This is a genomic window from Mycolicibacterium wolinskyi, assembly GCF_002101965.1.
Classification (GTDB): Bacteria; Actinomycetota; Actinomycetes; order Mycobacteriales; family Mycobacteriaceae; genus Mycobacterium; species Mycobacterium wolinskyi.
Genome location: NZ_LQQA01000007.1, coordinates 57,061 through 107,393, shown reverse-complemented (window position 1 = coordinate 107,393; position 50,333 = coordinate 57,061). Strand labels below are relative to the sequence as shown.

The 50,333-nt window shown below is 66.8% G+C and carries 52 protein-coding genes and 1 tRNA gene (1 of these 53 running past the window's edge); 32 read left to right on the top strand and 21 right to left on the bottom strand.

Annotation, left to right across the window (positions count from 1 at the left end; genetic code table 11):
• Positions 1-89: 89 nt before the first annotated feature.
• The 5 genes from AWC31_RS06605 to AWC31_RS06585 form a co-directional block, all read right to left on the bottom strand.
• Positions 90-1,622, bottom strand: coding sequence for an ATP-binding cassette domain-containing protein (locus AWC31_RS06605; protein WP_085143534.1), 1,533 nt, complete (start codon positions 1,620-1,622; stop codon positions 90-92).
• Positions 1,609-3,165, bottom strand: a complete 1,557-nt coding sequence (cydD, locus tag AWC31_RS06600; protein WP_207626312.1) for a thiol reductant ABC exporter subunit CydD — start codon at positions 3,163-3,165, stop codon at positions 1,609-1,611. Before cydD ends, AWC31_RS06605 begins: the two co-directional genes overlap by 14 nt.
• 50 nt (positions 3,166-3,215) lie before the next feature.
• The gene (gene cydB, locus AWC31_RS06595) at positions 3,216-4,265 is read right to left on the bottom strand and encodes a cytochrome d ubiquinol oxidase subunit II (protein ID WP_067845530.1); all 1,050 of its coding nucleotides are present in this window, start codon (positions 4,263-4,265) and stop codon (positions 3,216-3,218) included.
• Between the two features lie 11 nt (positions 4,266-4,276).
• Positions 4,277-5,740, bottom strand: coding sequence for a cytochrome ubiquinol oxidase subunit I (locus AWC31_RS06590; RefSeq protein WP_085143518.1), 1,464 nt, complete (start codon positions 5,738-5,740; stop codon positions 4,277-4,279).
• Positions 5,741-5,836: 96 nt separating this feature from the next.
• On the bottom strand, positions 5,837-6,439 hold the full coding sequence (locus AWC31_RS06585) for an HdeD family acid-resistance protein (RefSeq protein ID WP_067845539.1): 603 nt from the start codon (positions 6,437-6,439) through the stop codon (positions 5,837-5,839).
• A 218-nt stretch (positions 6,440-6,657) separates the two neighbouring features.
• On the opposite strand from AWC31_RS06585, the gene AWC31_RS06580 reads away from it, so the two are divergent.
• The 8 genes from AWC31_RS06580 to AWC31_RS06545 are packed head-to-tail and all read left to right on the top strand — an operon-like array spanning position 6,658 to position 14,313.
• The gene (locus AWC31_RS06580; RefSeq protein ID WP_067845542.1) at positions 6,658-7,542 is read left to right on the top strand and encodes an ABC transporter substrate-binding protein; all 885 of its coding nucleotides are present in this window, start codon (positions 6,658-6,660) and stop codon (positions 7,540-7,542) included.
• Between the two features lie 7 nt (positions 7,543-7,549).
• On the top strand, positions 7,550-8,455 hold the full coding sequence (locus AWC31_RS06575) for an amino acid ABC transporter permease (RefSeq protein ID WP_067845547.1): 906 nt from the start codon (positions 7,550-7,552) through the stop codon (positions 8,453-8,455).
• A gap of 5 nt (positions 8,456-8,460) precedes the next feature.
• On the top strand, positions 8,461-9,213 hold the full coding sequence (locus AWC31_RS06570; protein WP_165765924.1) for an amino acid ABC transporter ATP-binding protein: 753 nt from the start codon (positions 8,461-8,463) through the stop codon (positions 9,211-9,213).
• A gap of 10 nt (positions 9,214-9,223) precedes the next feature.
• On the top strand, positions 9,224-10,081 hold the full coding sequence (locus AWC31_RS06565; RefSeq protein WP_067845562.1) for a sulfurtransferase: 858 nt from the start codon (positions 9,224-9,226) through the stop codon (positions 10,079-10,081).
• Positions 10,082-10,138: 57 nt separating this feature from the next.
• Complete coding sequence (macS, locus tag AWC31_RS06560) at positions 10,139-11,281, top strand: MacS family sensor histidine kinase (RefSeq protein ID WP_085143517.1); 1,143 nt, start codon at positions 10,139-10,141, stop codon at positions 11,279-11,281.
• Positions 11,281-11,934 (top strand): response regulator, encoded by a 654-nt coding sequence (locus AWC31_RS06555; RefSeq protein ID WP_067845576.1) that lies wholly within the window; start codon positions 11,281-11,283, stop codon positions 11,932-11,934. Before macS ends, AWC31_RS06555 begins: the two co-directional genes overlap by 1 nt.
• Positions 11,935-11,977: 43 nt before the next feature.
• Positions 11,978-13,768: a DUF2339 domain-containing protein gene (locus AWC31_RS06550; RefSeq protein ID WP_085143516.1), complete on the top strand. Its 1,791-nt coding sequence runs from the start codon at positions 11,978-11,980 to the stop codon at positions 13,766-13,768.
• 59 nt (positions 13,769-13,827) lie between these two features.
• Positions 13,828-14,313, top strand: coding sequence for a Dps family protein (locus AWC31_RS06545; protein ID WP_085143515.1), 486 nt, complete (start codon positions 13,828-13,830; stop codon positions 14,311-14,313).
• Here AWC31_RS06545 and AWC31_RS06540 read toward each other — a convergent pair.
• Positions 14,310-15,605 (bottom strand): adenylate/guanylate cyclase domain-containing protein, encoded by a 1,296-nt coding sequence (locus tag AWC31_RS06540; protein ID WP_067845901.1) that lies wholly within the window; start codon positions 15,603-15,605, stop codon positions 14,310-14,312. The two genes, AWC31_RS06545 and AWC31_RS06540, sit on opposite strands and share 4 nt — an antisense overlap.
• A 215-nt stretch (positions 15,606-15,820) precedes the next feature.
• On the opposite strand from AWC31_RS06540, the gene AWC31_RS06535 reads away from it, so the two are divergent.
• Entirely contained in the window at positions 15,821-16,693 is an 873-nt protein-coding gene (locus tag AWC31_RS06535) for a hypothetical protein (protein ID WP_234816748.1), read from the top strand.
• 8 nt (positions 16,694-16,701) lie between these two features.
• Here the strand turns inward: AWC31_RS06535 and AWC31_RS06530 are convergent, their stop codons facing one another.
• Positions 16,702-17,265: a TetR/AcrR family transcriptional regulator gene (locus AWC31_RS06530; protein WP_085143514.1), complete on the bottom strand. Its 564-nt coding sequence runs from the start codon at positions 17,263-17,265 to the stop codon at positions 16,702-16,704.
• Positions 17,266-17,362: 97 nt separating this feature from the next.
• On the opposite strand from AWC31_RS06530, the gene AWC31_RS06525 reads away from it, so the two are divergent.
• Positions 17,363-18,232 carry an SDR family NAD(P)-dependent oxidoreductase gene (locus AWC31_RS06525; protein WP_085143513.1) on the top strand — a complete coding sequence of 290 codons (870 nt, stop codon included), beginning with the start codon at positions 17,363-17,365 and terminating at the stop codon, positions 18,230-18,232.
• Between the two features lie 4 nt (positions 18,233-18,236).
• Here the strand turns inward: AWC31_RS06525 and AWC31_RS06520 are convergent.
• Positions 18,237-18,310 (bottom strand) — tRNA-Leu (locus AWC31_RS06520).
• Positions 18,311-18,397: 87 nt separating this feature from the next.
• Here AWC31_RS06520 and AWC31_RS06515 point away from each other — a divergent pair.
• The 7 genes from AWC31_RS06515 to AWC31_RS06485 all read left to right on the top strand — a co-directional run bounded on the left by AWC31_RS06515 (position 18,398) and on the right by AWC31_RS06485 (position 24,692).
• Complete coding sequence (locus tag AWC31_RS06515) at positions 18,398-19,021, top strand: two-component system response regulator PdtaR (protein ID WP_067845624.1); 624 nt, start codon at positions 18,398-18,400, stop codon at positions 19,019-19,021.
• Positions 19,022-19,220: 199 nt separating this feature from the next.
• On the top strand, positions 19,221-20,432 hold the full coding sequence (locus AWC31_RS06510) for a branched-chain amino acid ABC transporter substrate-binding protein (RefSeq protein ID WP_067845625.1): 1,212 nt from the start codon (positions 19,221-19,223) through the stop codon (positions 20,430-20,432).
• An 84-nt stretch (positions 20,433-20,516) separates the two neighbouring features.
• Entirely contained in the window at positions 20,517-21,554 is a 1,038-nt protein-coding gene (locus AWC31_RS06505; protein WP_085143512.1) for a branched-chain amino acid ABC transporter permease, read from the top strand.
• The gene (locus tag AWC31_RS06500) at positions 21,551-22,753 is read left to right on the top strand and encodes a branched-chain amino acid ABC transporter permease (RefSeq protein WP_067845627.1); all 1,203 of its coding nucleotides are present in this window, start codon (positions 21,551-21,553) and stop codon (positions 22,751-22,753) included. The genes AWC31_RS06505 and AWC31_RS06500 overlap by 4 nt, the downstream gene beginning before the upstream one ends.
• Positions 22,750-23,601 (top strand): ABC transporter ATP-binding protein, encoded by an 852-nt coding sequence (locus AWC31_RS06495; RefSeq protein ID WP_085143511.1) that lies wholly within the window; start codon positions 22,750-22,752, stop codon positions 23,599-23,601. The genes AWC31_RS06500 and AWC31_RS06495 overlap by 4 nt, the downstream gene beginning before the upstream one ends.
• Positions 23,602-23,605: 4 nt before the next feature.
• Entirely contained in the window at positions 23,606-24,355 is a 750-nt protein-coding gene (locus AWC31_RS06490) for an ABC transporter ATP-binding protein (RefSeq protein ID WP_085143510.1), read from the top strand.
• A 10-nt stretch (positions 24,356-24,365) separates the two neighbouring features.
• Positions 24,366-24,692, top strand: a complete 327-nt coding sequence (locus tag AWC31_RS06485; protein WP_067845904.1) for a YnfA family protein — start codon at positions 24,366-24,368, stop codon at positions 24,690-24,692.
• A 6-nt stretch (positions 24,693-24,698) separates the two neighbouring features.
• On the opposite strand, the gene AWC31_RS06480 is transcribed toward AWC31_RS06485, so the two are convergent.
• Both AWC31_RS06480 and AWC31_RS06475 read right to left on the bottom strand, forming a co-directional pair.
• On the bottom strand, positions 24,699-25,586 hold the full coding sequence (locus tag AWC31_RS06480; RefSeq protein ID WP_085143509.1) for an SCO6745 family protein: 888 nt from the start codon (positions 25,584-25,586) through the stop codon (positions 24,699-24,701).
• A gap of 8 nt (positions 25,587-25,594) precedes the next feature.
• Complete coding sequence (locus AWC31_RS06475) at positions 25,595-26,311, bottom strand: FadR/GntR family transcriptional regulator (protein ID WP_085143508.1); 717 nt, start codon at positions 26,309-26,311, stop codon at positions 25,595-25,597.
• A 122-nt stretch (positions 26,312-26,433) separates the two neighbouring features.
• On the opposite strand from AWC31_RS06475, the gene AWC31_RS06470 reads away from it, so the two are divergent.
• Both AWC31_RS06470 and AWC31_RS06465 read left to right on the top strand, forming a co-directional pair.
• Positions 26,434-26,949: a gluconokinase gene (locus AWC31_RS06470; RefSeq protein ID WP_067845907.1), complete on the top strand. Its 516-nt coding sequence runs from the start codon at positions 26,434-26,436 to the stop codon at positions 26,947-26,949.
• Complete coding sequence (locus tag AWC31_RS06465; protein ID WP_067845634.1) at positions 26,946-28,400, top strand: GntP family permease; 1,455 nt, start codon at positions 26,946-26,948, stop codon at positions 28,398-28,400. The genes AWC31_RS06470 and AWC31_RS06465 overlap by 4 nt, the downstream gene beginning before the upstream one ends.
• 60 nt (positions 28,401-28,460) lie before the next feature.
• Here the strand turns inward: AWC31_RS06465 and AWC31_RS06460 are convergent, their stop codons facing one another.
• Together AWC31_RS06460 and AWC31_RS06455 are read right to left on the bottom strand one after the other, a co-directional pair.
• Positions 28,461-28,973, bottom strand: a complete 513-nt coding sequence (locus AWC31_RS06460) for an RDD family protein (RefSeq protein ID WP_085143507.1) — start codon at positions 28,971-28,973, stop codon at positions 28,461-28,463.
• A 16-nt stretch (positions 28,974-28,989) separates the two neighbouring features.
• Positions 28,990-29,832, bottom strand: a complete 843-nt coding sequence (locus AWC31_RS06455) for a DoxX family protein (RefSeq protein WP_085143506.1) — start codon at positions 29,830-29,832, stop codon at positions 28,990-28,992.
• 152 nt (positions 29,833-29,984) lie between these two features.
• On the opposite strand from AWC31_RS06455, the gene xylB reads away from it, so the two are divergent.
• Positions 29,985-31,382: a xylulokinase gene (xylB, locus tag AWC31_RS06450; RefSeq protein WP_085143505.1), complete on the top strand. Its 1,398-nt coding sequence runs from the start codon at positions 29,985-29,987 to the stop codon at positions 31,380-31,382.
• Positions 31,383-31,513: 131 nt separating this feature from the next.
• Here the strand turns inward: xylB and AWC31_RS37340 are convergent, their stop codons facing one another.
• Complete coding sequence (locus tag AWC31_RS37340; protein WP_165765923.1) at positions 31,514-31,678, bottom strand: hypothetical protein; 165 nt, start codon at positions 31,676-31,678, stop codon at positions 31,514-31,516.
• Between AWC31_RS37340 and AWC31_RS06445 the strand changes: the two genes are divergently transcribed.
• From AWC31_RS06445 to AWC31_RS06435, 3 genes are read left to right on the top strand one after another with little or no spacing between them, the layout of a single operon-like run.
• Positions 31,671-32,594, top strand: coding sequence for a LysR family transcriptional regulator (locus AWC31_RS06445; RefSeq protein WP_085143531.1), 924 nt, complete (start codon positions 31,671-31,673; stop codon positions 32,592-32,594). The two genes, AWC31_RS37340 and AWC31_RS06445, sit on opposite strands and share 8 nt — an antisense overlap.
• 16 nt (positions 32,595-32,610) lie before the next feature.
• Positions 32,611-33,429 (top strand): acyl-CoA thioesterase domain-containing protein, encoded by an 819-nt coding sequence (locus AWC31_RS06440; RefSeq protein WP_085143504.1) that lies wholly within the window; start codon positions 32,611-32,613, stop codon positions 33,427-33,429.
• A 36-nt stretch (positions 33,430-33,465) separates the two neighbouring features.
• Entirely contained in the window at positions 33,466-34,947 is a 1,482-nt protein-coding gene (locus tag AWC31_RS06435; protein ID WP_085143503.1) for an FGGY-family carbohydrate kinase, read from the top strand.
• Here the strand turns inward: AWC31_RS06435 and AWC31_RS06430 are convergent.
• Entirely contained in the window at positions 34,932-35,723 is a 792-nt protein-coding gene (locus AWC31_RS06430) for an SDR family NAD(P)-dependent oxidoreductase (RefSeq protein WP_085143502.1), read from the bottom strand. The two genes, AWC31_RS06435 and AWC31_RS06430, sit on opposite strands and share 16 nt — an antisense overlap.
• A complete protein-coding gene (locus AWC31_RS06425; RefSeq protein ID WP_085143530.1) occupies positions 35,720-36,742 on the bottom strand; it encodes a sugar-binding transcriptional regulator in 1,023 nt (340 codons plus the stop codon). The genes AWC31_RS06430 and AWC31_RS06425 overlap by 4 nt, the downstream gene beginning before the upstream one ends.
• A 119-nt stretch (positions 36,743-36,861) precedes the next feature.
• On the opposite strand from AWC31_RS06425, the gene eltD reads away from it, so the two are divergent.
• Genes eltD through AWC31_RS06380 form a run of 9 tightly spaced genes read left to right on the top strand, consistent with a single transcriptional unit; the run spans position 36,862 to position 46,808 of the window.
• Positions 36,862-37,950 (top strand): erythritol/L-threitol dehyrogenase, encoded by a 1,089-nt coding sequence (eltD, locus tag AWC31_RS06420; protein WP_067845656.1) that lies wholly within the window; start codon positions 36,862-36,864, stop codon positions 37,948-37,950.
• A 17-nt stretch (positions 37,951-37,967) separates the two neighbouring features.
• Positions 37,968-39,392, top strand: coding sequence for an ABC transporter substrate-binding protein (locus tag AWC31_RS06415; protein WP_067845659.1), 1,425 nt, complete (start codon positions 37,968-37,970; stop codon positions 39,390-39,392).
• An 11-nt stretch (positions 39,393-39,403) separates the two neighbouring features.
• Positions 39,404-40,360: a carbohydrate ABC transporter permease gene (locus tag AWC31_RS06410; protein WP_067845661.1), complete on the top strand. Its 957-nt coding sequence runs from the start codon at positions 39,404-39,406 to the stop codon at positions 40,358-40,360.
• Between the two features lie 2 nt (positions 40,361-40,362).
• Entirely contained in the window at positions 40,363-41,250 is an 888-nt protein-coding gene (locus tag AWC31_RS06405) for a carbohydrate ABC transporter permease (protein ID WP_067845664.1), read from the top strand.
• Positions 41,250-42,365 carry an ABC transporter ATP-binding protein gene (locus tag AWC31_RS06400; protein ID WP_067845667.1) on the top strand — a complete coding sequence of 372 codons (1,116 nt, stop codon included), beginning with the start codon at positions 41,250-41,252 and terminating at the stop codon, positions 42,363-42,365. The genes AWC31_RS06405 and AWC31_RS06400 overlap by 1 nt, the downstream gene beginning before the upstream one ends.
• Positions 42,362-43,495, top strand: a complete 1,134-nt coding sequence (locus AWC31_RS06395) for an ABC transporter ATP-binding protein (RefSeq protein ID WP_085143501.1) — start codon at positions 42,362-42,364, stop codon at positions 43,493-43,495. Before AWC31_RS06400 ends, AWC31_RS06395 begins: the two co-directional genes overlap by 4 nt.
• Positions 43,492-45,234: a D-erythrulose 4-kinase gene (gene derK, locus AWC31_RS06390; RefSeq protein ID WP_085143500.1), complete on the top strand. Its 1,743-nt coding sequence runs from the start codon at positions 43,492-43,494 to the stop codon at positions 45,232-45,234. Before AWC31_RS06395 ends, derK begins: the two co-directional genes overlap by 4 nt.
• On the top strand, positions 45,234-45,695 hold the full coding sequence (derI1, locus tag AWC31_RS06385; RefSeq protein WP_067845676.1) for a D-erythrulose 4-phosphate isomerase DerI1: 462 nt from the start codon (positions 45,234-45,236) through the stop codon (positions 45,693-45,695). The genes derK and derI1 overlap by 1 nt, the downstream gene beginning before the upstream one ends.
• 51 nt (positions 45,696-45,746) lie before the next feature.
• A complete protein-coding gene (locus AWC31_RS06380; protein WP_085143499.1) occupies positions 45,747-46,808 on the top strand; it encodes a M42 family metallopeptidase in 1,062 nt (353 codons plus the stop codon).
• A 4-nt stretch (positions 46,809-46,812) separates the two neighbouring features.
• Here AWC31_RS06380 and AWC31_RS06375 read toward each other — a convergent pair whose 3' ends face one another.
• The 6 genes from AWC31_RS06375 to AWC31_RS06350 form a co-directional block, all read right to left on the bottom strand.
• Entirely contained in the window at positions 46,813-47,280 is a 468-nt protein-coding gene (locus AWC31_RS06375) for a GtrA family protein (protein WP_085143498.1), read from the bottom strand.
• A gap of 68 nt (positions 47,281-47,348) precedes the next feature.
• Complete coding sequence (locus tag AWC31_RS06370; RefSeq protein ID WP_234816747.1) at positions 47,349-48,200, bottom strand: MBL fold metallo-hydrolase; 852 nt, start codon at positions 48,198-48,200, stop codon at positions 47,349-47,351.
• On the bottom strand, positions 48,197-49,126 hold the full coding sequence (locus tag AWC31_RS06365) for a LysR substrate-binding domain-containing protein (protein ID WP_085143497.1): 930 nt from the start codon (positions 49,124-49,126) through the stop codon (positions 48,197-48,199). Before AWC31_RS06365 ends, AWC31_RS06370 begins: the two co-directional genes overlap by 4 nt.
• Positions 49,127-49,128: 2 nt before the next feature.
• The gene (locus AWC31_RS06360; protein ID WP_085143496.1) at positions 49,129-49,860 is read right to left on the bottom strand and encodes a pyridoxamine 5'-phosphate oxidase family protein; all 732 of its coding nucleotides are present in this window, start codon (positions 49,858-49,860) and stop codon (positions 49,129-49,131) included.
• On the bottom strand, positions 49,860-50,267 hold the full coding sequence (locus AWC31_RS06355) for a tautomerase family protein (protein WP_085143495.1): 408 nt from the start codon (positions 50,265-50,267) through the stop codon (positions 49,860-49,862). Before AWC31_RS06355 ends, AWC31_RS06360 begins: the two co-directional genes overlap by 1 nt.
• A 29-nt stretch (positions 50,268-50,296) precedes the next feature.
• Positions 50,297-50,333 carry the end of an MFS transporter gene (locus AWC31_RS06350; RefSeq protein WP_085143528.1) on the bottom strand. It continues 1,349 nt past the right edge of the window, so only the last 37 of its 1,386 coding nucleotides appear in the window; its start codon lies off the right edge, out of view — the gene reads right to left on this strand; the stop codon is at positions 50,297-50,299.

Sequence of the window (50,333 nt, the reverse complement as noted above, 5' to 3'; positions counted from 1 at the left end):
TTCCTCGACGGGGCCCAGCAACGGGTTGGGCCGGTGGAGGTGCGTCCGACCCGGGCACGTCGGCTCGCTCGTCGCTCATGTGTTTGAGGCTACTCGCCGACGGCGGCGCCGAGTTGTGGACAGCGAATCACCGGGCAGTCGGTGTCGGCCGCGAGATGATGGGTGGCCACGACGACCGTGCGGTCGGCCGGCACCAACGCACCCGGCGTGAGCAGGTCGGTCAGGAACTGTTGGCCGTCAGCGGCATCCAGGTTCTCGGTGGGCTCGTCGAGCAGGACGATCGGGAAATCGGAGACCAGCACCCTGGCCAGCAGCAGACGGCGACGCTGACCCGCGGACACCGCCGCCGCGCCGCCGACCAGAACGGTGGACAACCCGTCGGGCAATCCGCTGAGCCAGTCCGTCAGGCCGACGCGGTGCAGCGCCTCGAGTAACTCGGCGTCGGTGGCGTCACCGCGGACCACCAACAGGTTGTCTCGCACCGTCGTCTCGAACAGGTGCGCGTCCTCGGCGAAAAAGGCTGCCCGGCGCGACTTTTGGTCGAACTTCTCCGCCATCGCCATCAACATCGTCGTCTTGCCGGAGCCACTCGGTCCGACGACGGCGAGCCGGCCGCCCGGGGGCAGATCGACAGCGGGCACATGCGGCCGTCGTCGACCGTGACTGTCCGGTGCGATCAGATCGTGCAGGCGGCGTGCCGCGATCCGTGACCGGGTGAGCTGCACCGCGGCTTCGGGCAGCGCCGTGGTCGCCTCGAAGGCCGAGAGCGGCAACAACATCAGGATCGCCACGGTCGTCGGTGCGACGGCAGGCGCCAGCGCGATTCCCGCGATCGCCGCCCCGAGCACGCTGACGCCGATCGCCGCACTCGGCATCGCCCCCGCGACAGCGGCCGGGGCAGCGGCGCGGTCGGCGGCATCGCCCCAGTTGCGGTGGTGGCGTTCGGCGGTCGTGATGATCTCATCCAGGCGACCGCTCACGCGCAACTCCGGCGCGTATTCCAGGGCCAGCATCGTCGCGGTGTCGCGACTGGCCCGATGTTGTGCCGCAACACTTTCCGCAGCGGCCACCGCGCGGGCAGCGACCGCGGGTGCCAGCACCCCGGCGACCAGCAGGCACAGCGCGAGAACCGCTGCGGCGACGGGGGAGATGATGGCGATGACGCCGACGGCGGCACAGCTGAGGACGGCCGCCACCACAATCGGTAGCAACGCGCGCACGAGGACGTCGGACAGCTCGTCGACGGACGCGCCGACGCGGGCCACCAGTTCGCCGCTCGGCAGCCGCATGGCGTCGTCGGCCGGCACGTCGGCGAGCTTGCGGTACAAGCCGGTACGGGCGTTGGCCGCGGCCCGCAGCGCGGTGTCGTGCGACGCGAGCCGCTGGCAGTACCCGAACACGCCGCGCGAGATGCCGAGCGCACGCACCGCGACCACGGCCACCGTCAGGTCCAGGATCGGCGGCATCTGCCAGGCGCGTGTGATCAACCACGCGGAGATACCGGCCAACGCCAGCGCGCTGCCCAGTGACAACACCCCGAACAGGCTCGCGAGCAGGAACCGGCCGAGCCGCGGCCGCAGCAGGTCGACGGTGAGCCGAAACAGCGGATCAGCGCGGTACAAGCAGATCACCTACCGCCAATTGCCGGTCGCCGATCGCCAATACCGGATCACGGTGCCCGACCACCAATACGGTCGCGCCCGCGCGGGCCCTGGCCACGATCGCGGCGAGCACGCGTGCCTCCAGATCGGCATCGAGGTGCGCGGTGGGCTCGTCGAGCAAGAGCACCTGCGCCGACGAGCCGAGCACCCGGGCCAGGCCGAGTCGCTGCCGTTGTCCCAGCGACAACCCGACACCCTCCCGGCCGAGCCGCGTCTGCAAACCTTCGGGCAGGTCGTCGAGCACATCATCGAAACCGGCGTCGCGGCAGGCGTTGTCGAGATCGTGGATGGGGCCGAGCAACTCGAGGTTGTCGCGCACCGTGCCGGGTATCAACACGGGACGGTGCGGCAGCCAGGCAACCTGACGCCACCACGACGGCAGATCGAGCTCTCCGACCTCGATGTCGTCGACATACACCTTGCCCCAAGGCAATTCGGCCAACCCGAGGATGGCTTGCAGCGCCGTGGACTTACCGGCGCCATTCGGTCCGGTCAGCACGGTGACCTGACCTGGTCGGATCGCACCGTCGAGACGGTCGACGGTGATCGTCGGTGCGGACGACGCGGGCCTGCGGGTCTCACCGGCGGGCGATTCCTGCGGCGTGCACAATCCGAACGCCTGCTCGGCTGCTGTCTTTCCGTCCTGGGCGGCATGGAACGCGGCGCCGACGCGCCGCAGCGGCCAGAACACTTCGGGCGCCAGCAGCAGTGCGGTCAGACCCGCGGCGAGCGTCATGTCGCCGTACACCAGCCGCAGGCCGACACTGACCGCCACCAGGGCCACACCGAGCGTGGCGAGTAATTCGAGGACGAACGACGACAGGAACGCGATCCGCAGAGTCGCCATGGCCGAACGCCGGTGCGCAGCCGAGAGTTCGGCGATGCGCTGGGCGGATCCCGCTGCCCGACCGACTGCGCGCAGCGTCGGGATGCCCGCGACGAGATCGAGCAGCCGGCCCTGCAGCGTCGTCATCGCCGCGAGCGAAGCCGCCGAGCGTTCGGCGGTGAGCAGCCCGATCAGCACCATGAAGATCGGAATGAGCGGCAACGCGATCAGCACGATGGCCGCGGCCTGCAAGTCGTAGCAGGCCATCACGACGAGCGCCGCGGGCGTGAGGATCGCGGCCAGCACGACGGCGGGTAGGTAGCCGGTGAAGTACGGGCGCAGGCCGTCCAAGCCACGAGTCACCACAACGGCGGCTGCATCGCGCTCGGCAGCCAGATCCCGCGGCGGCCGTGCGGTCACCGAACGCAGCACCTGGCTGGACAATTCACCGATGACGGCTGTGGCGCCACGCTGCGACAGACGTCCCTGCAGCCACTGCGCGAGCGTCCGCAACAGCCACAGCGCCGCGAGTGTCACGAGTTCGCCGGCCCAGTCGGCCGGCCCGTTCGGGTTGGTGACGACACCGGAAACGATGTGCGCCAACACCACAGCGGACGCGATCGTGGTGCCCGCGATCGCCACACCACATGCCACGGCGGCCACGAGGTATCGCCGCAGCGCCGTCGTGGATGCCGTGCCGCCGCGAATGCCGAGCGCGCGCCAGAGGTTCAGACCGACCGCCGGGTGAGTCCGATCGGGTCCGGAATCCGCTCGGCGGAAATCCGCTTGCTGAACACCCAATACGTCCAGCCCTGGTACACGACGACCAGCGGAGCGAAGATCAACGCGGCCCACGTCATGATCTTCAGTGTGTAGGGGGACGACGATCCGTTGTAGATCGTCAGGCTCCAGTCCGGATTGAGCGATGACGGAACAAGGTTCGGGAACAGCGAGCCGAACAACAGGATCACGGCGGCCGCGACGACGATCGTGGTGTAGGCGAACGCCCAGCCCTCGCCTCTGCGGCTGTAGACCCGGGTGACTGCGGCGATCTGCGCGATCACCGCCACGGCAAGCACATACCAGGTCCAGCTCTTGCCGTACGCCAGCTGTGTCCACAACCCGAACCCGGCAACCAGGACAGTGGCCGGGATGGCCAGCAGCCCGGCGAACCGGAACGCGTCGCTGCGGATGGCGCCCGAGGTCTTGAGTGCGACGAACACCGCGCCGTGCAGAGCGAACAGGGCACCCGTGGCAAGGCCGCCGAGCAAGGTGTAGGCGTTGAGCACGTCACCGATCGACAGGTGCATCTGCTTGTCGGCGTCGACCGGCATGCCGCGCACCAATCCGGCGAACGCCACACCCCACAAAATCGCGGGCACGAACGAGCCGATGGCGATACCGGAGTCGGCCCATCGCCGCCAGCCTGGATCGTCGATCTTGCCGCGCCATTCGATGGCGACGATGCGCACGATCATCGCGCACAGGATCGCCAGAAGCGGCAGGTAGAGCCCGGAGAACACGGTCGCATACATCTCGGGGAACGCCGCGAACATGGCGCCGCCGGCGGTGATCAGCCAGACTTCGTTGCCATCCCACACCGGGCCGATGGTGTTGAGCGCGGCGCGTCGATAGGGCTCGGAGTCCTCGCCGCGCTGTTGGGCGGCGCGGCCGAAAAACGACATGAGCATGCCGACACCGAAGTCGAACCCCTCGAGGATGAAGAATCCGAGAAACAGAACGGCCAGAAGGATGAACCAGAGTTCTTGCAATCCCATCGATTCGCTCCTCAGTACGCGAACGACAACGGCGCGACTTCGTCGGCGTCCGGTGGGGTCGGCGGCGCGGGTTCCGAGTCGTGTTCGAGCGGGCCTTCCACGACGTAACGCCGGAGCAGGAAGAACCAGATGACCGCCAGCACGGCGTACAGCAGCGTGAAGGCCACCAGTGACAGCAGCACCATGCCGGCCGAATGACCGGATACCCCCTGCGCGACGGTGAGCCGGATGTCTTGATCGCCCGTCGGATTCGGCACGACGACCCAGGGCTGTCGGCCCATCTCGGTGAACACCCAGCCCGCGCTGTTGGCGAGGAACGGGGTGGGGATGGTCAGCAGCGCGAACCAGCCGAACCAGCGCTGATTCGGGATCCGGCCGCCACGGGTGAGCCACAACGCGGCGAGCGCGAACAGACCTGGGACAGCGAGGAATCCGATCATCGCCCGGAACGACCAGTATGTGACGAACAGGTTGGGGCGGTAATCGCCTGGGCCGAACTTCTGCTCATACTGTTCCTGGAGGTCCTTGACGCCCTCCAGATGGACGTCGCTGAACTTGCCCTCGGCGAGGAACGGCAGCACGTACGGCACTTCGATCAAATGCGTGACGCTGTCGCAGTTGTTGTGCGTGCCGACGGTGAGAATCGAGAAGTCCGGGTCGGTTTCGCTGTGGCACAGCGATTCCGCCGAAGCCATCTTCATCGGCTGCTGTTCGAACATGAGCTTGCCCTGCGCGTCGCCGGTGAAGAACAGCGCGACCGCGGCCACCAGCGTCACCCAGCAGCCCAGTATCGTGGCCGGCCGGTACATGGTGACGGCGTCGTGTGGCGCGTCACCGCCGACACGATGGGACCGCACCATCCACCACGCGCACACGCACGCGACGAAAACCCCTGCGGTCAAGAACGATCCGGCCACGGCGTGGCTGAACGCCGCGATGGCCGTGTTGTTGGTGAACAACGCGACGATGCTCGTGAGCTCGGCGCGGCCCGTTTCAGGGTTGAACCGGGCACCCACCGGATGCTGCATGAACGAGTTCGCCGCGATGATGAAGAAGGCCGACATGTTCACGGCCATCGCGACGATCCAGATGCAGGCCAGGTGCACCAGGCGGGGCAGACGCGTCCAGCCGAAGATCCACAGTCCGATGAAAGTGGATTCGAAGAAGAACGCGGCCAGGCCCTCCATCGCGAGCGGGGCACCGAAGATGTCGCCGACGAATCGCGAGTATTCGCTCCAGTTCATGCCGAACTGGAACTCCTGCACGATTCCGGTTGCCACGCCGATCGCGAAGTTGATCAGGAACAGCTTCCCGAAGAACCGGGTCAGGCGGTACCAGCTGTCGTTGCCCGTCACGACCCAGATCGTCTGCATGACGGCGATGAGCGGCGCCAAGCCGATGGTCAGCGGGACGAATATGAAGTGGTAGACGGTGGTGATTCCGAACTGCCACCGTGATACGTCCAACGCGTCCATCTGACCCCACTTCCAAGGTCGCTAGGTCAACCTACGACAAAGTGTAGTAGACATCCGGGGTGCCAACCAGGTTCGGTTCATGACGGGCAGCGTGTGTTAGCTCACCGCAGGCGCGGAAGGAGACGACGGCGACTGCAGGGCCGAACCCAACTTCTTCGCACCGCTGCGGATACCGAACGCCGAGATGACCTCGAAGACACCCAGCACGATCAGCCAGGCACCCACGACGATTGCCAGCGTGGCGAGCGATTCGAACGGTGCCGCGAGCATGACCACGCCGGCCAGCAGGCTGATCACACCGAAGAAGATCTCCCAGCCGCGGCCGGGCAGCGTCGGATCACTGATCGCCGACACCGCGGTGGCCACGCCACGGAACACGAATCCGACGCCGACCCAAATTGCCAGCAGCAGAATCGAATCCTGCAGGCTGCGGAAACACAGCACGGCCAGAATCAGCGCGGCCGCGCCGCTGATGAACAGCAAAACGCGTCCGCCGGCCGTCACGTGCAGGCTGAACGCGAAGACCACCTGGGCGATGCCGGTGATCAACAGGTAGGCGCCGAAGAATATGGCCGCCACCAGAATGGTGATGCCCGGCCACACCAAGACGAGAATTCCGAGGATGATCGCGAGAACCCCCGAAACCAGCGTGGCCTTCCACAGGTGAGGCAACAGGCTTGGGGGAGCGGTGGTTTCCATGCAGGCAGTTTGGCACAAACCACATGGGCGAACGCGTATTTTACGGTACGGCTGTGGCATCGTACTGCGGTCGTTAATGTCTCGTTACCGGCACTGCGCGCCGGCGCTATGGCCGTTATCGTCTCCGGTTTGGAACAGACGGATGACGGTCCAACGCGAATAGATGTAGAGAGAAGAGGCAACCTGTGAGAGCTGGATGTCAGAACCGTCGGGGCAAGATGTGGCGCATTGCGGTCGCGATGGCTGCGAGCGGCGCGCTGGCGATGTCGGGTTGCGCGAGCAACACCGATAGCAGCGGACCGGCTACCGAGACGACCGCGGCGACGGCTGAGAAGGTCGACGCGATCGCCAACACGTTGCCGGAGCCGATCAAGTCGAGCGGCAAGCTTGTGATCGGCACAGACCCGACGTACCCGCCGAACGAGTTCAAGGATCCGAGCGGCAAGATCATCGGATTCGACGTCGACCTGATGAACGCGATCGCGGCCACACTGGGACTCACCACGGAGTACCGGCCGTCGGCGTTCGACAAGATCATCCCGTCGGTCCAGGGCGGCACCTACAACGTCGGGATGTCGTCGTTCACCGACTCGAAAGAACGTGAGGAGCAGGTCGACTTCGTCACGTATTTCGAGGCCGGATCGGCGTGGGCCCAGAAGGCCGGCGCGGGCATCAACCCCGATGACGCGTGCGGCAAGAAGGTCGCGGTGCAGACGGCGACCGTGCAGGACACCGATGAGATGCCGGCCCGTATCGACAAGTGCGTGAAGGACGGCAAGCCCGCAATCGAGGTCATCAAGTTCGACGATCAGACCGCTGCAACCAATGCCGTCATGCTCGGCCAGGCCGATGCCATGTCGGCTGATTCACCGGTGACGGCCTACGCCATCAAGCAGAGCGACGGCAAGCTTGAGGCCGCCGGCGACATCTTCGACTCGGCACCCTACGGCTGGGCGGTCCAGAAGGGCTCGCCATTGGCCGAGACGCTGAGGCAGGCTCTCGAACACCTCATCGAAACCGGCGCATACGAACAGGTGGCCAAGAACTGGGGCGCTGAGAACGGGATGATCGACAAGCCCGTCATCAACGGCGCCGTCAGCTGAGCCGCCGATGACTGATGCATCGCCGCCACCCGCCATCGACGCAGTCCCACTGAGGCATCCGTGGCGGTGGGTGGCGGCGGTTGCTCTTCTCGTCCTGCTCGGGCTCTTCGTCTACGGCGCCGCCACCAACGAGGCGTACGGGTGGGATACATACTGGAAATACCTGTTCGACCAACGTCTATCAGAAGCTGCGTGGAACACCCTGCAGCTCACCATCTTCTCGATGGTGCTTGCCGTGGTGCTCGGCGTGATCCTGGCGGTGATGCGACTGTCGCCGAACCCGGTGCTCAAAGCGGTTTCGTGGACCTATCTGTGGATTTTCCGCGGAACGCCGGTCTATGTGCAGTTGGTGCTCTGGGGTCTGGTTCCGGTGCTCTACCAGAACATCAAGCTCGGGGTGCCCTTCGGGCCGACGTTCTTCGAGTTCAGCCTCTCCGACCCGAACTTCTTCATGCTGGCGATTCTGGGGCTCGGCCTCAACGAGGCGGCTTACATGGCCGAGATCATCAGGGCCGGCATCAACTCCGTGCCCGAGGGCCAGTCGGAGGCCTCGACCGCACTCGGCATGTCATGGCCGATGACGATGCGTCGCACGGTGTTGCCCCAGGCGATGCGGGTCATCATCCCGCCGACGGGCAACGAGTTCATCAGCATGTTGAAGACCACGTCGCTCGTGACGGCCGTGCCGTACAGCTTCGAGCTGTACGGGCGGGCGCGCGACATCGGCGTTGCGCTGTTCCAGCCGATACCGCTGCTGCTCGCCGCGTCCACCTGGTATCTGGCGATCACCAGCATCCTCATGGTGGGGCAGTACTACCTTGAGCGGTATTACGCGCGTGGTGCGTCACGGAAGCTGACGTCCAAGCAGCTCGAAGCGTTGGCCAAGGCGCAGATGGGAGAGCCGCATCCATGACCGCGATGGTCCGCGCCGAGAACGTGTGCAAGAACTTCGGCGCGCTGCAGGTGCTCAAGGGCGTGACGCTTGAGGTCGGTAAAGGCGAGGTGTTGTGCCTCGTGGGCCCGTCCGGCTCGGGTAAGTCGACATTCCTCCGCTGTATCAACCACCTCGAGCAGGTCAACGCCGGTCGCCTCTATGTCGACGGTGAACTCGTCGGCTACCGGGAACGCGGCGGCAAACTCCATGAGATGCGTCCGAAGGACGCCGCGAAGCAGCGCCGTGACGTCGGCATGGTGTTCCAGCACTTCAACCTGTTCCCGCATCGCACGGCGCTGGAGAACATCATCGAGGCGCCCATCCAGGTCAAGAAGGTGAAGAAAGCCGCTGCGGTGGCACGGGCCAAGGATCTGCTCGATCAGGTCGGCCTGTCGGCCAAGGCCGATGCCTACCCGGCCCAGCTTTCGGGCGGCCAGCAGCAGCGGGTGGCGATCGCGCGTGCGTTGGCGATGAGTCCGAAGCTGATGCTGTTCGATGAGCCGACCTCGGCGCTGGACCCCGAACTCGTCGGTGAGGTGCTCGGAGTGATGAAAAAGCTCGCCTCAGAAGGCATGACGATGGTCGTGGTCACGCATGAGATGGGTTTCGCCCGTGAGGTCGCCGACAAGCTGGTGTTCATGGACGGCGGTGTGATCGTGGAGAGCGGTGAGCCCCGCGAGGTCATGAGCAATCCGAAACACGAACGCACGAAAGCCTTCCTGTCGAAGGTGATGTAGCTTCGATTGGGTGGCTTCGACGCGCTCAGCGGTATTCGTCTCCGCCCCCGAACTCCGTGAGCTCATCGCTGCGGGCGATCCGGTCACGGTGCTCGATGTGCGCTGGACTCTCGCCGAACCCGACGGCGAGCAGGCGTATTTGGCCGGCCACCTCCCCGGCGCCGTGTACGTCTCGCTCGAGTCCGAGCTGGCCGACCATCAGGTACCGGGCCGCGGCCGCCATCCATTGCCGTCGGGTCGCGACCTCGAGGCGGCGGCCCGGCGCTGGGGTGTGCGGACCGGCGTGCCGGTGATCGTCTACGACGACTGGAACCGGGCGGGGTCGGCTCGCGCGTGGTGGGTGCTCACCGCAGCGGGGATCGCCGACGTACGCATACTCGACGGCGGCTTGGCGGCCTGGATCGCTGCGGGCGGCCCGCTGGAGACCGGCCCGGTCACCCCCGAACCCGGAGACGTCGACGTGGTGCACACCGACCTGTATGCCGGGGCACGCCGCACGTTGACTGCCGAACAGGCAACGTCCGGCGTAGACGTCCTGCTCGACGCGCGGGCACCCGAACGGTTCCGCGGCGACGTCGAGCCCGTGGACGCGGTCGCCGGTCATATCCCCGGCGCGACCAATCTTCCGAGTACGGGGCTGCTCACCGAGGATGGCGCGCTGCTTCCCGACGCCGAACTCCGGACGTTGTTGGCCGATAAAGGTGTGACCGGTCGTGGCGCCGTGGGTGCGTACTGCGGCTCGGGTGTCACGGCGGCCCTCACCGTGGCGGGGCTCGCGGCGGCCGGGGTGGACGCCGCGTTGTACCCGGGTTCCTGGTCGGAGTGGAGCTCTGATCCGGATCGGCCCGTCGCACGCGGAGCGCAGTAGTTCTTCGGCTCTCGATCGGTGCGGGTTGGGTGCACTCGGCGACTTTATGCTGAGCAAATGCAGCCGCGACCCGACCCGGTTACGCCGCTGTGGCGCGCTGCGCAGGTGTTTCGCCTGCTGAGCTGTATCTACGCGCTCGGCTTTCAGATCGCGGTCAACGGGGATCTGGAGCGGCCCGCGCTCGGGTGGGTGCTGTGCGCGGTTCTCATCGCCTGGAGCATCGCGTGCGCGGTCGCCTATCTGAAGGGTTTCGGGCGGCGCACCGCGTGGGTGATCGCCGAGATCGCGGTCGTCGTGGTGTTGATGTTGTCGACGGAGATCGTCGCGACCGATCAGTGGGTGGCCGACAATCAGTCGTGGCCGACCACGCTGTGGGCCACCAACGCGACCATCTCGGCCGCCCTGCAGTTCGGCCCGGTGGGCGGCATGGCCACCGGGCTTGCCGTGATGGCCACTGCCGCCGCACTGAAGGGCTACGTCAGCGTCAACCTCGGCCGCAACGCCACGATCGTCATCGAGTTGGCCGTGGGCCTCGCGGTCGGAATGGCCGCACAGACCGCGCGGCGGGCGCACGCCGAGCTGGAACGGGTCGCCCGGCTGTCGGCAGCACTGGAGGAACGGGAACGACTGTCCCGGCGGGTGCATGACGGGGCGATCCAGGTACTGGCCCTGGTCTCCCGGAAGGGTCGCGAAATAGGTGGCGAGACAGCGCAACTGGCCGAACTCGCCGGGGAGCAGGAACGTGCGCTACGCCGCTTGGTGAGTGCGACCGATGCCGGGGCGGGTTCCGACTCCGGTCCGCTGACCGACATCGGCGCCATGCTGCGCACCAGGGCGTCCGACCGGGTCTCGCTCAGCCTGCCCGCCGAACCGGTCCTGCTCGAACATGCCACGGCCACCGAACTGTTCGCGGCCGCCGAGAACGCGCTCGACAATGTGGCTGCCCACGCCGGTGCCGACGCCTGCGCCTTCGTGTTGCTCGAGGATCTCGGGGATTCGGTGACGCTGAGTATCCGTGACGACGGGGCAGGCATTCCGGACGGCCGGCTGGCCGAAGCAGAACGACAGGGCCGGCTCGGGATCTCGAAATCCATTGTCGGCCGGATGGATTGGCTGGGCGGCAGCGCGCAGCTGACGACGGGACCGGATTGCGGCACCGAATGGGAGCTGACTGTGCCACGTCCGCGGAAGGGGGAGTGATGTCTGACGGCGGACTGAGAGTGATGGTCGTCGACGACCATCCGATCTGGCGTGACGCGGTGGCGCGCGATCTTGCCGACGACGGGTTCGACATCGTGGCAACGGCAGACGGGGTGGCGTCGGCAGGTCGGCGCGCCGGCGTGGTGAAGCCCGATGTCGTGGTGATGGACATGCGGCTGGCCGACGGCAGCGGTGTACAGGCCACCACAGAAGTGCTTGCGGTGTCGCCGTCGTCGCGCGTACTGGTGCTGTCGGCGTCCGACGAGCGCGACGACGTGCTGGAGGCGGTCAAGGCCGGAGCCACCGGGTACCTCGTGAAAAGCGCGTCCAAGGCGGAGCTGGCCGCAGCGGTGCGGGCCACCGCGGAAGGCCGCGCGGTGTTCACCCCCGGCCTGGCCGGACTGGTCCTGGGTGAGTACCGGCGCATCGCGCAACGGCCCGATGACGGGCCCGCGACACCGACGCTCACCGAACGCGAGACCGAGGTGTTGCGTTACGTGGCAAAAGGCTTGACGGCCAAGCAGATCGCCACCAGGCTGTCGCTGAGTCACCGCACCGTGGAAAACCACGTGCAGGCGACGTTCCGCAAGCTGCAGGTGGCCAACCGGGTCGAGTTGGCCCGTTACGCGATCGAGCACGGCCTGGACGAGTAGTCCTACTCATCTCAACGGGTCGATCTGCTGCCACGCTGACACCATGACCGAACCGCAGCGCGCAGTCATCGCCCGGCTGTCGGCGGATTTCGCCGCCATCTCCGCGTATATGGCCAGGGCATCAGCAGACCTGACCGAGCTCGATCGGTTACTCGCTTCGCGGCCCGCACCTACTGCGCCGCACTGGGTTCCGGCGCAGTACCCGGTGTTTGCGCAGCCGCAGCCACCCGCGTATCCACCGGTGGCACCCCCACCGCAGCCGCGACCGCAACCGCGGCCCGAGCGTTCGGAAGGCTGGATCGGTAAGGCGCTCGCCGTCGCGGGTGTCGCGGTCACGCTCATCGGCGTGGTGCTGTTGCTGGTCCTTGCCGCACAGGCAGGCATCCTGCGCCCGGAGTTCCGGGTGGCCGCAGGCGCGGCCCTGGCAGTCGCGTTGATCGCCGCCGCGCATTGGCTCTACCGCAGGCCGGGTGGTCGCGTCGGCGCCATCGCGTTGGCGGCGACCGGTATCGCGGCCGCGTATATGGATGTGATCGCCGCGACGACGATCTACGACTGGTTGCCGGCCGGGGCCGGACTTGCCTTGGCGGCCGGCATCGGCGGCGGCGGTCTCATGCTGGCCAGGCGCTGGAACTCCGAGCACCTCGGCCTGCTCGTACTGGTGCCGTTGATCGGGCTGGCCCCGGTGATCACCGACGGCATCACGCTGCTGCTGATCGGGTTCATGCTCGCGCTCACCGCGGCGTCGCTGCCGGTGCAGTACGGCCGGGACTGGATTTGGATGTACGCGGCGCGTACTGCCGCGAGCACGGTCCCGCTGATGCTCGCGCTGGCGTCGGCCGCGTTCGGCAATCGCGATGATCTACCACTGGCATTCGCGTGCGCGCTGGCCGCCGTGCTGGCGATCGCCGGTGGTCTCGTGCTGTTGCGAGCCACGGCCAAACCTGCCGCGATGGCCGTGCTCGCAGCCCTGGGAGTGGTTCCGCTGCTGTGCGTTTCGGCCTGTGTCGATCGAGTGCTCGCGGCCTTGATGATCGCTGCGCTGGCCGCCGGCCTGCTGGCGGTCGTGGCGCTCGGTGATCGATTGCCCGGAGTGGTGCCTGCCGTGCGTCGCGCGTGGGGCGCACTGTCGGCGGTCGCGGCACTGATCGCGGTGATCGTCGCGTTCGACGGCGTGGTGGCCGGGCCGGTGCTGTTGGCGATGGCGATCGTGGTCGCGGTCATCGGCAGGCGCGATGTGCTCGCCCGATGCCCGGCCATCGGGTTCGGGCTGTGCGGCGGTGCGTTCTACCTGGGCTACGCACCGCCACACATGTTGGCCCATGCAACGGAAACGACTGGCGGGGTGGCCGTTTCGGTGCTGATCGCGAGCATTCTCGTCATCGGTGCGACGCTGGCGATCGGGTGGCCGTTGGCGCAGGCGTCGGATGACGACACGGTTCGCGTGTTGTGGATCGCGGCGGGCGCGGCGATCGGATATGCGGTCACGACGTTCACCGTCACTGCCGGTGTGCTCATCGGCGGTACCGGCGGTGGGTTCTTCGGTGGTCACATGGCGGCGACCATCTGCTGGATCGCGGCGGCGGCGGGCCTGTTCACGTACGCCGCCCGGCGGCCGAAGAATCGGCGTTCATCGGCGATCGGTGCGGGCCTGGTGCTCGTGGCGGCGGCGATGGCCAAGTTGTTCCTGTTCGACTTGGGCACGTTGGCGGGCATCTTCCGAGTGGCGGTGTTCATCGTCGTCGGTCTGGTGCTGCTGGGCATGGGGGCCGGGTACGCGCGTCTGCTCAGCCAGCACAACGAGCCCGGGCCGGGCCAGGCGCCCTCGGCGTGATGCCTGCCACATCGAACTTAATCTGGATTGATTCCAGATTAAGCGTTGTTGGAAGTGGCATGAGTACACGTCGAACCGAATCGGAAATTCAGGGCTACCAGGCCTCTCCTGAGCTCAGCAACAACCTGCAGCAGGTTCTCCTCGACCTGATCGAACTGGGGCTCCAAGGCAAACAGGCACATTGGAATGTCGTCGGCACCAACTTCAGGGACCTGCATCTGCAACTCGACGAACTGGTCGACTTCGCTCGCGAAGGCGCCGACACCGTCGCCGAGCGGATGCGCGCGCTGGACGCCGTGCCGGACGGCCGTTCCGACACCGTTGCGGGCGGTACGAGCCTGCCGGAATTCCCGGCCTACGAGCGCAGCACCGATGAGGTCGTCGATCTCATCGCAACCCGGGTCTACGCGGCGGTCGACACCATGCGCAGGGTTCACGACGACGTCGACGCCGAGGACCCGACCACGCCCGACATCTTGCATCAACTGATCGACGGGCTGGAGAAGCTCGCCTGGCTGATCAAGTCGGAGAACCGCAAGATCTAGTTGAGGGTCGGGCGGACTGCCGAGGCGGTGTCCGCTTCGCCGGTGATCTCCAGCGAAGCGCGCACCGCCTCGTCGTCTCGCCGGCCGACGAGATACCAGGTGCGCATGACGCCCTTGCCCTTGACTTCGACTTCGCCGCGTTCCTCGAGGAGGAATGTGGGAAGCAGGCGGTCATACACGTCCTGCGGCACCTGGATTCGGCCTTCGACGTCGGTCGTCTCCATGCGCGATGCGACGTTGACGGCGTCGCCCCAGACGTCGTAGAAGAACTTTCGGGCTCCGACCACCCCGGCGACGACGGGGCCTGCGGCCAGGCCGATCCGGAGGGGGACCTCGCGGCCGTGCGGATCTTTCAGATCGGCGACGGCCTCGGCCATGTCGAGTGCCAGGCAGGCCAGCGCTTCGACGTGATCGTGCCGGGGCTGCGGAACCCCGGCGACGACCATGTACGAATCACCGCTGGTTTTCACCTTTTCCAGGCCGTGGCGATCGACCAGGGCATCGAGGTCGGTGTAGAGGCGGTCGAGAAACCGCACGAGATCGGTCGGCGTGGTGTCACTGGCTCGCTTGGTGTAGCCGGCGATGTCGGCGAACAGTATCGAAGCGTCGTCGTACTTGTCGGCGATGATGGTGCGCGACGGATCCTTGAGACGGTCCGCGATCGTCGCGGGAAGTATGTTGGCCAACAGCTTTTCGGAGCGCTGGTACTCGGCCTCCATCGCCTCTTCGGCGCGACCGATCTCGCGAAGCGAATACCAGACCGTCGCGACCACCATGACCGCCGCCGAAACCGTCGACATGATGAACCCGACCGTCAGCGTCCATGGCGGGCCGAGTCCGCGATCATCGGGCACGAGCAGCTCGAGCGCGATGGTCGCCGCGACGCCGAACGCCACCAGGAATGCGGCCAGCACGATGCGTTCGATGCCCAGCACGAGGACGACAAGCGACGCCGCCACCAGGAAGTAGAACTGCAGCCCCGATCCCGTGCCGATCTCGTAACACAGCAGGGTCACCGAAACGTAGGCGATCGCGAAGAAGGTCAGCGGCGCAATGAGTTCGCCGAACCGGTAGAGCAGCGGCACCAACACGAACAGCGTCGCGAAGGCCAGATTGAGCAAGCCGAACTGCCAGATCTGCCCACCGATCGCGAGTTGGAAGACGCCGAACGCGGCCGAGACCGCTGCGGCGATCCACGTGGCGATGGTCAGTACGCGCAGTCGGCTGGCGACGCTCTCGGCGTAGTGCCGAGTGCGGGCGGGCACGCGGTTGTCCAGCGCCAGCTCGGGCATGCACACCGAGCGCCGAAACTCGCTGACCACCACAGACGCAAGCGTATCGCCGCGAAGACGCGCGTCGGCCGACATTCGTGAAGACGGTCACACCGCCTCTACCACGGTCCAGCAAACTCTTACGGCCCAGGATGTGTCAGAATGGGTTCTTCCAGTGAGTGCGGCGTGGGGCGTCGCTGATCTCCCGGGGGACTTTGAGCGTGGACCGTACGTGGATGCGCAATACGGCCATCGGCTGTGCCATCGCCTGTGGCGCCATGGTGGCGGGGCCCGGTGTCGCCGGCACGGCAGTTGCGTCAGCCGATCTGTTCGGCATCGACCTCGACATTCTGGACATCTTCGATCACAAGGACAAGAAGAAGAAGTCCGATCACGGCGCCAAGGTCGGCGCGCAACAGAACGGCGGATCGAAGAAGACCGGGGGACCGGGCAACGCGGGCCCCAAGAAGGCGGCCCGCCCCGATCCGGGTGGCGCTAGCCAGTCCGCCGGGTCGGCCGACCGCGCGCCCGAGTCGGCAAACGCACCGGAATCGGTGACGTTCGGCGGCGCGGGCCAATCGCCGCCCGCCGCCGTCTCCGGAGGCGGTGGTGGCGGCGGCGGTGTGCCGACCAACAGCAACATCGGCCGGGCACCCAACCTGGCACCGGTGCCAACGACGCCGAGCAGCCGCGGCATCGTCATCCGGGCCACTCCTCCCGCTGCGCCGGTGCCCGTGGCTCCGGTTGCACCCGCTCCCGTCGTCCTGCCGCCGGTACCGATTGCCCTGCCGCCCCTGCCCGCCGCACCGTCCGGTGGTGGCGCGCCGTCCGCGCCGGCTGTCCCCAGCCCGAACGCACCCGCCGTCGAGCCGCCGAGCGCCCCGCCGCTGGCATCGAATCCGTCTGCACCGCAAGTGATTCCGGATTCGTTCCGGATCGGCTACGCGGATTACCTGCGGACCGCGAGCACCTCGGACCTGCTGTTCGCAGTGTTGCCAGGGGTCGCCGGATTGGCGTTGCTCACCGCCGCGGGTGGCGCGATCGGCTTCCGTCAGGCCCGCGCCGCGCAGACGCTCCCGTCACCGCAGATCGCACGATTCCTGCCGTAGCAAGCGCGTCACGAGACCAGGGCCGCGACGGCATCGACAACCACCCGGCGTTGCGCGTCGGGTGAGGCGATGTCGACCGCGGCGTCGAACTCGGGCGTATTCGAACTCCAGAAGCCCGACAGGTGCAGCACCAGTCCGAGCAGCACGCTGGGTGCGAATCGATCGGGAAGTGTGCCCGCACGTTGCGCGGCGCTGATCGCCTCGATCTTCGCGGTGTTGCTCGCCACCACGATCGGAAGCAGGTCAGCTGTGCTGGCGCGCTCCAGTCGGTACCACGTGGCGATGCGCTGTACCCAGGGCCTGCGCCGGTACGAGTCGAACAACCGGCCCGCGTATTCCGGCAGGTCTGTCGCGTCGATGGGCACTTCGTCGAGGGTTACGCGGCACATGTCGTCGAACACCGCGTCGAACAGACCGTCCTTGCTGCCGAAGTAGTGATAGATCTGGGCCTTGTTGGACTGGGCCGCGGCAGCAATGCGGTCGACGCGGGCGCCGGCGATGCCATACGTCGCGAACTCGTCACGGGCGGCCTCGAGGAGGCGCTGTCGGGTGGCTTCGGCATCTCGCACCATATTCACAGGTTATCAACTGACTGTTTAGTTGACAGGCGGGCTGGCCGCGAGTTGACTGAACTCGTTATCAACAAACTAGTTAGTTAGAAGGTGGCCAATGTCTGGTTCCGAATCTCTCGTGTTCCTGGTCAGTGGGGCATCGCGCGGCCTCGGGCTGGAGATCGTGCGCGCGGCTCTTGCCGCCGGGCACCGGGTAGTCGCCGGTTCGCGCGGCAGTTCCGCACTCGACGAGCTTGCCGGCGACCGCCTCGTGGTGGTGCCGCTGGACGTCACCGACGACACTGCCGTCGAGGAGGCCGTCGCGGCAGCGGTGGACCGCTTCGGGCGTCTCGACGTTCTGGTCAACAACGCCGGCTATGCCAACCTCAGTGCGATCGAAGACGTCGACCTCACCGATTTCCGCGCCCAGATCGATACCAATCTGTTCGGTGTCGTGCGGCTGACTCAGGCGGCGCTGCCGGTGATGCGCGCGCAGCGTTCGGGCCGGATCATCCAGGTGTCGTCGGTGGGCGGGCGACTCGCGACACCTGGACTCGGCGCGTACCAGTCCGCCAAATGGGCGGTCGGCGGTTTCTCGTCGGTGCTCGCGCAGGAAGTCGGCCCGCTGGGGATCACGGTGACCGTGCTCGAACCGGGTGGGATGCGCACCGATTGGGCCGGATCGTCCATGGCGATCGCCCCGATACGGCCGGAGTACGCCGAGACCGTCGGGGCGATGGCCGCCCGGCACAGCTCGGGAGAGGTGACCGCGGCCAGCGATCCGGTCAAGGTCGCGAGGCTCGTGCTCGACGTCGTCGGACTTGAGGACCCGCCGTTGCGGCTGCTGGTCGGCGCGGACGCATACAAGTACGCCACCGCGGCCGGACGCGACCTACTGGCCTCCGACGAGAAGTGGCGCGCGCTCAGTGAGTCGACGACGGCCGACGACGCGTCAGCCGCGCAATTGGATCCGCTGGGGCAGCGGTGATGAGTGCCCTCGGTGAGATTCGAACTCACACTGTACGGGTTTTGAATCCGTTTCCTCTGCCAGTTGGGATACGAGGGCGTGCGCACCGTTCGGTGCTGCGGCCTACCACCATAGAGGATGCCCCCGCGGTCGCTCATCGGTGCCCACCACGACACAATGTCTCCCATGACCGGGTCATCGACAGACTCTGACAAACCGCGCCGCGTGCTCGTTGCCGAGGACGAAGCGCTCATCCGCCTCGACCTCGCCGAGATGCTGCGCGAAGAGGGCTATGAGGTCGTCGGTGAGGCCGGCGACGGGCAGGAGGCCGTCGAGCTCGCCGAGAGCCTGCGGCCGGATCTGGTGATCATGGACGTCAAGATGCCGCGTCGCGACGGTATCGACGCCGCGTCGGAGATCGCCAGCAAGCGCATCGCGCCGATCGTGATCCTCACCGCGTTCAGTCAGCGCGAGCTCGTGGAACGGGCGCGTGACGCCGGGGCCATGGCCTACTTGGTCAAACCGTTCAACGTCACCGATCTGGTTCCGGCCATCGAGGTCGCGGTGAGCCGGTTCGCCGAGATCGCCGCGCTGGAAACCGAAGTCGCGACTCTGTCGGACCGGCTCGAGACGCGCAAGCTCGTCGAACGCGCCAAGGGCCTGTTGCAGAGCAAGCACAAGATGTCCGAACCCGAGGCGTTCAAGTGGATTCAGCGCGCCGCGATGGACCGTCGAACCACGATGAAGCGTGTCGCGGAGGTGGTTCTCGAAACGCTGGAGGACCCTGCGGACGGGGCCCCGTCGAGCTAGCCGAAATACCCGCCGGCTGTAACAAATGCGTTTCCGTCAATTGGTTCCTGCTGGTCATCCAAGCGACAGCCGCGCTTCAATTCCTCAACATCCCGCACTACGGCCGGTCGTTGGCTATGTTCTACCCGAAGCATCGACGCCGGCCCCCGTACGGGTGCTGGCGTCGGCGCCGCTGACAACACTGACCCGGAGGTGAAGCGTGCGCAGTCGCGTGGCACGGAAAGCATTTGCTCTCGGTAGTGCGGGTGTGGTTGCACTTGCCATTGCCGGCTGCAGCCAATCCACACCTGAGGAAGAAGCAGCCCAGACCAATTTGAGGATCGTCGAGAAAGTCCAGATCGACGAGAACGGCGCCGAGGTCAAAGCTGCCGAGGGTGTTGCCCCCGCCGATCCCGCCGGGGACGGCAAGGCCACCTGCCCGCCCGTGATGATCGCGATGATGGGCGCGCTCAACGGACCGGACGCCGCACTCGGCATCAACATCAAGAACGGTGTGCAGCTTGCGATCGACAAGCACAACGCCGCCAACCCCGGTTGCCAGGTGCAGCTGAAGACCTTTGACACCGAAGGGGATCCGCAGAAGGCCACCGGTGTGGCCCCGCAGATCGTCGACGAACCGTTCATCATCGGTCTGGTGGGGCCGGCGTTCTCCGGCGAGACCAAAGCCACCGGTGACGTGTTCAACCAGGCCGGGCTGGTGGCCACGACGGCCTCGGCCACCAACGTCACGTTGAGCGAGAACGGCTGGCGGACGTTCTTCCGCGGCCTCGCCAACGATGGTGTGCAGGGTCCATCGGTGGCCAATTACCTGAAGAACACGCTCGGCCACAAGAAGGTGTGCGTGGTCGACGACAGCACCGACTACGGCCTCGGTCTCGCCGAAGCCGTGCGCCAAACCCTTGGGCCGGTTGCCGATTCGGCATGCAACATCTCGGTCAAGAAGGGCGACAAGGACTTCTCGGCGGCGGTCACCCAGATCAAGGGTGCGGCACCCGAGTCGGTGTTCTACAGCGGCTACTACTCCGAGGCCGCGCCGTTCGTCCAGCAGCTCAAGGACGGCGGTGTCGAAACGACGTTCGTCAGCGCGGACGGCACCAAGGATCCCGAGTTCGTGAAGCAGGCCGGCGAATCGTCGAAGGGCGCGCTGCTGTCCTGCCCGTGCGGCCCGGCGACCGGTGCGTTCGCCGACGAGTACACCCAGAAGTTCGGCCAGGAGCCCGGCACGTACAGCACCGAGGGCTATGACCTCGGCACGATCCTGCTGAAGGGCATCGATTCCGGCGCGATCACCCGGGACGCACTGCTGAACTACGTCCGCAACTACGACGGCCAGGGCGTCGCCCGTAAGTACCAATGGACCGACAAGGGTGAGCTGACCACCACCCTCATCTGGATGTACGACGTCCAGTAGTCCACCAGACGAGACGCGTCCGAGGCCGCAACAGGGACTCGGACGCGTTTCGTTTCACCTCGCTTATCAGGGAGTCGCCACCGGATGATCCATCAGTGCGTCGACCAGTACGTCTGCCTGGCTGACAACATCAGCTTCAACCTAGAGGGCTTGCGAAACGGCTTCTGGCAGTTGACGATCGACGGCCTCTCCTGGGGCGCGATCTACGCGCTGGTGGCAGTGGGATACACGCTGGTGTTCGGCGTGTTGCGGCTCATCAACTTCGCTCATTCCGAGATCTTCATGCTCGGCATGTTCGGCGCCTACTTCTGCCTCGACGTGATCCTCGGCTTCACGCCGAGCGGCAACGCCTACAACAAAGGCATCGCGCTCACCGTGCTGTATCTGGCGATCGCCATGTTGTTCGCGATGCTGGTCTCGGGATCGGCGGCCGTCGGCCTGGAATTCATCGCCTACCGTCCGCTGCGAAAACGCAACGCGCGCGCGTTGACGTTCCTTATCACGGCGATCGGTATGTCGTTCGTGCTGCAGGAATTCGTGCACTTCGTGTTGCCGAAGCTGCTCAAGGGCTACGGCGGAAGCAATGCGCAGCAGCCCATCACCCTCGTTCAGCCGAAGACGCAGTTCACCATCTTCGGCGCGACGGTTTCGAACGTGACGCTCGTGATCATCGGCGCGGCACTGGTGTTCGCGGTGCTCACCGACATTGCGATCAACCGCACCAAGTTCGGCCGCGGCATCCGCGCGGTCGCGCAGGATCCGACCACCGCGACGCTGATGGGCGTCTCGCGCGAGCGGATCATCATGACGACGTTCCTGATCGGCGGGCTTCTGGCAGGGGCCGCGGCGCTGCTGTACACCCTCAAGGTGCCGCAGGGCATCATCTATTCGGGTGGATTCCTGTTGGGCATCAAGGCATTCTCGGCCGCGGTGCTCGGCGGCATCGGCAACTTGCGAGGCGCGCTGCTGGGCGGTCTGCTGTTGGGAATCATGGAGAACTACGGGCAGGCGGTGTTCGGGACCCAGTGGCGCGACGTCGTCGCGTTCGTTCTGCTCGTCCTGGTTCTGCTGTTCCGGCCGACGGGCATACTCGGTGAAAGCCTTGGGAAGGCGCGGGTATGAGCGACAAGCACACATCCGAAACCAGCAGCCCGGTCACCAGGACGCTGTTGGCGCCCGGTGACGTCCTCCGCGACTCGTGGTCGACGTTGCCGCGCGTGGCCAAGTGGGGTGTCGGCCTCGTGGGTTTCACGCTGCTGGGCCTGCTGCCGCTGTTCACCCCGAGCTTTCTGAACACCCCTGGCATCAGCTTCGGCGGCACGATGGCGCAGTTCGCGATGATCGCCATCATCGCCATCGGCCTCAATGTCGTCGTCGGCCAGGCCGGCCTGCTCGATCTCGGCTATGTCGGTTTCTACGCCGTCGGCGCCTATACCGTCGCGTTGCTGACGAGCCCGGACAGTCCGTGGAACAAGATGGGGCCCGACGGCTTCTTCAGCAAGGACTGGGCGTGGCTGTCGTGCGTTCCGCTGGCGATGGCCGTGACCGCGCTGGCCGGCCTGATCCTCGGCACGCCGACCCTGCGGCTGCGCGGTGACTACCTGGCCATCGTCACCCTGGGCTTCGGCGAGATCATCCGACTGCTCGCCGACAATCTGTCCGACATCACCAACGGGTCGCGTGGCCTCAACCAGGTCGCCTACCCGCGGGTGGGGGAGAGCGAGACGCTGCCCAACGGTGTGTTCTCCAGCGGTAACTCGACCGGCGTGGCCAACTACGGCACGTGGTGGTTCTGGCTCGGCCTGGTCTTGATGGTCGGCATCCTCCTTTTGGTCGGCAACCTGGAACGCAGCCGGGTGGGCCGTGCCTGGGTCGCGATCCGCGAGGACGAGGACGCCGCAGAGGTGATGGGCGTCAACACGTTCCGGTTCAAGCTGTGGGCGTTCGTGATCGGCGCCGCGATCGGCGGGCTGTCCGGTGCGCTGTACGCGGGCCAGGTCCAGTACGTCGCGCCACCGACGTTCAACATAATCAACTCGATGCTGTTCCTGTGCGCGGTCGTGCTCGGTGGGCAGGGCAACAAGCTTGGCGTGATCTTCGGCGCGTTCATCATCGTCTACCTGCCCAACCGCCTGCTCGGCGTGCATTTCCTCGGGATCAACATGGGAGACCTGAAGTACCTGTTCTTCGGGCTCGCACTGGTGGTGTTGATGATCTTCCGGCCGCAGGGCCTGTTCCCGGTACGTCAACAGCTGCTGACGTACGGCAACTCGGCGCGTCGATTGTTGCGGGCGACGCCGGTCAAGGAGGGGACGTCGTGACCGAACCGCCGCAAGTGGCCGAAGAGACGATCGAAGAACTGGCGGGCGTCCACCGCGAAATCAACGCCGCCGAAGGCGAGGTGCTGCTCGAAACCCATGATCTCACCGTCAAGTTCGGTGGGCTCGTCGCGCTGGACGCCGTCACGTTCAACATCCGCCGCGGTGAGATCCTCGGCCTGATCGGCCCCAACGGCGCAGGCAAGACCACCTGCTTCAACGCCATCACGGGTGTCTACCGGCCCAGTTCGGGATCGGTGTCGTTCGACGGCGCACCGTTGGGCAGGATCAAACGGCACCAGATCACCCGGCGCGGTATCGCCCGCACCTTCCAGAACATCCGGTTGTTCGGTGAGATGACCGCGCTGGAGAACGTCATGGTCGGCACCGACGCGCGCCACCGCACGTCGGTGCCCGGTGCGTTGATCCGCTCGCCGCGGCACCGTCGCGAGGAGAAGTCGGCGATCGAGAGATCAGCTGCATTACTACACTTTGTGGGCATCGCGCACCGCGGTGAGGAGAAGGCGAAGAATCTGCCGTACGGCGACCAGCGCCGGCTCGAGATCGCCCGCGCGCTGGCCACCGAACCCAAGCTGCTGTGCCTCGACGAGCCTGCCGCCGGGTTCAACCCGAGCGAGAAGGCCGCGCTGATCGACCTGATCCGAAAGATCCGCGATGACGGCTACACCGTGCTGCTGATCGAGCACGACATGCGTCTGGTGATGGGCGTCACCGACCGCATCGTGGTGCTGGAGTTCGGCCGCAAGATCGCCGACGGCCTGCCCTCTGCGATCCGTGAGGATCCGAAGGTCATCGCCGCTTATCTGGGGGTGCCCGATGACACCGTCTGACACTATGTCCGACCCGCAATCCGGGTCCGCCCGGCCGGTCCTGCTCGAGGTGCGCGACGTCGTCGTGCACTACGGCAGAATCCAAGCGCTGCACGGAGTTTCGCTCGTGGTTCACGAAGGTGAACTCGTCACGCTGCTCGGCTCCAACGGCGCGGGCAAGACCACCATGATGCGGGCCATCTCGGGCCTGCGGGCGCTGACATCGGGTTCGGTGTGGTTCGAGGGACGTGACATCTCACGGGTGAAGGCGCACCGCCGCGTCACCGACGGGCTCATCCAAGCACCGGAGGGTCGCGGCGTGTTCCCCGGCATGACGGTGCTGGAGAACCTCGAAATGGGCTGTTATGGACGCAAATTCGCGTCCAGGCAGGAACATGCCGAGCGTCTGGACTGGGTGCTCGAGACGTTCCCGCGGCTGGCCGAACGGCGGACTCAGGTCGGTGGCACGCTCTCCGGCGGGGAACAGCAGATGCTCGCGATCGGCCGGGCCCTGATGGCCCGCCCCCGCGTGCTGCTCCTCGACGAGCCGTCGATGGGGTTGGCGCCCATGGTCATATCGCAGATCTTCAAGATCATCGCCGACATCAACGCACAGGGCACCACGGTCCTGCTGGTCGAGCAGAACGCGCAACAGGCACTGAGCCGGTCCGACCGGGCCTACATCCTCGAGACCGGCAACGTCACCCGCACCGGGAACGCCAAGGAACTGCTGCAGGACGACAGCATTCGCGCGGCCTATCTCGGTGTCGCCTGACCGCAGCGTGATGGTTCTCAAATCGATCCTGCTGTTCGTCCTGGCGGCGGTGCTGGAGATCGGCGGCGCTTGGCTCGTGTGGCAGGGGGTACGCGAGCACCGCGGCTGGCTGTGGATCGGTGCGGGCATGATCGCGCTCGGCGCCTACGGCTTCGTCGCGGCATTTCAGCCCGACGCCCATTTCGGGCGGGTCCTGGCGGCCTACGGTGGCGTGTTCATCGCGGGCAGCTTGGCGTGGGGCATGGTGGCCGACGGCTTCCGGCCCGACCGGTGGGATGTCGCGGGCGCGCTCGTATGCCTCGTGGGCGTCGGATTGATCATGTACGCCCCACGCTGACGCGGTTCAGGCCAGATGTGCGCTGTCGTCGTCGAGGTCGTGGCGGCTCAGGCCCATCGGGGTGACAACCGGCACGTCACCGGCGGCCACGACCTGACGGGTGATCGGGGTCAAGGCGCCGAACAGTCTCTCGACCTCGTCGTCGGTCAGCGTGTCCAGTGCGCGCAGCGCCAATGCGTCGGTGCGATCTTCGACGGCCTGCTTGGCCGCGCGGCCGCTTTCGGTGAGCTCACCCTCGCCGTCCAGCCAACCGCGTTGACGCAGTGACTCGGAGTAGTGCTGCCACTGTTCGTCGTCGTAGTCGCGGCTGCGCATGATCATGTCTCGCGGCACCCGCCCCGCCGCGGCGTGCAGCACGTTGCATTCCCGGCCGCTGATCCCTTCGGCGGCAAGCACCGCGACGTGCGCGTCGCCGCGCTGCTCGCGCAGCAGGGTGACGGCGTGCCAGAGCATGGCTATCGGATCGTCGGGCCAGTCCAGCGCCAGGTTGGCGGCATAGAGCGGACGGCCGTCGAGGGGAGCGGACCGCGCGGCTTTGGCGGCGAGTTCGGCCGCCGTGCGGGTGGCGTCGCCATCCGTCACACCGGACCGCCGCAACGCTGCCACCGCGGATTCGAGGCGGACCGCCAGAAGCGTTGCCGGAGGGGCGATGTCCCAGGCGGCCGGCAGCGCCTTCGCCACACGTTCGGCGGTGAAGTTGTAGAACACCGCCGTGACGACTTCGGGCGGCACGATCCCGAACGGCGCCGACCGTGCGGCGAAGTAACCCATCCAGAATCCGCGATAGCCCAGCGCCTCCAGTGCGGAGCGGGACTCCGGGGCGAAGTACGTGACAGCGTGTACCGGTTCCAGGCGGTCGAAGAAACGACGCGCCAGCGATGGCGTGCGACCCACGCCGTCAGTTAACCACTGCCCTCATCACTGTCGGCGACCGCGGTCGCCGCCTCGTCGATGATCGCGCGCATGGCGCGTTCGGCCGCGTCCTCGTCACGCAATCGGATGGCGCGCGCGACCTCGTCGTGGAGTTCGATCGCCGCCGGGTTGGGGATCTCGGGCATCATGCCGTGGTGGGTGCGGCCCGTCAGCACCTCGGCGACGACGTCGTTGAGCGCACGGAACATCTCATTGCCGCTGGCCTCGAGCAATGTGCGGTGAAAAACCTTGTCGGCCAGCAGATATGCTTCCAGATCCCCGGCTCGCCCGTGCACCACCATGTCGGACACCGCGGCAGCCATGATGCGGCATTGGTCGGGATTGGCCCTGCGCGCCGCCAGCGCCGCGGCCGCAGGTTCGAAGCCGCGGCGCAGTTCGGACAGCGACACGAGTTGCGCGGCGCGGTCATTGGATTCCAGGCGCCACCGAATCAGCCTGGGGTCGAAGACGTTCCAGCTCGTGGCCGGCCGGATGGTGATCCCGACCCGGCGGCGGGATTCGATCATGCCCATCGACTCCAGCACGCGGATCGCTTCACGCGCGACGCTGCGCGACACGCCGTACTGGGCGCCCACGCCTTCGAGGGTTAGCACGTGGCCGGCGGGGAATTCCCCGGACACGATCGCGGTGCCGAGCGCAGTCAACACGTTGCCGTGCAACGCGCCGACATTGGAGGGCGAGGACACATATACATCCTGTCATACGGTTCAGTGATGAGATAAAAACAGATCAAAGGGAGATTCTCTTGCAATGATCTGACTTTTGAGCCATGCTGTGTGACGGCAGGCACAACAACGAGGTGGAGCGGATGGGATCACCGATCGTCGTCATGGGCGTATCCGGGTCGGGCAAATCAACCGTCGGAGCCGCTTTGGCGCAGCGGCTACGCGTGCCGTTCGGGGATGCCGACGATTTCCACCCACCCGCCAACGTCGCCAAGATGACGGCCGGCCATGCCCTGGACGACCAGGACCGGTACCCGTGGCTCGAGGCGATCGGCGAGTGGCTCGCAGACCACGAAGACGGCGGCGTCATGAGCTGCTCGGCGCTCAAACGCAAGTACCGTGACCAGCTTCGGCGGCACTGCCCCGACGTCCAGTTCCTGCATCTCACCGGATCTCCTGAGGTCATCGGCCGCCGCCAAGCCAGCCGCCCGGGACACTTCATGCCCCCGAGCCTGCTGGCATCCCAGTTCCAGACCCTCGAGCCGCTCGACCCCGATGAGGCGGGTATCGCCATCGACGTCGACCAGAACATCGACGCCATCATCGACAGCTACGTCACCCGAACCGCCACCCGCTCAACCGAACAGGAGAACCGATGAACTCCGCCCTCAGCTATCTGGCGGCCGATCCCGAACTGGCACAACCGGTCGCCGCGGGGTGGCAACTGGTGTTGGCCGCGCTGGCCGGCATCGCGTTGATCGTCGTACTGATCACCATCACCAAACTGCATCCATTTCTCGCCCTGATCTTCGGCGCGCTGGCCGTCGGGGTGGTCGCGGGGGAGAACGTCGGCACGGTGCTGGAGTCGTTCGGCGACGGATTCGGCAGCACGGCAGCAAGTGTCGGCATCCTCATCGCGCTGGGCGCGATGTTCGCCAAGCTCCTCGCCGATTCTGGAGGCGCCGACGAGATCGTCGACACGATCGTCGGTCACGCCTCACCCCGTGCGTTGCCGTGGGCGATGGCGTTGGTGGGCGCCATCATCGGCCTGCCGATGTTCTTCGAGATCGGCCTGGTGCTGTTGATGCCGGTGATCTACCTCGTCGCGCGCCGTTCGCAGCTGTCACTCATCACCGTCGGGATCCCGGCACTGGCCGGCCTCTCGGTCATGCACGGCCTGGTGCCACCACACCCCGGGCCGCTCACGGCCATCGGCCTGCTGAACGCCGACCTGGGTGTCACGCTGGCACTGGGTGTACTCGTGGCCATCCCGACGCTGATTCTGGCGGGCCCGCTGTTCGGTACCCTCGCCGGCCGCTGGGTGGTACTCGACGCCCCGGACCGGTTCACCACCACCGAGCCGTCGTCGTCGGGCGGCGGTACCACCGCCACCGGGTCCGGCCCGGGCACAGCCACCGAGACCGCCACCGAGACGAGAGTTCGGCCGAGTTTCGGCATCACCATCTTCAGTGTTCTGCTGCCGGTCGCGTTGATGATGGGCAAGGCGCTAGCCGACATCTTCATCGAGGACGAAGAGAACCCGGTGCGGGTCGCATTCGACATCCTCGGCCGTCCCTTGATGGCGCTGCTGATCGCCGTGGTCGTCGGAATGTTCACCCTCGGCCTCGGCGCCAAGATGACGCGGGATCAGATCGTGAAGAGCGTCGAGACGTCGCTTCCGCCGGTGGCAGGAATCATCCTGATCGTCGCGGCGGGCGGCGGTTTCAAGCAGGTCCTGGTCGACACCGGAATCGGAACCCTGCTCGCCGAGTGGGCCAAGGGCGCCAACGTCTCGGTGATTCTGCTGGCGTGGGTCCTGGCGGTGCTGATCCGATTGGCGACGGGCTCGGCGACGGTCGCCACGATCACGGCATCGTCGCTCATGCTCGGGCTCGTCGAGGGCATGAGCACCGGCGAGGTCTCGTTGGTAGTGCTTGCCGTCGGCGCCGGCTCACTGTTCTTCTCCCACGTGAACGACGCCGGGTTCTGGCTGGTCAAGGAGTACTTCGGGATGTCGGTCGGCCAGACGATCAAGACCTGGTCGATCATGGAGACCGTCTTGTCGGTGGCCGGCCTGATCTTCGTGCTGTTGCTCGGCCTGGTGATCTGACCGCACGTACGGCGAGGCCCCCAGTCCCACCGGGACCGGGGGCCCCATCGATACCGGCTGTCAGCGCCTGACGACCTGGGTGCCGCCGGCGAGGTCGTCGTGCTTGCCCTGCTTTGTGGGGCTGCCGCTCACGGTCACCGCGATCACGATGATGGCGACGACTCCGAGGAATCCGCCCACGAGCGGGATGATCGGCAGCAGCGTGAACGCATTGCGGATCGCCGACTGGGCCGCGGTCGGCTTCGGTGCCCCACCCGGGCCCTGCACCGCCAGCCCGAGCATCTTCTTGCCCGGCGTCCAACCCTGGGTCACTTCGAAGCCGACGAAGTACACGAACATCAGGAGCCCGGTGAACAACCCCGTGACCCAGTAGCTCGACAGCGAATCGGTGAAGAAGGCCAAGAAGAAGGCCACGATGCCGACGACGATGCCGTCGATCACGCGCGCGAAGAAGCGCCGCGCCAACCCACCCGGCGCCTGCGTGCGGTACGGGGGTTGCGCCCCGTACGGCGGCGGATAGCCACCCGGTTGTCCGTAGGGTCCCGGTTGCGGCTGGAAGTCACCCGTTGTCATGCCTCAAAACTACCGGTCACCGCCGCTGATCGAGCTGGCTTCGCGCCCGGTCGGCGAGCGCCGCGCTGCGTTCGCGAGCGGTCTCCGCCAGTTCGGGTCCACGTTCGCGGGCGACGTCGGCCAGTACCGCGCCGCGCTCGCGGGCGGCATCGGCAAGCACCCCGCCACGCTCACGTGCCACGTCGGCAAGGGCAGCGCCGCGTTCACGTGCCGCTTCGGCCAGTTCCGGCGCGTGCTCGCGGGCAACCTGCGCGAGTTCGCTCGCCCGCTCGCGTGCGACGTCGGCGAGCTCGCGTCCCCGTTCCGCACCGACCGCCAGGCCGTGACCGATCTTCTCGACGACCGGATTGTCGGCGAGCGAATCACTCGCCGCGGCCCCGGCCGGGAGTGCCGCCGCAACCGTCGCGGTGACCTTCTGCGCGGCGTGACGTCCGCGCCAGGCCAGTCCCGGCTTACCCGCGGTGTCGGCCGCGGCGATGATCAGTCCGCCGATCAAACTGACATCGGTGAGGAAGGCTTTGCGCTCATCGGCTGCCCGCTGCGGATCGGTCTCTTTCCAAAAACTGTGTGCGCCAAGGCTGCCGGGAACCACGCTGAGAGCCAGCGCGGCAGCGGTCAGGCGGGGGAGCCTGCCGGTGGCGAGCAACAACCCGCCCGCGACCTGAACCATCCCGTTGACCCGGGCCACGGTTTCGGCATTGGTCGGCACATTCGGCCCAACGGGAGCGGGCAGCATGCTCAGCGCGCCCAGCGTCGGGCGGGCGGCGTCGGCGGCGGGCTTCGGACGGCGCAGGGCATCCACTCCGCGCGCGATGAACGTGGCCGACAACATGGGTCGAGCGATTCTTCGGATCAACATGCGGGTAGGGATTCCCCGAAAGCGCCCGTGCAAACCTGAGCGGCCACGTTGTCGTCATAGCCGCCCTGCTGACCGAGGGAATTCGTCACCCGCAGCGACACCGGGATCAACACGCAGGCCACGACCCGTCCGATCGGGGTAGCTTCTCAGGCGTGTCTCTAGTTGCCGGCATCGATTCCTCGACCCAGTCCTGCAAGATCGTCGTCTGCGACGCCGAGAGCGGCGCGGTCGTGCGCTCAGCCTCCGCGCCGCACCCCGGCGGAACCGAGATCGATCCGCACCGGTGGTGGGACGCACTGCAGACCGCGGTGAGTGCGGCAGGCGGCCTCGACGACGTGGCCGCGATCTCGGTCGGCGCGCAGCAGCACGGCATGGTGTGCCTGGATCGAAACGGTCAGGTCGTGCGAGATGCCCTGTTGTGGAACGACACCCGCTCGGCGTCCAGCGCTGCCGATCTCGTCGAGGAGCTCGGCGGGGCGGCCGAGTGGGCGAAAGCCGTCGGCGTGGTGCCGGTGGCCTCGATCACCGCGACCAAGTTGCGCTGGCTCGCCGACAACGAACCCGAGCATGCGGATGCGACGGCCGCGGTATGCCTGCCACACGACTGGCTGAGCTGGCGGCTGTCCGGCTCGACCGACCTCGCCGATCTGCGTACCGACCGCAGCGATGCGAGCGGCACGGGCTACTTCTCGGCCGAGACCGACACCTACCGCCCCGACCTGCTGGAGCTGGCCATGCGCGGCAGGAGGCCTGCCGTGCCCGCGGTCGTCGGCCCGCGTGATGCCGCCGGGCGGCTGCCCAACGGTGCCGTCATCGGTGCGGGTGCCGGCGACAACGCCGCGGCGGCGTTGGGTCTCGGTGCCGGACCGGGTGACTGCATCGTCTCGCTGGGGACCTCGGGCGTCGTCAGTGCGGTGGGCAGCGCAGCCCCACACGATGCGGAGGGCATCGTCGCCGGGTTCGCCGACGCGACCGGCAGACAGCTGCCGTTGGTCTGCACGCTCAACGGCGCCCCGGTGCTCGCCGCGTCGGCCGCGATGCTGCGCGTGGACTTCGACGAGTTCGACCGCCTGGCGCTGTCGGCGCCACCGGGCGCCGAAGGGCTGACGCTGGTGCCGTATCTGGAGGGAGAGAGGTCCCCGAACCTGCCGCGGGCGCGCGGTGCGCTGCATGGGGTGACGGTGGGAAACTTCAACTCCGCCAACGTGGCTCGGGCCAGTGTGGAGGGTCTGCTGTCGTCGATGGCGTACTGCATCGACAAGATCGTCGGTTACGGCGTCGACATCGAACGCGTCATTCTCGTCGGCGGCGGTGCCCGTTCGGAAGCGGTCCGCCGCATCGCCCCGGCGATCCTGGGCCGCCCGGTCGAGGTGCCACCGCCCGGCGAATACGTGGCACTGGGAGCCGCGCGGCAGGCCGCCTGGGCACTGGCCCAACAAGATTCACCGCCGTCCTGGACGCCCGGTCTGGTCACGCCGTACACCGCGACACCGACCCCACAGGTCGTCGAACAGTATCTGGCCGCGCAGCCGCTGACATTGGGGCAGTGACCGATTGAAGTAGTCGACTACGCGTGCGGGCCGCCGGGCCGCGGCTCGACACTGGGCATCGGAAGCGCAGTTCCGGACCAGTGAGGAGCCACGATGACGCCACCGGCCACGGGCGAGGCCCTCATGACCCGTCAAGCCGTCACCACCGCTACCGCGGCGGTGACGGCGACCTGCTTCGAGAACTGCAGTCCGTTGCGTACCCGGTGCCCGGGACCGGCCGCTCGCTTGTCGTGCGATGAGGACGGCTGCTGGACGGCGGTGTGCCGGGCACGATGAACAATGGGGGTCGTGGACACGCGGCGCCTTCGTTTGTTGCTGGCCCTATCCCGCCTCGGCTCGATGCGGGCCGTCGCGGATGCCTTTTCCCTGACAACGTCGACGGTGTCGCAACAGTTGGCGGCGTTGGCCAAGGAAACCGATACCCAACTCATCGAACCCGATGGGCGTCGCGTGCGTCTCACGCCGGCCGGGCAGCGCCTGGCCGACCACGCCGTCACGATTCTCGCGGCCGTCGATGCCGCACGGCTGGATCTCGATCCCGACGCGGAACCGGCGGGCACCTTGCGGGTCGGGGGGTTCGCCACCGGGATCCGGGTCTCGCTGCTGCCGATCCTCCACGACCTCGCGGACACTCACCCCAACGTCGACGTCGTCATCAGTGAGCACGAACCGATCGAGGCATTCGAGCTACTCGTCAACGACGACCTCGACCTGGCGCTGACATACGAATACGATCTGGCCCCGGCATCTCCGGACGCCGTGCTCGAGTCGGTCGCATTGTGGTCGACCCCATGGGGTCTCGGGGTGCCCGCCGACGATCCCAACACCGTCGCCGATCTGCTGAGCTATTCCGAACGGTCATGGATCGTCAACTCCCGCAACACCGCTGACGAGGATGCCGTCCGCACGTTGGCGTCGCTGGCCGGGTTCACCCCGCACATCGCCCACCAGATCGACAGCCTCGACCTCGTGGAAGATCTGATCTTCTCGGGCTACGGCGTGGGTCTGCTGCCGACCACCCGTCCGGCACGCGACGGGGTCAAGGTGCTGCAGCTGTCCGACCCGCACGTCGTCCTCACGGCGTTCGCGTTCACCCGGCGCGGTAGGTCGACCTGGCCGCCGTTGCGTCTGGTGCTCGACCGGCTGCGGCCGGCCGATCACAGACCGCTGCCGCTCAAGAGCTGGCCCCGGCCGACCGCGGCAGGTGCGTGAGTGCGACGATGCGCGAATGACCGACGCCGCGGCCCACTTCACGCAATCCGACCAGGACCGGTACGAGCCGACCCGGTTCGCCCAGAGCCACTGGGGCGAAGATCACCTCAACGGCCCGGCGCTGGTCGGTCTGGCGGCCCAGGCCCTCGAATCGGCGTTCGGCGTGCCCGAGTTCCTGCCTGCCCGGTTGACCGTCGACCTGTTCAAGGCCGCCCGCGGCGTACCGACGACGACGAAGGTCGCGTTGATTCGCGATGGCAGGCGCGTGCGGAACTCGGAGTGTGAACTCGTCCAGGACGGCGTCACGGTCGCGCGCGCCACGCTGGTGCAGTACCGCCGGTCGTCGGCACCGCAGGGCGAGGAGTGGGTGTCCGACGCGCGGTTCGAGCCGCCGCCCGAGGTCGACGGTGAGCCCATGACGTACATGGGCAGCGACGCGAACGGGTGGAGCCGGGCGATCGCCGACCACCAGAACACCTCGCGCAAGCGCTTCATGAACCGAACCATCACGGTGGTGGAGGGTCAGCGGAACTCGCCGTTCGTGCGGGCCGCGATGTCCGCCGAGGGCACCAGCCTGGTCACCAACCTCGGTACCCACGGCGTCGGCTACATCAACGGCGATCTCACCGTGGCGCTGTCGCGGTTGCCGCTGGATGAATGGGTCGGCGTGCAGGCCGACGCACACTGGGCGGCCGAGGGGATCGCCGTCGGCTCGTCCACGCTCTTCGACCGTGCCGGTGCGTTCGGGACCGGTCTGGTCACGGCGGTGAGCAATCCCGCGGCGCAGATCGACTTTGCCAACGACCCCTTTCCGGACCGCACCGCACCGAGGTGACCCACCGCTTGGGGGCGGCGTCGTAGGGTTGTCGGCGTGGACTTGCTGCTCGGAATCGACATGGGGACGGGGAGCACCAAAGGCGTCCTGGTCGACGCGTCGGGCTCGGTGATCGCGACCGAAACCGTCCCGCACTCGATGGACCTTCCCCGGCCCGGCTGGGCCGAGGTCGATGCGGAACAGCTGTGGTGGCGCGAGGTTTGCCAGATCAGTTCCGCGCTGATGGCGCAGCTGCCGAGCGGCGGCAGGCTCGCCGGCATGTGTGTGAGCGGCGTGGGCCCCTGCCTGGTGTTGTGCGACGACGCGATGCGGCCGTTGCGTCCCGCGATCCTCTACGGCATCGACACCAGGGCGTCGGCCGAGATCACGGCGCTCACCGACGAGCTCGGCGAAGCCGCAATCCTGCAGCGCGCAGGCACGCTGCTGTCCAGTCAGGCGGTGGGCCCGAAGCTGGAGTGGGTGCGCATTCACGAGCCCCACGTGTTCGAGCGGGCGACGGGTTGGTACGGGTCGAACTCGTACATCGCCGCGAAGCTGACCGGCGAATACGTGATGGATCACCACACTGCCAGCCAGTGCGATCCGCTGTACGCCACCCGCGAGTTCGAGTGGAATGTGCCGTGGGCGCAACGGATTTGCGGTCACCTGCCACTGCCGCGGCTGGTGTGGCCCAGTGATGTGGTTGGCACGGTGACCCCGCAGGCGGCGGCCGCCACGGGCGTTCCGGTCGGCACCCCGGTGTCGGCGGGCACCGTCGACGCCTACTCCGAGGCGTTTTCGGTCGGCGTCCGCCGGCCGGGCGATCAGATGCTGATGTACGGGTCGACGATGTTTCTGGTACAGATCATCGGCGAGTACCACAGCGACCCGGCGCTCTGGACGACGACGGGCGTCGAGCACGACACGTTGGCGCTGGCCGCCGGAACCTCGACTGCGGGAAGCCTGATCGGCTGGCTGCAGACGGTGACCGGCGGCGCGTCCTTCGATGAGTTGATGGCCGAGGCCAGCAGCGTGCCGCCGGGCAGCGAAGGCCTACTCGTGCTGCCGTATCTGGCGGGGGAGCGCACGCCGGTCTTCGATCCGCAGGCGCGCGGCGTGGTGGCCGGGTTGACGCTGCGCCACGGGCGCGGCCATCTGTTCCGGGCGGCCTACGAGGGCATCTCGTTCGGCATTCGCCAGATCTTGGAGCGGTTCGACGACGCGCACACGGGTGCCCGCACGGTCGCGGTGGGCGGCGGGCTCCGTAGCCCGATCTGGGCTCAGGCGCTCAGCGACATCACCGGACGGCCGCAGTTGGTGCCCGAGCAGGCGATCGGGGCGAGTTACGGCGATGCGCTGCTCGCGGCGATCGGCGTGGGACTGGTTGCGCCCGACACGGATTGGGCCAAGATCGCGACGGAGATCAAACCCGATGCGCGGTACCGCGGCCTGTATGACGACCTGTACGCGACCTGGTGCGAGTTGTACCCGGCAACGAAAGACCAGGTGCACCGACTGGCGGCTCAGCCCATCGTGTAGCCGCCGTCGACGGGGATGTCGACGCCGTTGACCATGCTGGCGGCATCCGAGGCGAGCCATACCACCGCATCGGAGACTTCATGCGGTACGGCGAAGCGGCCCAACGGAATCCGGGCGATCATCGGGGCGGACTTGGCTTCGTCGCCCCACACCCGCTGGCCCATCTCGGTGAGCACCACAGTCGGACACACCGAATTGGCGCGGATGCCGTGCGGCCCGAGCTCGCGGGCGAGCACCTTGGTGGCCATGACCAGGCCGGCCTTGGATGCGCAGTAGGCGTAGTGGTCGGGCAACGGCGCCAACGCCGCGGCCGAGGCCACGGTGATGATCGAGCCACGGGTGCCGGCGGCCACCATGGCGGCACCGACCGCCGACGCGAGCAACGCGGGAGCGCGCAGGTTGACCGCGATGGTCGCGTCGAACAGTGCCGGATCGGTGTCGATCACCGGTTGCGGATGCGATATGCCGGCATTGTTCACCAGCACGTCCAGACCGCCGAACGCGTCGGCGGCCCGGTCGGCCAACTCCATCGGGCCATCGGCGTGCGCGAGATCGATTGCCTCGGTGCGCACTTCGACGCCGAACTCGTCGGCCAGGCCGGACCGTGCGGCGTCGAGCTCGCCGGCGTCGCGCCCGCTGAGTACCAGCCGGGCTCCGGCGGATGCGAAGGCTCTGGCGATGTCGGCGCCGATGCCTTTCGTGGCGCCGGTGATGAGGGCGCGTTTGCCGTCGAGGCGCAGGGCGCCTGCGTAGCGCGGGTCGGCGAGAGTTGTCACTTCGACTCCGTGGTCTCGAGGATGGCGGCCGCAGTCGCCGGATCGGTCACAAGCTGGTTGAAATACCCGCCGCGGGCTCCGGCGATGATCGACTCGACCTTGTCCTTGCCGATGGCCACCGCGATCGTCACCGGAACATGGCGCAGCGCTTCGAGTTCCACCGCGATGAGCCGGTCGCTGCCGGCGAACTCGACGGCTTCGCCTGCGCGGTCGAAGAATCGCGAACACACGTCACCGACCGCCGACCGCAGCGAGCTCGACTCGGTGGGCACGAACCTGGGGATGTCCGAACGCATCAGCGGCGGCGCGCCGACCCCCATCAGTGCGCAGCGCGCCCGCGGCCACAGGTTCAGTACCCGCTGGATGCTCGGGTCGTTGATCAGTGACGGATACAGATCGGGTCCGGGCAGCGCGGGAGCGAACAGATAGTTGGGCCTGCCGTTGACCCGGTTGGCCACGAGCCGGGTGATTTCGTTGGTCTGGTACCACTCCTCGGGCTGATCGTTTCCGCCGACCGTCGGCGCGACCAAAACGCCCGGCAGGTCGACGAGTTCGTACTGCGCAACCTCGTAGACCGTGCGGCCCGACGACACCAGCAGCACGTCGCCGGGCAGAAGGCCGGCGGCCGACAACGCACGCCCGACAGCGGGGGCCAGTGCCCCGCCCATGACGTCGACGTGGGTCCGGCCGGGGCCGGGATGCGGCAGGGGATGGCTGAGGAAAACGGTGTTCAGCGCCAGTGCACGGGTTAGCTGTGCGGCGATATCGCCGGCGCCGAGGCCGTCCGGAGGTACGACCTCGATGCGAACGATTCCTCGCCGCTTGGCTTCTGCGAGAAGGCGACTGACGGTTGCCCGGCTCGTGCCGAGCTGGGCCGCAACTTCGGCCTGGGTGGCTTCCTCGTTGTAATACAGCTTTGCTGCAGCATACAGCAGGGAGGCCGGGAAATGGCCGGATTCAGCGTCGGGCGGCGAGCCGTCGACATTGGCCTGCGACGTTGGCTGGGCGGACCGGGGCACGCCATCGAGTATGGCACTGAACATCTGTTCGCGGTCAAGATTCTCTGAACATCTGTTCTGGACATATGTGCATAGGTTGGTTAATGTGACTGCAACCACAGTTCGAAAGGTGCGCTGGAATGTCCCAACAGATTCCCGAAAAGATGCAGGCAGTGGTGTGTCACGGCCCGCACGACTACCGACTCGAAGAGGTCGCGGTACCGCAGCGCGGTCCGGGCGAGGCGCTGATCCGCGTCGAAGCGGTGGGCATCTGCGCGAGCGATCTGAAGTGCTACCACGGCGCGGCGAAGTTCTGGGGCGACGAGAACCGGCCGGCATGGGCCGAGACCATGGTGATCCCCGGCCACGAGTTCGTGGGCCGGGTGGTCGAACTCGACGACGAGGCCGCCCAGCGGTGGGGCATCGCGGTCGGCGACCGGGTGGTGTCCGAGCAGATCGTGCCGTGTTGGGAGTGCCGCTTCTGCAAGCGCGGCCAGTACCACATGTGCCAGCCGCACGACCTGTACGGCTTCAAGCGCCGCACGCCGGGCGCGATGGCCAGCTACATGGTTTATCCGGCAGAAGCGCTCGTGCACAAGGTTTCTGCCGACATTCCACCCGCCCACGCCGCGTTCGCCGAGCCGCTGTCGTGCGCGCTGCACGCCGTCGAGCGGGCCCAGATCACCTTCGAGGACACCGTGGTGGTCGCGGGCTGCGGGCCGATCGGCCTCGGCATGGTCGCCGGCGCCAAGTCCAAGAACCCCATGCGCGTCATCGCGCTCGACATGGCCCCCGAGAAGCTCAAGCTCGCCGAGCGCTGCGGTGCGGACCTGACCATCAACATCGCCGAGCAGAACGCCGAGCAGATCGTCAAGGACCTCACCGAGGGCTACGGTGCCGACGTCTACCTCGAGGGCACCGGCCACACCTCGGCCGTGCCGCAGGGCCTCAACCTGCTGCGCAAGCTCGGCCGCTACGTCGAATACGGCGTCTTCGGCAGTGACGTCACCGTCGACTGGAGCATCATCAGCGACGATAAGGAACTGGATGTGCTCGGCGCACACCTCGGCCCGTACTGCTGGCCCGCCGCGATCAAGATGATCGAATCCGGCGTACTTCCGATGGATCAGATCTGCACCCATCAACTGCCGCTCACCGATTTCCAGAAAGGCCTGGACCTGGTGGCCAGTGGGAAGGAATCGGTCAAGGTCTCCCTGATCCCGGCATAGCAGAAGGCATCAACGCAATGAGGCGAGAATTGCATGCAAAGGGGCCGCAGCTGTCGCGGCGAAACATGTTGGCCGCCATGGGTTTGGCCGGCGCTGCTGCCGCGAGCCTGCCGGTTCTGTCGGCCTGCGGCATCGGTGGCAGGAACAGCGCACCCAACGGCGCGGGTGAGGTCACCGGCGGATTCGACTGGAAGAAGGCGTCCGGGTCGACCCTCAACATCCTGCAGACCCCGCACCCGTACCAGCTGTCGTATCAGCCGCTGCTCAAGGAGTTCACCGAGCTCACCGGTATCGACGTGAACGTCGACCTGGTGCCAGAGGCCGATTACTTCACCAAGCTCAACACCGAACTGGCCGGCGGCACCGGCAAACACGACGCGTTCATGTTGGGCGCCTACTTCATCTGGCAGTACGGCCCACCGGGGTGGATCGAGGATCTCAACCCGTGGCTGCAGAACAGTTCGGCCACCGCGGCGGACTACGACTTCGAGGACATATTCGAGGGCCTGCGAACGTCGACCCGATGGGACTTCACACTCGGTCACCCGCTGGGCAGTGGCGGGCAGTGGGCCATCCCGTGGGGCTTCGAGAACAACGTCGTCGCCTACAACAAGAAGTACTTCGACCAGCGCGGTATCCGGCTGCCCGACAATTTCGACGATTTCATCCAGCTGGCAATCGATCTCACCGACCGCTCGGCCAACCGCTACGGCATCGCCACGCGCGGATCGAAATCCTGGGCGACCATCCACCCGGGCTTCATGACCCAGTACGTGCGCGAGGGTGCGGTCGACTACACCTTCGACGGCACCGACCTGGTCGCCGAGATGGCCAGCGACAAGGCTGTCGACTTCACGCGCAAGTGGATCGAGATGCAGCACAAGGCCGGCCCGACATCGTGGACCACCTACGACTACCCGAACGCCACCGGCGACCTCGGCGACGGCAAGGCCATGATGGTCTACGACGCCGACAGCGCCACGTACCCGAAGAACAAGCCCGGCGCCAGCGCCGAGGCGGGCAACCTCGGGTGGTATGCCGGCCCGGCCGGACCCGACGGCAACTACAAGACCAACCTGTGGACGTGGAGTTGGGCCATGAACGCCAACTCCCGCAACAAGTTGCCGGCCTGGCTGTTCATCCAGTGGGCCACCGGCAAGGAGTCGATGAACAAGGCCGTCGAAGGCGGCATCTACGCCGATCCGGTCCGAAAGTCGGTGTTCGACACCACGTTCAAGCGGGTCGCGGCCGACCAGGCCGGCTACCTCGAGGCGTTCGAAACCGTGATCGGGTCGTCGAAGATCCAGTTCACACCGCAGAAGAAGTTCTTCGACACCACCAAGGACTGGGCGGTCGCCTTGCAGGACATCTACGGCGGCGACGACGCGGCCTCGCGCCTGCGCAGCCTGGCGAAGACCAACACCTCCAAGGTCAACCTCTAGGAGCCGGCGATATGACAACGCAGACATCGAAGGCGCCCGAGGCCACCAGAGAGACCGGGCCCGGGGGCGCGGGCCGCACCCTGCCGGAGGTCCCGTCGTGGCGCCGCAAGCTCCGGCCGTACCTGTTGTCGATCCCCGCCCTGGTGATCGTCATCGGCATTCTCTATCCGTTCGTGGTCGGCGCGTACTACGCCTTCCTGAACTACGCCGCGGTCAATCCCGACCCGCATTTCGTGTGGTTCGAGAACTTCAAATCCGTACTGGGCGATCAGATCTTCTGGCAGAGCGTCAAGGTCACGGCGATCTTCGCGGTCGTGGCGACCGTGATCGAAACCGTCCTCGGCGTCGGCCTGGCGCTGCTGCTCAACCGGTCCTCGATCATCGGCAAGATCTTCGAGAAGGTTCTGATCCTGCCGCTGATGATCGCGCCGGTGATCGCGGGCGTGATCTGGAAGCTGATGTTCAACCCGCAGTTCGGCATCCTCAATCACGTTCTCGGCCTCGGTAACACGTTCGACTGGCTGTCCTCGACCAATGCGCTGTGGTCGGTGATCCTGGTCGACCTGTGGATCTTCACCCCGTTCGTGGCGATCCTCGTCCTCGCAGGCATCCGGTCGCTGCCGAAGGAGCCGTTCGAGGCCTCCGAAGTCGACGGCGCCTCGTGGTTCTACATGTTCCGCAAGCTGATGCTGCCGATGCTGTGGCCCTACATCCTGGTGGCGGTCATCTTCCGGTTCATGGACAACCTCAAGGTGTTCGACCACATCTACGTGCTGACAGCCGGGGGGCCGGGCGTAGCCACCCGGACTCTGCAGATCGGCGCATTCGAGGACTCGATCATCAACCTCGACTACTCCCGCGGCAGCACCTACATGCTGCTGCTGTGGATCATCGTGTTCATCACCGCGCGCTACCTCGTGAGCGTGCTGGGCAAGGCGCAGCGTCGCGCTGCCGGAGCGGAGTCGTAGCCATGGCTTCAAAGTTGTCGTTCAGCAGGCCTGAGTTGCTTCCCGGCCAGAAGCGGTGGTCGATCGGCGCGGTCGCCGCCGACGTCGGTCTGGTGTTCTGGTTCGTCTTCTCGTTGTTCCCGATCTTCTGGATGCTCATGCTGGCACTGAAGAACGCCGAACAGCAGACGACGACGTACTTCTCGTTCAGCCCGACGTGGTCGAACTTCGCCACCGTGCTCTCCGACAAGGGCACACAGATGACGAGCGTGGACTTCAAGGCCTCGTTGCTGACGAGCTTGCTGAACTGCGGTGGCGCGGTCATCGTGTCGCTGGTCATCGGCATCCCGGCCGCCTACGCGGCGGGCCGCTGGCAGTACAAGGGGTCCAACGACCTGATGTTCCAGATGCTTTCGTTCCGGTTCGCGCCGGAACTGATGGTCATCGTCCCGCTGTTCGTGATCTACAACCAGATCGGTCTGTTCGACACCAAGGTCGGCATGATCTGGGTTCTGCAGCTCGTCACCATGCCGCTCGTGGTGTGGATCCTGCGGTCCTACTTCCAGGATCTGCCCGAGGATCTCGAGCAGGCCGCATTGCTCGACGGCTACACCCGGCGACGGGCGTTCGTCATGGTCGCGCTGCCGATCGTGCGGCCCGGCATCGCGGCGGCGGCCCTGCTGGCGTTCATCTTCGCGTGGAACAACTACGTGTTCCCGCTGATCCTGGCGGACAGCAATGCCGGCACGGTAACCGTCGCGATCACCAAGTTCCTCGGCGGCGGTGGGCAGGCGTACTACAACCTGACCGCCGCGGCCGCCATCATCGCCGCGCTACCACCGTTGATCCTGGCCTTGACCATTCAGCGGTACCTCGTGCGCGGCCTGTCGTTTGGGGCGGTGAAGGCCTGATGGCAACCGTATCGATCGCCGGCGTACGCAAGTCGTTCGGCAAGACCAAGGCGGTGGACGGCCTGTCGGTGGACATCGCCGACGGCGAGTTCTTCGTGATCCTGGGGCCCAGTGGCGCAGGCAAGACGACGACCCTCAAATCGGTGGCGGGCCTTGTCGACATCGATGAGGGCTCGGTGCACATCGGCGGCACCGACGTGACCCGCGTGGAGCCCTACCACCGCAATGTGGCGATGGCCTTCGAGAGTTACGCGCTGTATCCGCAGAAGACGGTCGCGGAGAACCTCGCGTCCCCGCTCAAGTCCGGGCGTACGGGCAGGTATACCGAGGCTCAGCGCGCCGAGCGCATCGACCAGGTCACGACGACACTGGGAATCAACCACCTGCAGAAGCGCTTTCCGCGTGAGCTCTCCAACGGCCAGCGCCAACGTGTCGCGCTGGGCCGGGTGCTCGTCCGCCCCGCCGACATCTACCTGCTCGACGAGCCGTTGAGCCATCTCGACGCCAAGCTCCGCGCCGCGATGCGTGCCGAACTCAAGCAGCTCGGGGCGATGAGCAACACCACCACGATCTACGTCACGCACGACTACCAGGAGGCACTGGCGCTCGGTGACCGCATCGCGGTCATGCGCGAGGGCAAGCTCGTGCAGATCGGCACGCCGGACGAGATCTGGCGCAGGCCGGCGGACACGTTCGTCGCAAAGGCGTTGGGGCAGCCCGAGATCAACCTGCTCGACGGTGTCGTCGACGACGGCCAGATCCGGCTCGGTGACGGATCGCTCGACATCGCGGTACCCGCCGGCGTCGAGTGTGACCGGGGTGACCGGGTCCGCGTCGGCCTTCGCCCGTGCGATCTGCATGTCACCAGCGGCGAGAGCTCGCTGCGTGGTCGGGTGCTGCTCGCCGAACGACTCGGCCGCAACATCGAGCTCACCGTCGACATCGGCGGCACGCAGCTCATCGCACTGACATCGGGCCGGCACGGCGTGGGTGAAGGCGACGACGTCCGGCTCAAGGTCGCCGAGTCCGACATCCACGTGTTCGCCGCCGGCAGCGGTGACACGCCCAGACTGGGCCGCGCACAAAGCGATTCCCCATTGGAGGCAGCACAGTGAGTACGACGGCCACCGCCACGCGACCGACGCAGACCGCCCAGAGCCTCACCCTGACCAACCTCGTCAAGACGTACTCGTCGCGGGGCCGAGAGAGCTTCCAGGCGGTCAAGGGCATCGACATGGCCATCAAGCCGGGTGAGCTCGTGGCGCTGCTCGGCCCGTCGGGTTGCGGCAAGACCACGACGCTGCGCATGATCGCCGGACTTGAGACGGTGACCAGCGGCTCGATCCGGATCGGTGACCGCGAGGTGTCACAACTTCCGGCCGCCAAGCGCGGTATCGGCGTCGGCTTCGAAAGCTATGCGCTCTATCCGCCGATGTCGGTGCGCGAGAACCTGCTGTACGGGTTGAAGGCCCGCAAGGTCAAGGGTGCCGAGGAGATGGTCGCCTCCATCAGCCGCCGTCTGGAGATGGACGACATGCTCGAGCTGCGGCCTGCCGGCCTGTCGAGCGGTCAGAAGCAACGGGTGGCGCTGGCCCGCGCGCTGGTGCGTAACCCACCGGTGCTGCTGCTCGACGAACCGTTGAGTCACCTCGACGCGTCGGCCCGGCAGCGCGTGCGGCGCGAGCTCAAGGTGCTGCAGCGCGAATTCGGCTACACCACAATCGTCGTCACGCACGACCAGGTGGAAGCGCTGTCGCTGGCCGACCGCCTGGCGGTGATGGATGCCGGCGTGGTGCAGCAATTCGGCACACCCGACGAGGTGTTCGACGATCCGGCCAACCTGTTCGTGGCGGAGTTCGTCGGCGAACCGCAGATCAACGTGCTGCCCGGGGTCGCGCGGGTGGACAACGGCAAGACCCGCGTCGAGATCGGTTCGGGCGCCGGGGCTTTGGAGACCACGGTCACCGGCGTGGCCGACGGTACCCGCGTCACCGTGGGCATCCGCCCACAGGACTGCGCACTGCGAACGGGCGACGGCAGCGCGGGCATCCGCACCACGGTGGCCTACTTCGAGCACCTGTTGGAATTCGGCCTCGCCACCACCACCATCGCCGGCATCGAAGAGGGCATCGTCGTGCAGACGCCCGCGGCGGAGGACTACGAGCCCGAGCAGCAGGTCGTGGTGACAGCGCCTCCGGAGCGGGTCTACCTGTTCGACATCGAGTCAGGAAAGCGGTTGCGATGACGAAGTTGTTCAACGATCCCGCGCGATTCACCGAGGACATGCTCGTCGGGTTCCTCGACGCGAACGCACGCTATGTCACCGGCGTGCCCGGTGGTGTGGTGCGGGCGCACCGTACGCGGCCGGGCAAGGTCGCGGTCGTGATCGGCGGCGGTTCGGGCCATTACCCGGCGTTCTGCGGCACCGTCGGACCGGGTTTCGCCGACGGCGCCGTCGTCGGCAACATCTTCACGTCGCCGTCGGCCGAAGAAGCCGCCTCGGTCGCACGCGCCGCGCACGGCGACGCCGGAGTGCTGCTCACCACCGGCAACTACGCCGGTGACGTGATGAACTTCGGATTGGCCGTCACCCAGCTGCGCAGCGAGGGCATCGATGCCCATTATTTCGCCGTCACCGACGACATCGCGAGCGCTCCGCGCGGCGAAGAGGCCAAAAGGCGCGGTATCGCAGGCGATTTCACGGTGTTCAAATGTGCGAGCGCGGCAGCCGAGGAAGGGCAGGACCTGGCCGGCGTGATCCGGGTGGCCGAGGCCGCGAACGCGGCGAGCCGCACGCTGGGTGTGGCGTTCGACGGCTGCACGTTGCCCGGCGCCGACCATCCGTTGTTCACCGTTCCCGAGGGACACATGGGTCTCGGGTTGGGGATCCACGGTGAGCCCGGGGTCGCGGACGAGGCCATGCCCACGGCCGCCGGACTGGCCGCGACGCTGGTCGACGGTGTGCTCGGCGACCGGCCCGACGCTCCCGAGAAGCGAATCGCGGTGATCCTCAACGGTCTCGGCCGCACCAAGTACGAGGAACTGTTCGTCGTTTGGGGTGAGGTGTCGCGCCTGCTCCGCGAGCGCGGCTACACCGTGGTCGATCCGGAAGTCGGCGAACTCGTCACGAGCCTCGACATGGCCGGCTGTTCGCTGACCGTGATGTGGCTCGACGAGGAACTCGAGCGGTACTGGACGGCGCCCGCCGACACGCCGGCGTACAAGAAGGGCGCGGCGGCGCAACCGCAATCCGGGCAGCTGCGTTCCGATCAGGACACCGAGACCGTTTCAGCCGCACCGCCTCTCAACGAACTGTCCGACGACGACAGCCGAAAAGGGGCGAGGCTGGTCGCGCGCGCCCTCGATTCGATGGCCGCGGCCTTGGCCGATGCCGAGGAAGAACTCGGCCGCATCGACGCGATCGCCGGTGACGGTGACCACGGCCGCGGCATGGTCAAGGGATCATCGGCGGCCCGCGAGGCCGCTGCTGCCGCCGTCGCCGACGGCGGGGGACAGGGCTCGGTGCTCGCTGCTGCCGGAAAAGCGTGGGCCGCCAAGGCCGGTGGCACCTCCGGTGTCCTGTGGGGCGCCCTGCTCACCGCGCTCGGGACCCGGCTGGGTGACACCGGACGGCCGTCGGCAGCCGATGTCGCGGCCGGAATGCGCGACGGTTATGACGCGTTGATCCGCTTGGGCGGCGCCGCGCCGGGTGACAAGACGATGCTGGACGCCTTGCTGCCCTTCGTCGAGGAGCTGGAGCGACACGTCGCCGACGGTGAGTCATGGCAGGACAGTTGGCGAGCCGCCGCCGAGACGGCCACCGAAGCCGCCCGCGCCACCGCGGAGCTGCGCCCCAAGGTCGGGCGAGCCCGGCCACTCGCCGAACGCAGTGTGGGCACTCCCGATGCCGGCGCCACATCGCTGGCACTGTGCGCCCGCACCGTCGGCGATTGCTTGACCCTCACGACACAAGGAGACAACTGATGGCGTTACGGATTGTCGTCGGCGCCGACGATGCCGGCTACGAGTACAAAGAAGCGCTCAAAGGCGATCTGGCCGCCGACGATCGGGTGAGCGAGGTCATCGACGTCGGCGTGGGCTCTGACGAGGACACCGCATATCCGCACGTGGCGGTGGCGGCGGCGCGCCTGGTCGCCGAGGGCAAAGCCGACCGGGCGCTGCTCGTCTGCGGAACCGGTCTCGGCGTTGCGATCAGCGCCAACAAGGTGCCGGGCATCCGCGCGGTGACCGCCCACGACAGTTTCTCGGTGGAACGGTCGGTGTTGTCCAACAACGCGCAGGTGCTGTGCTTCGGGCAACGGGTCGTCGGTCTTGAGCTGGCGCGCCGGCTGGCCCGCGAATGGCTCGGTTACGAATTCGATCCGGCCAGCAAGTCCGCCGACAAGGTGGAGGCCATCTGCGGATACGAATCCGTAGCGAAGTAGGGCGGGCACGGCCCGCGTTTCGCGCGGGCCGATTCCGGCAATACCACTGCGGTGGCCGACGACGACCTCGAATTTTCGCGTGAGCTCTTGCAGGAACTGTTGTGGGCGTACGGCCCGTGCGGCCAGGAGGACGCCGTCCGGGAGGTGTGCCGACGCGAACTCGAACCGTTTGCCGACGAGACGTGGGTCGATGCCGCGGGCAACCTCATCGGGTTGATCCGAGGTGAGCACGGGTCGCCGCCGGCGCGGGTCATGGCGCATATGGACGAGCTCTCCATGCTCGTCAAGCGCGTCGAGCAGGACGGCACATTGCGCCTCACGCCGCTCGGCACGATGTATCCGGCCAATTTCGGCCTCGGACCCGTCGCGGTGCTGGGCGCCCAGGACCAGTGCTGCGGCGTGTTGTCATTGGGTTCCGAACACACGACGCAGGAGAGCCAACGGATCTGGGCGACGAAACCCGACCAGGGAGACAAGGCCCTCGACTGGCCTGACGTCTACGTCTTCACCGGCAGGACACCGGACGAGTTGACCGGCGCGGGCATCGGTCCGGGCACGCGAGTGTGCATTCACCGCAGCAAGCGGACGTTGATCGATGTCGGCGGCTTTTTGGGCTGTTACTTCATGGACGACCGCGCTGCGGTGACCGCACTGCTGCAGGCGGCCCGTGCGCTCTGCGAGCCGGGACAGCGCCCGGCAGGTGATGTGTACGTGGTGTTCACCACGGCCGAGGAGGTCGGCGGCGTCGGCGCCTTACACGCCTGCCGAACTCTGCCGGGTGACCTGACGCTCGCACTCGAAGTCGGCCCGACCGAGGCCGAATACGACACCACGATCGAGGGCGGGCCGATCGTCGCGTACAGCGACGCGCAGTGTGTGTACGACAAGGACGTCGCGGACCGTCTGATGGAAATCGCCGCCAAGTTGGGACTGTCGCCGCAGGCCGCGGTTCTCGGAGCGTTCGAGTCGGATGCATCGCACGCCAAGGCCTCTAGCCTGTCACCACGGGCGGGCCTGCTGTGCCTGCCGACCCTCAGCACGCATGGCTACGAGGTGATTTCGCGCGACGCGATACCCGCGATGACCGACGTGCTCGTCGAGTTCCTGCGCTAGGGCTTCACCGCCGGAACACGACCCAACGCATCGCGCTGTACATGTAGATGGCTTCGCAGCCGCCCGCGACGATGCGGGCCAGGTGATATTCCACTTCCAGGGCCGCGAGCACACTCGACACGCCCAGGATGAACGCGAGGTAGTTGATCACGACCACCACGACGTACACCGTCATCTGCGGGCCGACCGCGGCGTGGGAGCGAAAGTTGAAGATGCGGTTGAGGAAATACGCCAACCCGAACGCGCACGCGTAGCCGACGGTCACTGCGATCGGCAGGGGAACGTGGAATCCGCCGTGCAGCACCGTCAGGATCACCAGGTCCACGCCGAACGTGAAGCTGTTGATCAGCACGAAACCCAGGAATGTCGGTGCGACAACATTTTTCAGCCCGAAAGGCAAGCGGTCGACGATCTGGACGCAGAATCGGTGGAACCGCTGGACCGGCGGCACCGGACTGGGTTCGACCCGCACACCGGCACCCTGCCACGTCTTGGTGTCGGGTAGATGATCACGACACGAACTGCAGGAGACTGTCGATGTCAGTTGACGAGACTTCCCGCAGAGTCGGTGCCGTGCACGGCCCAGTAGCCTGGGCGTGCGTCACGTAGCCGGGCACCGATCCCCGCGTCGTCGAACGACCGGCGGATGTCCTCGGGCGTCTCGCTGTAGAGCGACCAGCCTTCGCAATGGACGGGAACGACGATCGACGCCCCGATGAGTTCGGTGACGGCCGCGGCGCGGTCGGCGGTCAAGGTGAGTGCGCGACCGGAGTTCTTCGTCGGTACGCGAGCGGCTCCGGTGTGCAGGATCGCGATGTCGACAGCCGGGAAGCGGTCGGCGATTTCGCGCACCGGCGCGATCGAGGCGTTGTCTCCGCTCACGTAGACGGTGGGCAGGCCGTCGTACTGTAGGACGAATCCGGTCACTTCGGTGTTGATGTTGCCGTATTCGTCGCGATCACCGTCGGACGGGCCGTGTTGTGCGGGCACGGCGTAGACGGTGACCCCGGGACCGCTGTCGGCGCCAAGGACTTCGGTCGAGGTGAACGCGGCCAGACCGTGCGCATTGCCGCCGAGCCGTCCGGCGGCTTGTGGACCGGTCAGGATCACCGGGACGGTCTGGGCGAAGGTTCGGCCCGCGTGGTCGAAGTTGTCCGGATGCAGATCGTGGCTCAGCAGCACCGCGTCGACAGCGCCGAGTTCCGCCGGGCTCAGCGCCGGGCCGATCTCCTTGCGGTAGGCACCGTATTCGCCCGGCGGGTCGAACGTGGGTTCGGTTACGAACCGCAATCCGCCGTAGTCGATGACCGCAGTGGGGCCGCCGATGACGCCGATGGCCAGCGGGTGCCGTTGCGAACTCATCGGCAGCGCGCGGTGATCATCGGCTGTCATGAAATCAGCCGATCCGGCTCGACGGTGTGCCGATCGACGGCCTGCAACGGCTCACGCGACGTCGCCTCGCGTGCACACGCCAAGAACCGCGCGATCGCGGGTGTCTCGACGGCGTCGCGCCTGCGGACGAATACCGTTTGAGCACGCGCGATTTCGGGCGGCGGGTGATGCACTGTGAGCGTAGACGCCAACGGTGAGGCGGTCACGACTGCGAGCGGCAGCAGCGTTGTGCCCATACCGGCGGCGACACACCCGAGAATGCCGTCCAGGTTTGACAATTCGAGGATGCTCGGCGCCGGAAGGTCACGGTCTTCGTACAGTTTCTCCAGTCGGCCACGATAGGCACAACCGGCCTTCAGCACGAGGATCCGCGGCGGGCACCGACGCATGAGTGCGCCGTCGAGATCAACAACCGATGCATCTCCGACCACGACGAGCTGCTCGAGAAAGACCGGTTCGGCGGCGAGTTCGGGATCTCGGACGGGGCCGCACACGAAGGCACCGTCCAGCCGCTGGTCGAGTACCTGCCCGATGAGCGCGTCGGTCGTGTCGATCGACAGCGTCAAATCGACCTTCGGGCAGTCGGCGCTGAAACTGCTCAGAACTTTCGGGAGCCGCAGCCCCGCCGTGGACTCCATCGACCCGATGGAAACCCGTCCGCTGGGGTCGCCCTCGTCCCTGACGACCTGGGTCAGTTCCCGCATGAGCTGGGTGATCCGCTCGGCATAGGGCACCAGCAGTTGCCCAGAGGCGGTGAGCGTCATGCCGCGGGCGTGGCGCCGGAAGAGCGCGACGCCGAGCTCGTCCTCAAGCGCCCGTATCCGTGAGCTGACGTTCGACTGGACCGTAAGCAGCTCCGTGGCCGCCCGGGATACTCCACCGGTGCGGGCTACTGCCAGGAAGAAGTTGAGGTCTGCGACGTCCACACTCAGTCCCTTTCCTCGGCCCTGGCCGGGCTTGCCTCACTCAGTATGCTCCCGGGCCGATCACTTGACCCAGCGACTGCGGTGGCCTGGTCTTCGAGTTCGCGATTGCGAAGCTTGAGCACCCGGATCTCGTCGAGCAGGTCGGCCCGGGGGAGCCGTAGCCGCTCGCGAACGGAAGCTTCGTCATACAACGGCGAAATGTTCCTGCGGCAGTTGACATCTGTTGCCTCGACCCGGATGACGATCGCACGGTGACCGCGTGCCTGCCTGTCATCGACCGCGAGAAGCCCATCGACGAACTCCGGCGAGTCTGCGCGTTCGACCACGGTCGCTCGACCGAACACCTTGACTCTCAGCCGGGTCGGGTAGTCGATGAAGAACAGCGCGGTGCGGTTGTCGGCATCGAGATTGCCGATGGTGACGAACTGTTCGTTGCCGACGTAATCGGCGAAAGCGATGGTCGCGCTGTCCAACACCCGGACGAAGCCGGGCGGGCCGCCCCGGTGTTGCACATACGGCCAGCCGTCCGGAGTCACGGTGGCGATGAAGAAGGACTGGGCTGCGACGACGAGCGCCCGCGTCCGTGAGTCGAGGCCGTCGACGGACCCGATGTCGTCGCCGTCGGCGCGAAACCGCCCGTATGTGCAGATGCTGCCCGCCGCCTCCTGGCGTTTGGCGACCGGTGCCGTGAACGCGATGGAACCGTACCGGCTGGGGGAGGGCGCCGACGTCATCAGCTCGGCTCCGGTACGGCGAGTTCGCCGGTGACGTACTGGGCCTTTCCGAAACCGAACGACCAGTCCTCGGGTCCGTTCTCTGCGATGCCGACGAAAATGTCGTCGCCGCGGACTCCCACCGCCTCCAGCTGCGCCGCGATCTCGGCGTAGAGCCGTTCCTTCGTGTCGATGGAACGCCCGCGCTGCGTGAAGATCTGGATGATCACGGTGTCCGGCGAGCGGTCGAACCCGAGGCCGGCGTCCAGCGCGATGATCTCTCCGGGGCGATGCGGGGTGATGACCTGGAACCGGTCACGCTCGGGGATTCCGAGTACCGCGACCAGGCTTCGGTGGATGGCGTCGGCGACGTTTCGGATGTGTTCATTTCCATGGTGGTTCAGCAGATCGATACGAACCAGTGGCATTCGACTCTCGCTTCCTGTTCGGTTCGTGCCTACAACGGAGACATCCGGGTGGGCGCAGATGTTCCC

What these genes read in the sequence shown, in the direction of transcription:
- AWC31_RS06590 (WP_085143518.1), bottom strand. Translation starts at nt 5,740, where the DNA reads ATGGACGCGTTGGACGTATCACGGTGGCAGTTCGGAATCACCACCGTC.
- derK (WP_085143500.1), top strand. Translation starts at nt 43,492, where the DNA reads ATGACGAAGTTGTTCAACGATCCCGCGCGATTCACCGAGGACATGCTC.
- AWC31_RS06545 (WP_085143515.1), top strand. Translation starts at nt 13,828, where the DNA reads ATGAGTACACGTCGAACCGAATCGGAAATTCAGGGCTACCAGGCCTCT.
- AWC31_RS06460 (WP_085143507.1), bottom strand. Translation starts at nt 28,973, where the DNA reads ATGACAACGGGTGACTTCCAGCCGCAACCGGGACCCTACGGACAACCG.
- AWC31_RS06535 (WP_234816748.1), top strand. Translation starts at nt 15,821, where the DNA reads ATGCGCAATACGGCCATCGGCTGTGCCATCGCCTGTGGCGCCATGGTG.
- AWC31_RS06540 (WP_067845901.1), bottom strand. Translation starts at nt 15,605, where the DNA reads ATGCCCGAGCTGGCGCTGGACAACCGCGTGCCCGCCCGCACTCGGCAC.
- AWC31_RS06525 (WP_085143513.1), top strand. Translation starts at nt 17,363, where the DNA reads ATGTCTGGTTCCGAATCTCTCGTGTTCCTGGTCAGTGGGGCATCGCGC.
- AWC31_RS06410 (WP_067845661.1), top strand. Translation starts at nt 39,404, where the DNA reads ATGACAACGCAGACATCGAAGGCGCCCGAGGCCACCAGAGAGACCGGG.
- AWC31_RS06580 (WP_067845542.1), top strand. Translation starts at nt 6,658, where the DNA reads ATGTGGCGCATTGCGGTCGCGATGGCTGCGAGCGGCGCGCTGGCGATG.
- AWC31_RS06555 (WP_067845576.1), top strand. Translation starts at nt 11,281, where the DNA reads ATGTCTGACGGCGGACTGAGAGTGATGGTCGTCGACGACCATCCGATC.
- AWC31_RS06355 (WP_085143495.1), bottom strand. Translation starts at nt 50,267, where the DNA reads ATGCCACTGGTTCGTATCGATCTGCTGAACCACCATGGAAATGAACAC.
- cydB (WP_067845530.1), bottom strand. Translation starts at nt 4,265, where the DNA reads ATGGGATTGCAAGAACTCTGGTTCATCCTTCTGGCCGTTCTGTTTCTC.
- AWC31_RS06485 (WP_067845904.1), top strand. Translation starts at nt 24,366, where the DNA reads ATGGTTCTCAAATCGATCCTGCTGTTCGTCCTGGCGGCGGTGCTGGAG.
- derI1 (WP_067845676.1), top strand. Translation starts at nt 45,234, where the DNA reads ATGGCGTTACGGATTGTCGTCGGCGCCGACGATGCCGGCTACGAGTAC.
- AWC31_RS06360 (WP_085143496.1), bottom strand. Translation starts at nt 49,860, where the DNA reads ATGACGTCGGCGCCCTCCCCCAGCCGGTACGGTTCCATCGCGTTCACG.
- AWC31_RS06515 (WP_067845624.1), top strand. Translation starts at nt 18,398, where the DNA reads ATGACCGGGTCATCGACAGACTCTGACAAACCGCGCCGCGTGCTCGTT.
- AWC31_RS06455 (WP_085143506.1), bottom strand. Translation starts at nt 29,832, where the DNA reads ATGTTGATCCGAAGAATCGCTCGACCCATGTTGTCGGCCACGTTCATC.
- AWC31_RS06500 (WP_067845627.1), top strand. Translation starts at nt 21,551, where the DNA reads ATGAGCGACAAGCACACATCCGAAACCAGCAGCCCGGTCACCAGGACG.
- AWC31_RS06370 (WP_234816747.1), bottom strand. Translation starts at nt 48,200, where the DNA reads ATGACAGCCGATGATCACCGCGCGCTGCCGATGAGTTCGCAACGGCAC.
- AWC31_RS06585 (WP_067845539.1), bottom strand. Translation starts at nt 6,439, where the DNA reads ATGGAAACCACCGCTCCCCCAAGCCTGTTGCCTCACCTGTGGAAGGCC.
- AWC31_RS06505 (WP_085143512.1), top strand. Translation starts at nt 20,517, where the DNA reads ATGATCCATCAGTGCGTCGACCAGTACGTCTGCCTGGCTGACAACATC.
- AWC31_RS06570 (WP_165765924.1), top strand. Translation starts at nt 8,461, where the DNA reads ATGGTCCGCGCCGAGAACGTGTGCAAGAACTTCGGCGCGCTGCAGGTG.
- AWC31_RS06470 (WP_067845907.1), top strand. Translation starts at nt 26,434, where the DNA reads ATGGGATCACCGATCGTCGTCATGGGCGTATCCGGGTCGGGCAAATCA.
- AWC31_RS06400 (WP_067845667.1), top strand. Translation starts at nt 41,250, where the DNA reads ATGGCAACCGTATCGATCGCCGGCGTACGCAAGTCGTTCGGCAAGACC.
- AWC31_RS06530 (WP_085143514.1), bottom strand. Translation starts at nt 17,265, where the DNA reads ATGGTGCGAGATGCCGAAGCCACCCGACAGCGCCTCCTCGAGGCCGCC.
- macS (WP_085143517.1), top strand. Translation starts at nt 10,139, where the DNA reads ATGCAGCCGCGACCCGACCCGGTTACGCCGCTGTGGCGCGCTGCGCAG.
- eltD (WP_067845656.1), top strand. Translation starts at nt 36,862, where the DNA reads ATGTCCCAACAGATTCCCGAAAAGATGCAGGCAGTGGTGTGTCACGGC.
- AWC31_RS06405 (WP_067845664.1), top strand. Translation starts at nt 40,363, where the DNA reads ATGGCTTCAAAGTTGTCGTTCAGCAGGCCTGAGTTGCTTCCCGGCCAG.
- AWC31_RS06550 (WP_085143516.1), top strand. Translation starts at nt 11,978, where the DNA reads ATGACCGAACCGCAGCGCGCAGTCATCGCCCGGCTGTCGGCGGATTTC.
- AWC31_RS06440 (WP_085143504.1), top strand. Translation starts at nt 32,611, where the DNA reads ATGACCGACGCCGCGGCCCACTTCACGCAATCCGACCAGGACCGGTAC.
- AWC31_RS06415 (WP_067845659.1), top strand. Translation starts at nt 37,968, where the DNA reads ATGAGGCGAGAATTGCATGCAAAGGGGCCGCAGCTGTCGCGGCGAAAC.
- AWC31_RS06575 (WP_067845547.1), top strand. Translation starts at nt 7,550, where the DNA reads ATGACTGATGCATCGCCGCCACCCGCCATCGACGCAGTCCCACTGAGG.
- AWC31_RS06490 (WP_085143510.1), top strand. Translation starts at nt 23,606, where the DNA reads ATGTCCGACCCGCAATCCGGGTCCGCCCGGCCGGTCCTGCTCGAGGTG.
- AWC31_RS06465 (WP_067845634.1), top strand. Translation starts at nt 26,946, where the DNA reads ATGAACTCCGCCCTCAGCTATCTGGCGGCCGATCCCGAACTGGCACAA.